This window comes from Bacillus cereus group sp. BfR-BA-01524, from assembly GCF_022662595.1.
Taxonomy (GTDB): Bacteria; Bacillota; Bacilli; order Bacillales; family Bacillaceae_G; genus Bacillus_A; species Bacillus_A thuringiensis_S.
Window position 1 is genome coordinate 1 of sequence record NZ_JAKUDW010000046.1, and the last position, 43,830, is coordinate 43,830.

The window sequence follows — 43,830 nt, forward strand, 5'->3', positions numbered from 1 at the left end:
ATATACTATAAAAGGTGGATGTGACCTCTATGTGAACATAGAGTGAAAGATATGGGGATTTGAAAAATAGTACATATGAAATTGTTATTGCTAGCAATATTGAGCTAGGATATATAGTTTTCAAGCATAAAACAAAAAGAAGTCTGAATATAAATAAAAGTTGTAATCTATGAAAAAAAGGATTATGCTCAACTATATTATAAGAATATAAGGTTTGTCCCAATTGTTTAAGGGCTTTAAAAAGCTTTTTATTTATGAGGGGAAAGCTTCACTTTAATAAGGGAGTTAGTGATATGGAAGTAACAAAAAAACAAGGGCTGTATAATCGTCTTATACGATTAAACCCACCACAAATATTAGCGTTAGGTTTTTTCTGCTTAATTGTGGTTGGCGGTTTGTTATTAAAGTTACCATTCGCAACGAAAGCACATATTAGTTGGGTAGATGCTTTCTTTACAGCAACGTCAGCAGCGACCGTAACTGGTTTGGGAGTAGTGGATACAGCAAGTACATTTACGATGTTTGGCGAAATTGTTATTATGTTTTTAATTCAAACAGGTGGTCTAGGTCTTATGACAATTGCCATTTTAATTGTTTGGGTATTAGGCAAAAAAATCGGATTACGCCATCGTTTATTAATTGGAGAAGCATTTAATCAAACAAATATAGGTGGTCTTGTAAAATTAGTAAAGCGTGTCTTTATATTTTCGATTTGTATTGAGCTTATTGGGGTCATCTTTTTATCGTTTCGTTTTATTCCAGAGTTTGGTTTTGGAAAAGGTTTATACTATAGTATTTTTCATGTAATTGCATCTTATAATAATGCAGGATTTGCTTTATGGCCAGATAATTTAACAAGATATGTAGGGGATCCCATTATTAATATTGGGATTTGCTCTTTAATTGTAATAGGTGGACTCGGTTTTACCGTATTAATTGATATATGGTATAGTCGCAGTTTTCGAAAATTATCACTTCACTCAAAAATAATGATTATTGGAACAGTAGTGCTAAATGTTATAGCAATGATTGTGATTTTTGTATTGGAATATAATAATGTGAAGACGTTAGGGAATTTATCTTTAAATGAAAAACTGTGGGCTTCCTTCTTTCAAGGTATTACCCCGCGGACAGCTGGATTTAATACGGTTGACTATGGAGGTATGGAAGAATCATCTATATTATTTACGATGATTTTAATGTTTATTGGTGCAGGAAGTGTATCAACAGGTGGAGGGATTAAATTAACAACGTTTGTTATCTTAATTACATCTGTCCTTTCTTTAGAAAAAAGGAGGAAATTGTTTTATTTCAGCGTACAATTAAAATGTCGACAGTAACGAGGGCCTTAGCGATTGCTGTTGCCAGTCAAATACTTATTTTTGCAGCGGTATTTATATTAATGCTTACAGAAAACTTCAGCTTTATTCAATTATTATTTGAGACAATATCAGCGTTTGGCACAGTCGGATTAACGATGGGAATTACTGCAAAGCTATCGGCATTCGGAAAATGTATTATTATGTTTGTTATGTTCTGCGGATTAATTGGACCATTAACACTTGTGTTCTCTTTAGCGCGACCAGCAAAACAAAAAATAAAATATCCATCGGAAGATGTGTTTACAGGATAAGGTATCCCGCGTTAAGCGAGATACCTTTTTCTTTTTTAGAACAGGGAGAACAATAAGCCAATAAGTGCTACTCGGAATAAAATTGCGATAAGTGCAGCAATCCCACCGACAATTGCAGCAATACCGCCAGTTACAGTAGCTCCGCGATTATAAGCGTAAATACCGAGTAAAACGGAAACAAGACCAAATAGTGTTGGGAATGTAAATAGTGATAAAATAGATAGCGCAAGAGCGATAAAACCAGCAGTTGATCCAGCGGCGGATGATTTTACAACGTCTTTATCGTCTTTATCATCGTAATCATAATCAATCCGTTGTGGTGCAACCTCAGCAGCATATTCTTCTTTATAGTCACTATAATCACTATCTATTCTATCTCTTCTTTTATAATCATCAAATTTCTCAGTCAAAGTCATGACTCCTTTCATAACAAGGTTCAATAGTAGTATGTATCTCTTTTTCTTTTTTATCCCGCATTAACGGGCAGTAATATCTTTTAAAAGGAAGAAAATGTTTTCTTGAAATAGGAAAAGTTAGTATGACTTCCTCTATTTTGGAAAGTATAAAAAGGAATAATGAGGAAAGGGTGCAATACATAATGGAACATCCAATTGAAAATTTAATGAAAACGGCAATGACAAATTTAAAAGAGATGGTAGATGTAAATACGATTGTTGGGAGTCCGGTTTCAACAGCTGACGGAAATGTAGTATTAACAGTATCTCAAGTGGCTTTTGGTTTTGGAGCTGGTGGAAGTGATTTTAAAGGGGATTTTATTACTGAAAAACATAACGGTGGGCAAAATCAGCATAAAGAGAACAAGCAAGGGCATCCATTTGGAGGAGGAAGCGGGGCTGGGGTTTCCATTAGTCCAGTGGCTTTTTTAGTAGTTGGTTCTAACGGGGTGCAGGTATTACATCTCAACAGCAGTACACATTTAATTGAAAAGGCTTTAAATACTGTACCAAGCACTGTAGATAAATTTGTGAATGGTCGTCAAAAGTGAACTTGCATTTTTTAGGAATTATGATATATTAGAAAAAGTGCGCTTTAGGATGATCGGAATAATTGAAATGTAAATATATATGATGTATGGAATAAGGGAGAGGAATTTATGATTAATATCAAAAACTTAGTAGTTGGCTTATTTATGTTAGTAAGCGGCTTTGTTGTATATGTAATAAAAGAAAAAGCTCCATTCTAAAACAGACAAACCGTTAATGTCTGTTTTTAATTTACGGAAAAATGTTGACAAGTTATTGTATTGGTGTTAGAATTTTAATTCGTGTCTCGGTTACAGCTAGTGTAAAGTAAATATCTCTTATGAATGCAATACGAAAAGTTTGCGAAAGATCGGGTAATTTTATCAACAACTTTTGTGAACAAACCCTATAAATTGTATTTGTAAGCTATATATGTATACTAGTGAATCAAGGAGCGGTCAGTGGAACCGTAATGATGAGAGAGAGGTAGGGCTTTCATCCAGTATATGTTACTTTCCCGTTAGGTGAATATAAAAAAGAGGGCTCCTTTAAAAGGAGTCCTCTTTCATTTTTTAAGTGCGACTTTCAATTTGTTGACAAATTTCATCCGTTGTTAAACCGTGAGCTGTAATGACTGATCCTTTAATTGAGGCATCTGCAATGCCCATCACATTAGAATCTTGCCCAGTTACAACGCAACAATCACACCCTTGTGCATCCTGTTCTGAGTTAAGTGTAACAACTTCATGACCTTGTTGCTGAAGAGCTTGTTGAACGTCTGTTAATGAGTTTTCAACGCCAATTCTAGCCATAATTCTCACCTCCTACCATCTAATTGCTAGTATGCTCAAGTTCACTGCATTTATGAAAAGACGGTAGGAAGTAAATCTTTGTTTAGTCGTTATATACGCCAGTAAGCATTTGACTAACGAATTGATCGTTTAATGTATCTTGGGCAGAAGAAGTATTTGAATGGATGTCGATTGAAGCAATAAAATGATTATGTTCTTGCGTATTTGGTTCTACCTCTACGTAATTATCGAATTTACAAAAACCTTTCGTATCCATTAGATCAAATAATTGCAGCATTTCTACTACCTCTTGTCTCGTTCCTTTAATTTGTACACACGCCATATTTATTTCCTCCTTCATTTTGACAAATTGTTTTTTAAAAATAGGATTATGATTACGAAATGAAAAATATGAATGTTATTTTTAGACAGCGCTATTTTTGTTATTTTCCCCCTTTTTCAGCAAAAGTCGTTATATATTCCCGGATTTATAAAATCGGACGTCCGTTTATTGAATACAATAGATTCGTATCAATTGATGAAAATCCTTCTTTTAAACAAATATTTTTTTAGGGGAAATTGGTGAAAAAAATTTTTGTTTTTTTGTAAACGTTAACAATGTTGTTAAATCAATATAAGTAAAGAAGTACGTGCGATTAAAAATTATAAATTTTCTAAAAATTCACTTGATTTATTTAGAAAGGAGAGTAAACTAGGAAACAATAAAAAATTCATAGAACATAGGAGGCGCTTCTAGTGAATGAGCAATGGATTTTCTTAAATGGAGAATTTGTTCCAAAAGATGAAGCAAAAGTTTCAGTATATGATCATGGCTATTTATATGGCGATGGAGTATTTGAAGGAATTAGAGTTTATAGCGGTAATGTTTTCCGTTTGAGAGAGCATCTTGTCCGGTTGTATGAATCAGCAAAATCAATCCTTTTAGAAATTCCATATTCATTAGATGAAGTAACAAATATTGTTGTTGAGACGATTCGACAAAATAAATTATCTAATGGATACATTCGCCTTGTTGTATCAAGAGGAGCAGGAAATCTTGGATTGGATCCCGATTCATGTAAGAAGCCGAATGTAGTAGTAATTGCAGAACAATTATCTTTATTCCCGCAAGAATATTATGAGAAAGGAATTCCAGTTGTAACAGTTGCAACGCGCCGAAATCGTCCCGATGTTTTATCCCCTCAAGTAAAATCTTTAAATTACTTAAACAATATTTTAGTTCGTATTGAAGCGAAATTAGCTGGAGTACAAGAAGCACTTATGTTAAATGATCAAGGATATGTAGCTGAAGGATCAGGAGATAACGTGTTTATTGTTAAAGGAAATAAATTAATTACACCACCAAGTTCTGCTGGAGCGTTAGAAGGTATTACACGAAACGCCATTTTAGAAATCGGCGAAAAACTTGGGTATGACGTAAGAGAAGAGCTATTTACAAGACATGATGTATATGTAGCTGATGAAGTGTTTTTAACAGGAACAGCTGCTGAAGTTATTGCTGTTACGACAGTAGATGGTAGAACGATTGGTTTAGGGCAAACAGGTCCACATACGAACCGTTTATTAGAAGAGTTTCGTAAGTTAGTTGTAGAAGATGGAGAGAAAATTTACGCAGAAAATAAAGTTGTATAACAATTCTTTTTAACATAAAAAAAGCGTTGATAGGGAGGAGTAGTTGATTGTGAAGCCTCACAGAGAGTCGGTGGTTGCTGAAAACCGATGGTTCACGTCGACGAACATCGCCCTTGAGTGCTAAGCTAAAGCATTTGTCTAGGCTTAGACGGTAGCTCCGTTATTAGCTAGATCCATTTATGGATCACTGAGGCAAGAGTATTCTTGCAAAGAAGGGTGGTACCGCGAAATCTTTCGTCCCTTCAGCACATAGCTGGAGTGTGGACGTAGGATTTTTTTATTGTATAAAAGTTTGAAAAAGGGGGCTTATAAGAACAATGTCTTCAAAAACGGAAGAGAAACTGGCAACTGGTGCACAGCTATTGTTAGAAGCGCTAGAAAAGGAAGGCGTAGAAGTAATTTTCGGATATCCGGGTGGTGCCGTTTTACCTCTCTATGATGCACTGTATGATTGTGAAATTCCGCATATTTTAACAAGGCATGAGCAAGGGGCAATTCACGCTGCTGAAGGGTATGCCAGAATTACAGGGAATCCAGGGGTTGTAATTGCAACGAGTGGACCAGGTGCTACAAATGTAATTACGGGTCTAGCGGACGCGATGATCGATTCATTGCCACTTGTAGTATTTACAGGCCAAGTAGCAACAACGTTAATTGGGAGCGATGCTTTTCAAGAGGCGGATGTTATGGGACTTACGATGCCAGTGACAAAACATAACTATCAAGTGCGAAAGGCCTCAGATTTACCTCGAATTATTAAAGAAGCATTTCATATTGCTAAAACAGGAAGACCAGGACCAGTCGTTATTGACCTTCCGAAAGATATGGTAGTCGAGAAAGGTGAGCGATGTAGCAATGTACAAATGGATTTACCAGGATATAACCCTAATTATGAACCGAATCTACTTCAAATAAACAAATTACTACAAGCAATTGAAACCGCAAAAAAACCGTTAATTTTAGCTGGAGCAGGTATACTGCATGCGAAAGCTTCGAAAGAATTGACAAGTTTTGCCCGTAAATATGAAATCCCTGTTGTGCATACGTTACTTGGACTTGGTGGTTTTCCGCCAGATGATGGGCTATTTCTAGGGATGGGGGGAATGCACGGTTCTTACACAGCCAATATGGCGTTATATGAATGCGACTTACTCATTAATATAGGTGCGAGATTTGACGATCGTCTTACTGGGAATTTAGCTTATTTTGCTAAAGGGGCGACTGTCGCACATATCGATATTGATCCAGCAGAAATCGGGAAAAATGTGCCGACTGAAATTCCTATTGTTGCAAGTGCTAAGCAGGCGTTAGAAGTATTGCTTCAATCAGAAGGAAAGAAAGAAAATCATCATGAATGGCTCTCTTTATTAAAGAGTAGAAAAGAAAAGTATCCATTCTCTTATAAACGAAATTCTGAAAGTATTAAACCTCAATACGCGATTGATATGCTATATGAAATCACGAAAGGAGAAGCGATTGTAACAACAGACGTTGGGCAACATCAAATGTGGGCAGCACAATACTATCCGCTGAAAAATCCAGATAAATGGGTAACTTCTGGAGGATTAGGGACGATGGGATTTGGATTTCCGGCAGCAATTGGTGCACAAATTGCAAAACCAGATGAACTAGTCATTGCAATTGTCGGTGACGCTGGGTTTCAAATGACTCTGCAAGAATTAAGTGTATTAAAAGAACATTCTTTACCTGTTAAAGTATTTATTTTAAATAATGAAGCTTTAGGGATGGTAAGGCAATGGCAAGACGAATTTTATAATCAAAGATATTCACATTCTTTATTGTCGTGTCAACCAGATTTCGTCGCTCTTGCGAATGCGTATGGTATAAAAGGTGTTCGTATTGATGACCCACTTCTTGCAAAGAAGCAATTGAAGCATGCGATCGAATTAAAAGAACCAGTCTTAATTGATTGCCGTGTACTTCAATCTGAGAAAGTTATGCCGATGGTTGCGCCCGGGAAAGGTGTTCACCAAATGGAAGGAGTGAAAAAAAGGTGAAGAGAATTGTTACAGCGACAGTTCGTAATCAGAGCGGTGTGTTAAATAGAATTACAGGTGTTATGACCCGAAGGCATTTTAATATTGAAAGTATTTCAGTGGGGCATACGGAATCATCGGATATTTCACGGATGACGATAGTTGTGCATGTGGAAAGTGAACAGCAAGTTGAGCAGTTAATTAAACAACTGCATAAGCAAATCGATGTTCTGAAAGTATCAGATATTACAGAAGAAGCAATGATTGCTAGAGAGCTTGCTCTTATTAAAGTAGCAACTTCTGTAGCAAGGGCGGAATTATATAGTTTAATTGAACCGTTTCGAGCCGCTGTAATAGATGTTGGGAAGGATTCCATAGTTGTGCAAGTAACAGGTACACAAGATAAAGTGGAAGCGTTAATTGAATTACTTAGACCATACGGTTTGAAAGAAATTGCGAGAACAGGTGTAACAGCATTTACACGTAGTATGAAAAAACAAGATAAGCAAGTTATGTTAATTCAATAATCATTTAAATATAGGGGGAAATGAAAATGGCAAAAGTTTATTATGAGAAAGATGTAACGGTAAATGTATTAAAGGAAAAGAAAGTAGCAATCATCGGATATGGTTCGCAAGGTCATGCGCATGCGCAAAATTTACGTGATAACGGATTTGATGTAGTAGTAGGTTTAAGAAAAGGTAAGTCTTGGGATAAGGCGAAAGAAGATGGATTTTCTGTATATACAGTAGCAGAAGCGGCGGAAAAAGCTGATGTAGTAATGATTCTATTACCTGATGAATTACAACCAGAAGTATATGAAGCTGAAATTGCACCAAACTTACAGGCCGGAAACTCTCTCGTGTTCGCACATGGATTTAATGTTCATTTTGATCAAGTAAAACCACCAGCTAATGTAGATGTATTTCTAGTAGCTCCAAAAGGACCGGGGCATCTCGTACGCCGTACGTTCGCCGAGGGCGGGGCTGTTCCTGCATTATTTGCAGTATATCAAGATGCAACAGGAGTTGCGACTGAAAAAGCACTTTCTTATGCTGACGGAATTGGAGCAACGAGAGCTGGTGTATTAGAAACGACGTTTAAAGAAGAAACAGAAACAGATTTATTTGGAGAGCAAGCTGTACTCTGCGGCGGAGTGACTGCACTTGTAAAAGCAGGGTTTGAAACGTTAGTTGATGCGGGATACCAGCCTGAACTTGCATATTTTGAATGTTTACATGAACTGAAGCTTATCGTTGACCTTATGTATGAAGGTGGACTTGAAAATATGAGATATTCAGTTTCAGATACAGCGCAGTGGGGAGACTTCGTATCAGGACCACGCGTTGTTACTGAAGATACGAAGAAAGCGATGGGGGCAGTACTAGCAGAAATTCAAGATGGTACATTTGCAAAAGGCTGGATTGCAGAGCATAAAGCAGGAAGACCAAATTTCCACGCGACAAATGAGAAAGAGAATGAACATGAAATCGAAGTAGTTGGACGTAAATTACGTGAAATGATGCCTTTCGTACAGCCGCGAGTAAAGGTAGGGATTAAATAATATGAAGCAGATTTTGTTCATGGATACAACGCTTCGTGATGGCGAACAATCACCAGGAGTAAATTTAAATGAACAAGAGAAATTACAAATTGCTAGGCAATTAGAGAGGCTTGGTATTCATGTAATGGAAGCTGGATTCGCGGCAGCTTCCGAAGGTGATTTCCAATCAGTAAAACGCATCGCGAATACAATTCAAAATGCTACGGTTATGAGTTTAGCTAGAGCGAAAGAAAGTGACATTCGAAGAGCATATGAAGCTTTGAAAGGTGCTGTATCTCCTCGTCTACACGTATTTCTAGCTACAAGTGATATTCATATGAAATATAAACTTTGTATGTCAAAAGAAGACGTGTTAAATAGTATTCATCGTTCGGTTACGCTTGGAAAATCATTATTTCCGACAGTACAATTTTCTGCAGAAGATGCGACAAGAACATCGAGAGCATTTTTAGCTGAAGCAGTAGAAACTGCGATTCGCGCAGGAGCGAATGTAATTAATATTCCGGATACAGTTGGATATACGAATCCGGAAGAATATTATTCTCTTTTTAAATACTTACAAGAATCCGTTCCATCATATGAAAAAGCGATTTTTTCTTGTCATTGTCACGATGATCTTGGTATGGCAGTAGCAAATTCGTTAGCTGCGGTTGAAGGCGGAGCATTGCAAGTAGAAGGAACGATTAATGGCATTGGAGAAAGAGCAGGGAATGCAGCGTTAGAAGAAGTTGCGGTTGCTCTTCATATTAGAAAAGATTTTTATAAAGCAGAACCTTCGATGACGTTAAAAGAGATTAAGGCAACGAGTACATTAGTAAGCAGGTTAACGGGTATGGTTGTACCGAAAAATAAAGCAATCGTTGGAGCGAATGCTTTTGCTCATGAATCAGGCATCCACCAAGATGGGGTTCTAAAAGAAGTAACAACTTATGAAATTATCGAACCGGCGCTTATAGGGGAATCTCAAAATCTCTTTGTACTTGGGAAACATTCTGGCCGTCATGCGTTTACGGAAAAGATGAAAGAGCTTGGTTATGAATTTACAAATGAAGAGCGAGATGCGGTATTCGAAGCGTTTAAAAAATTGGCTGATCGTAAAAAGGAAATTACTGAGGAAGATTTACGCGCACTTATGCTTGGTGAAGCAGCATTTGCAGCCCAGCAATATAACATTACGCAATTACAAGTGCATTTCGTATCAAATAGTACACAATGCGCAACAGTTGTGCTGAAGGATGAGGAAGGAAATGTGTATGAAGATGCAGCCACTGGTTCTGGTAGTATTGAAGCGATATACAATGCGATTCAAAGAATTTTAGGACTAGAATGTGAATTGGCAGATTATCGCATACAATCTATTACACAAGGTCAAGATGCACTTGCTCACGTTCACGTTGAATTAAAAGAAGGTAGTCACCAAATATCAGGTTTCGGAGTTGCGCAAGACGTATTGGAAGCGTCGGCGAGAGCTTATGTCCATGCAGCAGGGAAATTAAAATCTCTTATAGCGCTTGTGAAATAAATATTTGATAGGTGAGAGAAGTTTTCCTCACCTATCAAATTAAAGTTCTGAAAATTCAGTTAAAGGAGTGTTGAAAATGGAAAAACGTATCGTTTGTTTAGCTGGTGATGGTGTCGGTCCAGAAGTTATGGAAAGTGCGAAGGAAGTATTGCATATGGTAGAAAGGCTATATGGACATCATTTTCATTTGCAAGATGAGTACTTTGGTGGTGTTGCTATCGATTTAACTGGGAAACCATTACCACAGCGAACACTTGCCGCCTGTTTAGCGAGTGATGCGGTTTTACTTGGAGCAGTAGGTGGACCAAGGTGGGATAGTGCGAAAGAAAGGCCTGAGAAAGGATTATTAGCATTAAGAAAAGGACTCGGTGTATTTGCGAATGTTCGCCCTGTAACGGTAGAAAGTGCAACTGCACATTTATCACCATTAAAAAATGCTGATGAAATTGATTTTGTTGTCGTTCGTGAATTAACAGGCGGAATTTATTTTTCTTATCCGAAAGAGCGAACGGAAGAAGTGGCGACAGATACACTTACGTATCATCGCCATGAAATTGAACGTATCGTTTCGTATGCTTTTCAATTAGCGAATAAGCGGAAGAAAAAAGTAACATCTATTGATAAAGCGAATGTTTTAGAGTCTAGTAAACTATGGAGAACTGTGACAGAAGAAGTAGCACTTCGCTACCCAAATGTGGAAGTAGAACACATTTTAGTAGATGCAGCGGCTATGGAATTAATTCGAAATCCAGGAAGATTTGACGTTATTGTAACGGAAAATTTATTTGGTGATATTTTAAGTGATGAGGCTTCAGTATTAGCTGGATCATTAGGAATGCTGCCATCAGCAAGTCACGCTGAAAAGGGGCCTTCATTATACGAGCCTATTCACGGATCAGCACCGGATATTGCGGGGAAAAATAAGGCAAATCCAATTGCGATGATGCGTTCTGTTGCAATGATGCTTGGGCAATCGTTCGGATTAACGAGAGAAGGATATGCAATTGAAGAAGCAGTTTCTGCAGTCCTTAAATCAGGAAAATGTACAGCAGATATCGGAGGGACTGAAACGACAACTTCATTTACAAAGGCAGTCATTCAAGAAATGGAAGAGCAAGCGTTAGTAGGGAGAGGAAAATAATGGGGAAAAGGTTACTAGATAAGCTTTGGGAAAGACATGTAGTTGCGACAAATGAAAATGGATTGGATTTATTATATATCGATCTACATCTTGTTCATGAAGTAACGTCACCGCAAGCCTTTGAAGGCTTGCGGCTTACAAATCGAACAGTCCGCAGACCAGATTTAACATTTGCAACGATGGATCATAATATTCCAACGAAAGATGTTTGGAATATTACCGATCGCATTGCGAAGCAGCAACTAGATACACTTCGGGAAAACTGTAAACAATTTCAGGTGCCATTAGCGGATATCGGAGATGAAGAGCAAGGGATCGTTCATGTTATAGGACCAGAACTTGGGCTCACACAGCCAGGAAAAACGATTGTTTGTGGTGATAGTCATACAGCGACACACGGTGCTTTTGGCGCACTAGCGTTTGGGATTGGTACGAGTGAAGTGGAACATGTATTGGCAACGCAAACGTTATGGCAACGAAAGCCGAAAGCGATGGGCATTGAGTTAAAAGGAAGGTTACCGCAAGGTGTTTATGCGAAAGATATTATTTTACATCTCCTTTCAAAGTACGGAGTAGCAGTTGGAACAGGTTACGTAATGGAATTTTACGGAGAGGCCATTCATGCTCTGGATATGGAAGAGAGGATGACGCTTTGTAACATGGCAATTGAAGGGGGAGCGAAGGCTGGCATTATTGCACCAGATGAAAAAACGGTTGCTTACGTAAAAGGACGTAAATATGCACCGAAAGAATATGAATCTATTAAGAAAAAATGGTCGGAACTTTATACAGATTTAGATGCAGTTTATGATTTACATATTATAGTAGATGTTACGGATTTAGCGCCGTACGTTACGTGGGGAACAAATCCTAGTATGGGTGTTCGGATTGATGAGAAATTGCCAGAAAAGCATGATGCAAATGACGAAAGGGCGTTTTCTTATATGGGGTTGAGTCCCGGCCAAAGTACGTATGACATTCCAGTTCAACATGTTTTCATTGGATCTTGTACAAATTCCAGGCTTTCTGATTTAGAAATTGCTGCATCTGTCGTGAAAGGTAAAAAAGTAAAAGAAGGTGTGCGAGCACTTGTTGTACCTGGATCTCAAAGGGTAAGAGAAGCAGCGATGCATAAAGGATTACATCGCATATTTGAAGAAGCTGGATTTGAATGGAGAGAGCCCGGATGTTCAATGTGTCTAGGTATGAATCCAGATCAAGTGCCTGAAGGAGAACATTGTGCCTCTACGTCAAATCGCAATTTTGAAGGAAGACAAGGAAAGGGAGCACGAACGCACTTAGTTAGTCCGGCAATGGCGGCAGCGGCTGCGTTATATGGTCATTTTGTTGATATTAGAAAGGAGAGTTATGATGGAGCCATTTCGTATTCATAAAGGTACTGCCGCAGTACTGATGAATGATAACATTGATACAGATCAAATTATTCCGAAGCAATATTTAAAGAGAATTGAAAGAACCGGGTTTGGAAAGTTTTTATTTGATGAGTGGCGATATGATAATAATCGCCAAGAAAACCCTAATTTCCCACTTAATGCACAAGAAAGAAAAGGAGCCAGTATATTAATTACAGGTGATAATTTTGGATGTGGCTCGTCAAGAGAACATGCTCCGTGGTCACTTGCTGATTATGGTTTCCGCGTTATTATCGCTGGAGGATTTGCCGATATCTTTTATATGAATTGTATGAAGAATGGCATGTTACCGATTGTAATGGATAAAGATATACGTGAACAACTTGCTAAAACAGATGCGAGGGAACAAATCAAAGTAGATTTAGAAAATGAAGTAATTACAACGAATACGCACAGATTCCATTTTACAATTGAGAAAATGTGGAAAGAGAAGTTATTAAATGGTTTAGATGAAATTAGTATTACAATGCAATATGAAAAAGAAATAAAAGAGTATGAAAGAAAAGTGGCTTTACATTAAAAAAGTGACGGAATATTAAAAATGTATTTACATTCAAAATTAACTGTTATATACTATGTGAAAATCAGAGGAGAAAGGGAGTAAGTATTATGAATATCGTGCGATCTATTACAATGCTTACACAACTACATCATCATACATGAAACCCTTGAACCTAGCGTGAAAACGTGTAGGTACAAGGGTTATTCCCGTTGTACCTACACTCTACTGAAGAGCCTTGTAGGTATTTTGTCTACAAGGCTCTTTTTATTTTCGGCTTAGGTGAATGAAATAGGCATACATTAGAAGAGGAAAGGTGTGAAAATTCAGATGACAAAATGGAGACGGGCAAACCCGAATGGAACGAGAGATTATTTATTCGAAGAATGTACGTTAATTGAAGAAGTGGAGCAAAAATTAAGGCTTACTTTTTTAGAGAGAGGTTATGAGGAAATAAGAACACCTACAATTGAATTTTATGATGTTTTTGCATTTCAAAATAGACCGATAGATGAAGAGAAGATGTATAAATTTTTTGATGAAAAGGGAAGGATTATCGTTTTACGTCCAGATATGACAATTCCTTTAGCGAGAGTTATTGGAACACAGAGATGGGATACGCCACTTAAATTGACGTATAGCGGGAATGTATTTCGAGCGAATGAATCCCATTCTGGAAAATATAATGAAATCGTACAAAGTGGTATTGAAGTTATCGGGATTGATAATGTAAGAGCTGAAATTGAATGTGTAATAAGTGTCATTCAAGCACTTCAAAAGTTGAAGGTGCAATCTTTTACAATTGAGATTGGGCAAGTACAGTTATATAAATGTATTGTAAAAAAACTCTCCATCCATGATGAAGAAGAAAGAGTACTTAGAACGTATATAGAAAGTAAAAATTATGCTGCCCTCTCAAATTTTATCGGAGAAAAGAAATTAGATCGATGCGATGAGACAGTAAGATTACTTGAGAAATTGCCAAGGCTATTTGGAAATTTAGAAGTTATTGAGGAAGCAGAAAAGCTTGCTTCAAGTAATGAAATGAAAATGGCAATTGCAAGAGTAAAAGAAATGTATGAAACAATTGAAACGTTAGGATATGGTTCTTACATATCAATTGATTTAGGTATGATTCAACACTTAGATTACTATACGGGTGTTATTTTCAAAGGATATATATATGAAATTGGGGAAGAAATCGTTAGTGGCGGAAGATACGATGAGCTAATTGGGAATTTTGGAGAAATGCTGCCGGCTGTTGGACTCGCGGTGCAAGTAAATCAAATTGTGAAGGCGCTGCAAGAGCAGCAAGAACCATATGAACGAAATCAAATTGATATTGTGATTCATTATGAGTTAAATAGATTAGCAGAAGCAGAAAGGTTACGAAATTTACTTCGAAAGGACGGTAAGAATGCCTGGTTATCTTTATTTTCTAATTTAAATGATACCTTTCAATTTGCAAGAAAAAATAAAATAGGAACAGTCGTTGAGGCAAAGAATGAATACTTAGTGGAATATGTATGGAATGAAAAATGGGTAGTCCAGAAAGAAGGAGAGACTTCATGCGTAACATTCAAATTGCGTTAACGAAAGGAAGATTAGAAAAACATGTAATTCCACTTTTTGAGCAGATTGGAATTGATTGTTCCGAGCTCAAAAATAAAGGTCGGAAGCTTGTATTTCAAAGTAAAAATACAAATGTTTCATTTATTTTAGTAAAGGCGGTTGATGTTGCCACTTATGTAGAACATGGGGTAGCTGATATTGGGATCGTTGGAAAAGATATTTTAATGGAAAACGAGAAAGATATTTATGAAATGCTGGATTTAGGAGTGGGGATTTGTAAGTTTTGTGTTGCTTCTATTCCTACGTATAACCCGAAGAGTTATCGGAAGAAAAGGATTGCTACGAAATACCCACATATTACTTCTACTTATTTTCATGATAAGGGAGAGGATGTAGAAATTATTAAAATAGAAGGTTCTGTAGAAATCGCTCCTCTTCTTGGATTGGCAGATGCGATTGTAGATATTGTTGAAACAGGAAAAACATTACAAGAGAACGGACTTATTGTATTTGAGGAAATGCACTTTATATCGGCTCGGATGATTGTAAATAAGGCAGCCTTAAAAACTAAAAAAGACGAAATATTCAGTATTATAAATATGATGGAGCAAGAAATCTTATCAGGGAAATAGGAGGACTTAAAATGGAAATCATTTATGAAGACTTTAAGGAGGCATTATCTAAAATAAAAGTGCTAAGAGAAAACGCTAATATAATAGAAGAAACTGTTCAAAGAAGTGTAAGAGAAATCATTAGAAATGTAAGGGAAGGGAAAGATGAGGTTTTATCTTTCTATACAAAAAAGTTTGATGGTGTAGAGATGAAAGATTTTCGTGTAAGTGAAGAAGAAATACAGCAAGCGAGTATGTTTGTAGAGAATTCATTTTTAGAAGCTTTAAAAGAGGCGAAGAAAAACATTGTTTCGTATCACGAAAAGCAAAAGAAGCACTCAATATTCGATTGTGAAAGTAAAGGCATAATTAGAGGGCAGCTCATTCGGCCATTAGAAAATGTAGGTGTATATGTACCAGGCGGGACAGCCTCATATCCTTCTTCAGTATTAATGAATGTATTGCCAGCGAAACTCGCAGGTGTGAAAAAGATTGTAATGGTAACACCACCGAGGAAAGGAGGAATTGATCCTCATATATTAGCTGCTGCAAATCTTGCGGGAGTAGATGAAATTTATACGATAGGTGGCGCGCAAGCAATTGCTGCTTTAGCATACGGGACGGAATCGATTCCGAAAGTGGATAAAATAGTTGGACCGGGAAATTTGTACGTCGCTCTAGCGAAACGAGAAGTATACGGAATAGTAAACATCGATATGATTGCTGGCCCATCAGAAATTGTAGTTGTCGCGGATGAAACGGGTAATGCAAAGTATATCGCAGCGGATTTATTATCGCAAGCAGAGCATGACGAGAGAGCAACGGCGATTTGTATTACAACGAATATGGAACTAGCTAAAGAAGTAGAAAAAGAGGTAGAAAGACAGTTAGAAATGTTACCAAGAAGTGAAATTGCACGTGAATCGATAAAGAGAAATGGAGCCATCTTTATCATTCCTTCCTTAGATGAGGCACTAAAATTATCAAATGAAATTGCTCCAGAACATTTAGAGTTACATATAAAAGAACCGATGAATGCTCTAGATTATGTGAAACATGCAGGCTCTATTTTCCTTGGGGCATATGCGCCTGAACCGCTCGGGGATTATTTGGCGGGACCGAATCATGTATTACCAACGAGCGGAACGGCAAGATTTTTTTCTCCGTTATCAGTCGATGATTTTGTGAAAAAATCAAGTTTTATTTCTTATACGGAGGAAGCATTAAAAAATGTACAGCATCATATTGTAGAGCTTGCAAATAAAGAAGGGTTACATGCACATGCGAGAGCAATCCAAATAAGGTTTGAGGAGGGAAAATAATGCGTCAGTCCAGTCAAGTACGTGAGACGACAGAAACAAAAATTAAATTAAGTTTGCAGCTTGATGAAAGTACGAATGTATCTATTCAAACGGGTGTTGGTTTTTTCGATCATATGCTGACTTTATTTGCTAGGCATGGAAGATTTGGATTGCAAGTTGAGGCAGAAGGTGATGTATTTGTCGATGCACATCACACCGTTGAAGATATTGGAATTGTACTCGGAAATTGCTTGAAAGAAGCATTGCAAAATAAAGAGAGAATTAATCGTTACGGTTCAGCGTATGTACCGATGGATGAATCTTTAGGATTTGTCGCAATTGATATAAGTGGACGCTCATATTGTGTATTTCAAGGGGAATTAACAAATCCGAAGCTCGGGGATTTTGATACAGAATTGACGGAAGAATTTTTTAGAGCAGTTGCACATGCTGCCAATATTACATTACATGCGCGCGTTCTATACGGAAGTAATACACATCACAAAATTGAAGCATTATTTAAAGCTTTTGGTAGAGCGCTTAGAGAAGCGGTCGAAAAAAATGCCAACATTACTGGTGTAAATTCAACGAAAGGGATGTTGTAATTGATTGCCATTATAGATTATGGAATGGGGAATATTCGTAGTGTAGAGCAAGCATTAACATATATTGGGGCAGAGCACATTGTAACGAGTGACAAAGAAGAGATATTGAGAAGCGATGGCGTGATTTTACCAGGAGTAGGTGCATTTCCGAAAGCGATGGAAGTATTAGAAGAAAGAGATTTAGTGTGTGTACTAAAAGAAGTTTGTGATATAGGAAAACCACTCCTCGGTATATGTTTGGGCATGCAGCTTTTATTTGACCGAAGTGAGGAACTAAAAGATTGTAGTGGGTTAGGTTTACTACCAGGGGAAATTCGTAAGTTAAAAGTTTCGTATAAAATTCCTCATATGGGATGGAATGAATTAAGGAAGGAAAGAGAATTTCCGCTTTGGAATGGATTAGTGGATGGTTCTTTCGTGTATTATGTTCACTCATATTACGCGGATTGTCCAGATGAAATTGTATGCGGAGTAAGTGATTATGGAATGCAAGTACCAGGGTTTGTAGCGAAAGGAAATGTATTTGGTGCACAGTTTCATCCAGAAAAAAGTGGTGAAATTGGCATGCAAATATTAAAAAATTTTCAAGGGGTGGTAGAAACATGGAAGTCTTCCCAGCTATCGATTTAAAAGAAGGAAGATGCGTTAGACTTTATCAAGGAGAGTTTAGTAAAGAAACGGTGATGAATGAAGATCCGGTAGCGCAGGCAATCATATTTGAAAAGCTTGGAGCGGAAATACTACACATTGTTGATTTAGACGGTGCAATTGCTGGCGAGTCGTTAAATTTGCCTGTCATTGAAAAAATCTGTAAGGCGGTACGCATTCCTGTGCAAGTTGGAGGAGGAATTCGTTCACTTGTAGCGGTGGAGAAGTTATTGTCAGTAGGTGTAGAAAAAGTGATTTTAGGAACAGCAGCTCTTTATGATAAGTCATTTTTAGAGGAAGCAGTTCGTCTATATAAAGAGAAAATCATTGTTGGAATTGATGCGAAAAATGGTTTCGTAGCAACGAGAGGTTGGCTTGATCTGTCTGAAATTTCTTATATTAATTTAGCGAAACAAATGGAAAGTTTAGGTGTTCAAACGATTGTGTTTACAGACATTTCGAAAGACGGGACGCTTGCAGGGCCAAATTTTGAACAATTGGCGTTACTTCAAAAAAGTGTGGGTATTCGTCTCATTGCCTCTGGAGGAGTGGCATCTATTCAAGATGTGAAAAAGTTAAATGATATGAATATATATGGTGTCATAATTGGAAAGGCGCTTTACGAGAAAACGATTGATTTAGAAGAAGTGTTACAGGTAACGAAGTTATGTTAGCGAAACGAATTATTCCATGTTTAGATGTGAAAGAAGGGCGAGTCGTAAAGGGTGTAAATTTTATAGGATTACAAGATGTCGGTGATCCGGTTGAAATAGCTGAAGCATATAACGAGGCAGGGGCAGATGAAATCGTATTTTTAGATATTACGGCGACCCATGAAGGAAGAAAAACGATTATAGATGTTGTAGAAAAAACAGCAGCAAAAGTATTTATTCCTCTTACGGTTGGCGGGGGGATTTCAAGTGTGAAAGATATGTACAATTTACTAAGAGTTGGAGCAGACAAAGTTTCAATAAACTCAGCGGCAGTGCGAAACCCGAAGCTAATCGAAGAAGGGGTAGAACACTTTGGATCACAATGTATTGTCGTGGCAATTGACGCTAGAAAAGTAGCAGAAGATAAATGGAACGTATACGTCAACGGCGGAAGAGTTGATACAGGAATGGATGCCATAGAATGGGCGAAGCGTGTTGTTAAGCTCGGGGCGGGTGAAATTTTGTTAACGAGTATGGATGCAGATGGAACGAAAAGTGGATATGACCTTCGTTTAACAGAAGAAATTTCAAAAAGTGTTTCCATTCCAGTCATCGCATCAGGGGGCTGTGGTCATACGGATCACATTGTAGAAGTTTTTCAAAAGACAACAGTTGATGCAGCGTTAGCGGCATCCATATTTCATTATGGTGAGGCGACAGTGCAGAGTGTAAAGCGAAAATTAAGAGATGCAAATGTTGAGGTGCGGTTATGAAACCTAATTTTTCAAAAGGATTAATACCAGCAATTGTCATCGAAGAAGGTACGAAAGAAGTTTTAATGCTAGCTTATATGAATGAAGAAGCATATGAAAAAACGTTGGAGACGAAAAGAACATGGTTTTATTCTCGTTCGAGGCAGTCGTTATGGAATAAGGGAGAAACATCAGGGAATGTCCAATATGTGCAATCTCTATACTTAGATTGTGATCACGATTCAATTGTTGTGAATGTGAAACAAGTAGGACCTGCTTGTCATACGGGGGAGAAGACATGCTTTCACTATCAAATTATATAGGGGGATACATATGGAAAATGCCTTTAAGTTGCTGTATAAAACAATTGAAGAACGAAAGGAAAGCCCACTTCCTGAATCATATACAAATTATTTATTTTCAAAAGGAGAAGATAAAATTTTAAAGAAAATTGGTGAAGAGTGCGCTGAAGTAATTATCGCATGTAAAAATAATGATAAAGAAGAAGTAGTGAAAGAAATGGTTGATGTATTTTATCACTGTTTCGTTTTATTAGCTGAAAAAAATATTGCATTGGAAGATGTCATGCGAGAGGTGAAAGAACGAAATGGAAAGCTTTCGAGAGTTGGGGATAGAATGGAAATAGATACATTATAAGGAGGAATGTATATGAAAGTAGATTATCATCTTCACTTAGAAGAAGGACCGTATTCAATAAGATGGCTTGCTAAAATAAATGAAGCATTGGAATGTTATGAACCGCTTCAAGAAAGGCATTCTATTGATTGGCTTATGAAAACACAAGAGCGTTTGCAAAAGCGTGTGAAGGAGGGGCCATTTACAAGAGAATGGATGGATCTCTATTTAGAAGAAGCTGTGCGAAAAGGAATAAAAGAAGTGGGAATTGTTGATCATCTATATCGTTTTCATGAAGCGAAAGGATATTATGAAAAATATGTAGATATTAGTGATTCTAGGCTTGGTCGTATACAGAAGGAATGGTTAGATCAAGTAAGGGTAGTTTCACTGTATGATTTTACAAAGGCAATTGAAGAGGCGAAAGAACGATGGAGTAAAAGAGGTGTCACGCTTAAACTTGGAATTGAAGCGGATTATTTTACCGGTTGTGAAGGAGAGTTAAAAGAATTATTAGGGCTAGGAGACTTTGATTATGTAATTGGTTCCGTTCATTTTCTAAATGGCTGGGGATTTGATAATCCAGATACGAAAGAATATTTTGAAGAGCATGACCTACGCGCATTATACGATACGTTTTTTAAAACAGTTGAGAGTGCGATTCGTACCGAGTTATTTGATATTATCGCTCATCTAGATAATATAAAGGTATTTAATTATCGATTGGATGAGAATGAACAGCTTTCTTATTATAAGGAAATTGCCTGTGCGTTAGTAGAAACGAATACGGCAACAGAAATAAATGCAGGATTGTATTATCGTTATCCTGTTCGTGAAATGTGCCCAAGTCCACTATATTTACAAGTATTAGCTGAGTATGGTGTTCCAATTACGATTTCTTCGGATGCCCATTATCCAAATGATTTAGGAAACTATGTACAAGAAAATGTACAAACATTACGAGCTCACGGTGTTACTCAGGTTGCAACATTTACGAAGCGAGCAAGAGTAATGAGGTCGCTTGGAGAAGAAGTAACAAATTCAAAATGAAACGCGATTTTTTGATGAAAACCGTCCTTTTTGTTCAAAATAATAAAGAATGAAAAGGAGGGTAAGAAATGGCGAAACAACAAAATAAACAAAATGTACAAGGTGCACAGCAACAAGCTTATACTTCTGAAACGAATGCTGCATCTCAATCGGTTATTGAGGAGCAAATTAGCGATACGGTTGCAGAAGGAACTATTGATGTGAAGCTCGGAAAAGAATCGCAGGAAAAAGCGTAAGAAGAGGGGAGAGTTGCATCTCCTCTTTTTTTATGGAAAAGTGTCGATTTTCAAAACTATAATCAAATTCCTTGGTTTTTATATGTGGATTTCTTACAATGAAATATAAGAGATATCTTATTTTCTATAGAAGAGGTGTTAGTAGTGGCAAAAATATTAGTAGCGGGAAAAATTCCGGAAATTGGATTAGAACTATTAAGAGATCATGATGTAGAAATGTACGATAAAGAGGAGTTAATTTCTATAGATGAATTAACAGAGCGTGTAAAAGATAAAGATGCATTGTTAAGTTTACTTTCGACAAAAGTGCCAAAAGAAGTTATTGATGCGGCACCTCATTTAAAGATTGTTGCAAACTATGGTGCTGGTTACGACAATATTGATTACACGTATGCGGGCGAAAAAGGAATTGCAGTAACGAATACACCGAAAGTATCAACGGAAGCGACTGCAGAATTAACATTTGCACTTCTTTTAGCAGCGGCGCGTAGAATTCCTGAAGGGGATACGTTATGTCGTACGACTGGATTTAACGGGTGGGCACCGTTATTTTTCTTAGGAAGAGAAGTCCACGGTAAGACAATTGGAATTATTGGTCTTGGAGAAATCGGGAAGGCTGTTGCAAAACGTGCGAAAGCATTTGGAATGGATGTTTTATATACAGGGCCAAATCGTAAACTTGAAGCTGAAAGTGAACTGGGAGCAACGTATGTGACGTTGGAAGAATTATTACAAACAGCAGACTTTATTACAATTAACTGTGCTTATAATCCAAAATTACATCATATGATTGATGAAAAGCAGTTTAAAATGATGAAGAACACAGCGTATATTGTAAATGCTTCACGTGGACCAATTATGAATGAAGCAGCACTTGCTCATGCATTAAAAACGAATGAAATTGAAGGGGCAGCTCTTGATGTGTTTGAATTTGAACCGAAAATTACAGAAGAGTTAAAAGGATTAAAGAATGTAGTACTTGCTCCACACGTAGGGAATGCAACATTTGAAACTCGTGATGCGATGGCTGAAATGGCTGTCAGAAATATTATAGCTGTATTAAATGGCGAAGAGCCAGTAACACCTGTAAATCAAAAGGTATTAGTTACAAAATAAAAAGAAACCTTCCGGACTCGGAAGGTTTCTTATTTTTCTTTATTCGTTTTTTTAGAAGGTCTTTGTCTAATGAATTGAGATAACATGTACAAAATATATAGTGGAATGGCAATGAATAAGAAAACAGAAAAATTGCCAAATCCTGTTTGATACATTGTAATAATGATTCCAACTAAAAATAGTGTAATAATGATGCTATATCGTGGAATTGGTACATCTTTTAAACTTGGGATACGAATGCGGCTCACCATTAAAAATGCGAACGTTACAAATACGGTAATAAGAACGATTTTTGGAATGGTATGTGAAAATAATGTTAAGAAAGCAACAAGCCCTCCCGCTGCTGTAATCGGTACTCCAGTGAAATATTTCATTGAAGTAGAAGATGGTGTTACATTAAATCGTGCTAAACGATATGCTCCGAAAAGAGGGAATAATCCCGCTATGTATAATCCGATGATTCCGTAGTTTGAGAAAGATGTGTAATACATTAAAACAGCAGGTGCTGCACCAAATGTTACGACATCTGCAAGCGAGTCGAGCTCTTTTCCCATTTGTGAATCAACACGTAATAAACGAGCAACACGACCATCAAGACTATCTAACATCATCCCGATAAGTACTAAAATAGCAGCTGATTTATAATATCCTAAAGATGCATAGCCGATTGATAAAAATCCGCTATATAAATTTCCGAGCGTAAATAAGTTTGGAATAGCTGCTCTATACAAAATCTGATCCCTTGCTTTCTGTAATGAATTCTTAATTAGTGTATGAAAGTTTACTTATTTTATCATACCATAAATTTATTCCTCATACGAAAGAAATTACCAATTTGTGAAAGATTTCATAGAAGGATGGTTTGAAAATTAAGTGGAAATAAAAAGAGGAAGCAACTTGTATAAAGTTGCTTCCTTTACTATTCAAATTTTGTTGTCATCGTTCCAGTTTTATATCGATTATTAGGGTCGAAGCGTAATAAATCTCCATAAATTAATTTGTCGGAGAATTTTAATTCCGTTTTTGCTTTTTCAATGTACGGCTGACATAGTGTTATATCAGTTTCTTCACCCGTACCTCTTTTGTAGCACAAATTTTTTGTATAAATATATTCGTCAGAAACAAAGCTACCATCACGCATTACCATAAGTGGGTCTTTTTCTTTAATAAATAAGTCAGTTCCAAATTCAACTGATTTATTTGTTTTAATACCAAGTAAGTGAAGGAGCGTTGGCTTAATATCAATTTGACCGGAAACTTTAGAAACAACTTTTCCTTCTTGACCAGGCACATGAATAATGAGAGGGACTCGTTGTAATTGCATAGAATCGAATGGTGTAATAGTATCTTTCCCTAGGAACTGTGCCATAGCTGCGTTATGATTTTCAGAAATACCATAATGATCACCATAAATGACAATAACGGAATTATCATACAGTCCTTCTTCTTTTAATTGTTTAATAAATAATTTAAGAGCTTCATCTGTGTAACGAACAGTTGGGAAGTAGCGGTTTACGACACCACTTTCCGAGTTGAATTCATCAACATATTGATCTTCCGGATTTAGAAGAAATGGAAAATGATTTGTTAATGTAATAAATTTTGTATAGAACGGTTGCGGTAAAGATTTTAGCTTTGGAATAGATTGTTCAAAGAACTCTTTATCTTTTAATCCCCAACCGACAGACATTTGTTCCGTTCCTGCGTAATCATTTAAATTAAAGTAACGATCATATCCAAGCGCAGGATACATTACATCCCGATTCCAAAACGTTTTATCGTTTGAATGGAAGACGGCAGAAGAATATCCGTATTTCTTTAATTGTTCTGGTGTAGCTGTGTATTCATTTGTTGCATGCGTAAAGAATACAGAACCACGATCTAGCGGATAAAGTGAGTTTTCAACGATAAATTCAGCATCAGAAGTTTTACCTTGTCCAGTTTGGTGATAGAAGTTATCGAAATAGAAACTATCCTTAATAAATTCATTTAAAAATGGTGTAATTTCTTTTCCATTTATTTTTTTATTAATAACAAAGCTTTGTGTAGATTCCATTGAAATTAAAATTACATTTTTACCTTTTGCAGCTCCAAATAAGTTTTTATCAACTTGCTTGTCTTTTGAATCTGTATAGTTTTTAATTTCAGAAAATCCATCACCACTTGCAAATACACGCTCAGCTGAAGACTTGGATTGAAGTGTAATATCAAATAGATGATATGTGTATAAACCTAAATTTTTCACGACAGTTTGACGGTCAAATGAGCGTGAGAACATTTGTGGTTTATAAATAACTGATACAACAATTTGTAGTGCTAATAAAGCTGTTACACCGCTAAAGAAAGTTCGCTTCTCTGAGCGGGAAAGTGGTGTTTTGTCGCCAAATGATGGGAATTTACGCGAAATAAACATTAAAATAATTGCATCTGCAAATAAAAGTAATGTTTTGTACGTAAAGAGTTCTTTTATACTTGTCCCTAAATCAGCCATATTGTTTGTTTGGAATAAAACCGGGAAAGTAACGAAATCGTTATAGAACCCATAAAACATTGCGTTTCCAAATAAAATAAATGACAGTATAAAACTGATTCCAATTATAATTCGGTTTCGGTGCTTAGATGCAAGTAAAGCTAAGCCGAAAAATAAAAGTAACGCAGCTAGTGGATTAATAAAAAGCATGAATTCTTCAAAGAAATTATCAATTTTAATATCAAATGCTAGCTTGTACACAATATATGTTTTAATCCATAGTAAAACGACTGCAACGAGTGCAAATCGCAGTTTTGGAAACAGATGTTGTAGCATAATATACTCCTCTCCTAAAAAGCATGACAGTTCGTGAGTCAGTTTGCTTAACGACTCATTTTATATATACGAACAGTCCTTTGTTATTATGATTATTATACTATGAGTATCATTATACGAAAATAAAAGAGAGTTGTGGGCTTTTTTATAATAATCGAGTAGAAAAAGAGTGGTGGGAGACAATAAAACAGAATTTCTATGTATGATAATTATCGTACGCAGAAAGAAGCGCGTGATAATACGGAGGTTATAATGCGAAAATTATTATATTTTATAGCATGCAGTAGTGTTATACTTTTTACTTTACCGAGTGTGTCAATAGCTCAATATGATGCACCGCTTATGGAAGATGCACTTTATTCTGTTTTATTTCCAAAAATAAATAAAGCAATTGAAAAACAATATGGAAGTTTGAAACCTTATCAATGTCCTAAAATTATTAGTTTAAAAAAAGTGTATAGCGGTACATATTTATTTCAAGCAAGTATTGAAGTGACAAAGTATGAACGTGTTGCTGGGAAAATTGCTCCACCATTTGAGAAGGTAACGATTACATTTAATAACGAAGAGGGCGAATGGGAAGTGACAAAGATTGCAGTAAAGCGCTTACCAAACGATACGAAATTAAACTGTAAAAAAACAATATAAAAAATTGTTTGACAAATAAAATGGTCCTTTGGTATTGTTAATAGCAACAATTAGATGTTTGAAAATTAAATAGACTTACCTCATCTACTCTCAAAGGTAGAGGCCGCGATAGGAAAGAGTAAGCTATGGGAGATTTAATGGAATCTGTGATCATAGGTTGAAAGGGACTATTGCCGAAATATAAGAATAACCATCTTATTCATATATTGGGACTGCATTGAATAAATGTAGTACTGTCATAAGATTTATTTTATGGAGAGCTATTTGGAGATGTTGATGCGGTTTCTTATTTTGAGGAGATAACAACTCGTTTATTTTTTCAATAATATATTTTTCCTAATAAGAAACGCGTGTGAACATTGTTCCGCGCGTTTTTTGTCTATCTAAAAGCGTGCTGCAATGAATAGAAGATTGGGGTTATGAGTTTTAGAGGAAATAAGGGAGGAATTTAAATGTATTTACACGGCACAAGCCGAATTAATGGGCAAGGACACTTAGAAATTGGAGGATGCGATACGACGCAGCTAGCAAAGCAATACGGAACACCACTTTATGTATACGATGAAGAGTCTATTCGAGGAAAATGCAGAGCATTTCATCGTGCTTTTAAAGAAAGTGGTTTCTCTTATCAAGTAGCATATGCAAGCAAGGCGTTCTTGTGCATGGAAATGTGCCGAGTAGCTCGTGAAGAGAATATGTCATTAGACGTTGTTTCTGGGGGAGAATTATATACTGCGCTCCAAGCAGGATTTCCAGCATCACGTATTCATTTTCATGGAAATAATAAAACAGAAGAAGAGATAGTGATGGCTCTTCAGGCGAATATCGGTTGTTTTGTCGTAGATAATTTCTTTGAATTAGAAGTTTTACACGATTTAGCGATGCAACATGGGAAATTTGTGAACATATTAATTCGTGTAACGCCTGGAGTAGAGGCGCACACACATGAATATATTACAACAGGCCAAGATGATTCGAAATTTGGATTTGGCGTTTCAAACGGTCAAGCGATGCAGGCAATTGGATTTGCTTTACAAAAATCCAATTATAATGTGCTAGGGATCCATTCACATATTGGGTCACAAATATTTGAAACAGCTGGTTTTGTTCGAGCGATTGAAGTTCTTCGCCAATTTTTAGAAGAAGTGAGAGAGCAAACAAACTATGTAGTAAAAGTGTTAAACGTAGGCGGGGGATTTGGAATACGCTACACAGAGTCGGATACACCATTAACTCTTGAGACATATGTGCGAGCTGTAACAAGTTCAGTGAGAGAACAATTTACTGTATGTGAATATCCATTGCCAGAAATATGGATTGAACCAGGCCGTAGCATTGTAGGTGATGCTGGGACAACAATTTATGCAGTTGGATCTGTGAAAGATATTCCTGGTATTCGGAAATATGTATCAGTCGATGGTGGAATGACAGATAATTTAAGACCTGCTTTATATAGCGCGCGTTATGAAGCAATGTTAGCGAATCGAGGGAATGATGAGAATGAGGAACTCGTTTCGATTGCGGGGAAATGCTGTGAGAGTGGAGATATGTTGATTTGGGATATTCATTTACCGAAAGTCGCTTCTACTGATTTACTAGCAGTTTCCTGTACGGGAGCATACGGGTACTCGATGGCGAATAATTACAATCGGATTCGAAGACCAGCCGTTGTCTTTGCAAAAGGCGGAACATCGCAAGTAGTTGTGGAACGCGAAACATATGAAAATATTATTGGGAACGATCGCATACGTATTAAAGAGCTTGTTTAAATAGAAAAAGGAGTTGTTCGGATGGGCAATTCCTTTTTTGTAAAATAAATAAAATATATCGGAAAACTAGGATTGAAAAAAATCAGAATTGTGATAAAATACAAATACAAAGCTTATCAAGAGAAGCGGAGGGAACTGGCCCGAAGAAGCTCGGCAACCTGCTTATAGAAAGCAAGGTGCTAAATCCAGCAAAATGGAATCCATTTTGAAAGATAAGGTAAAATATATTACCGAACAGTCTTTTCGAAATGGGAAAGATTTTTTTTATGAATAAAAAGGGGGGGCTGTTCGCGTGAGTGTACGGGAACATTTTGATGAAGTATCCGAGAAGATTGAAGCGATGCTTGCTGATATGAAATATGGTTCAATTACAATTGTTGTGCAAGATGGAAAAGTAATTCAGTTAGAGAAAAGTGAAAAAGTACGTTTAAAGTGAAAAGCGCTGACTAGAAAAACTAGAGGCGGTTTTAACCTATTTCATTAGGTTAAAACCGTCTTTTTGCTTTTACAGGGGGAAAAAACATGTTGACGTATGAAACGTGGGAAGAAAATGTTGTTTCATTTGCGGAAGGAGATGAAACGAAAGGTGCGCTATCAGTATTAAAGTGGGCTTATGAAGAATATAAAGATGAGATTGTCTACGCATGTAGCTTTGGGGTGGAAGGTATGGTATTGCTGCACCTTATAAACCAAGTAAATCCATCTGCTAAAGTTGTGTTTTTGGATACAAATGTTCATTTTCAAGAAACTTATGAATTAATTCAAAGAGTGCGGGAACGATTTCCTTCATTGAATATTATAGAAAAACAGCCAGAACTTACACTTGATGATCAGGCGAAATTGCATGGTGAAAAACTGTGGGAGAGCAATCCGAATCTTTGTTGTAAGATCAGAAAAATTTTACCTTTAGAAAAGTCATTAGTCGTGGAAAAAGCATGGATATCGGGCTTAAGAAGGGAACAATCAGAAACACGTAAGCATACAAAGTTTATAAATCAAGATCATCGTTTTCAATCTATTAAAGTTTGTCCACTCATTCATTGGACATGGAAAGAAGTTTGGCGATATGTATACAAACATAGCTTGCCGTATAACCCGTTGCATGATGTTGGCTATCCAAGTATTGGGTGTGAGAAATGTACGTTACCTGTAGGGGATGGTGGCGATTCAAGAGACGGTAGATGGGCTGGGAAAGTGAAAACCGAATGTGGTCTTCATTATCAATAAGATGAATCTTGAAATAAAGCTAAGAGAGGATATAGAAAAATGAGTACAGTAAACGAATTAGTAAACCGTATAGATGAGACATATGACGTATCACAAATTGAAAAAGAAATTAAATTAGACAATATTGCGTTAAGTGATTTAGAACTATTGGCGACAGGTGGATATAGCCCACTTACTGGTTTTTTAGGGAAGAAAGATTATGATTCAGTCGTAGAAACGCTTCGTTTAGCAAATGGTAGCGTGTGGAGTATACCAATTACATTACCGGTAACAGAAGAAGTCGCGGAAAGTCTGAAAGCTGGAGAGGAAGTAAAGCTTGTCAACAATGGAAATATATATGGTGTCATTCAAATAGAAGATATTTTTGTACCAGATAAAGAAAAAGAAGCGTTACTTGTATATAAAACAACGGATGAGGCTCATCCAGGAGTGAAAAAATTATATGAACGACCAAACGTTTACGTTGGAGGAGCTATTATTCTAACAAAACGCTTTGAAAATAATCAATTTCCTTCTTATCATTTAGACCCAATTGAAACGAGAACAGAATTTAAAAAACGTGGGTGGAAAACAGTAGTTGGATTTCAAACGAGAAACCCGGTACATCGTGCCCATGAATATATTCAAAAGTCTGCTCTTGAAATTGTAGATGGTCTCTTTTTAAATCCGCTCGTTGGGGAAACGAAATCAGATGATATTCCTGCTGATGTAAGGATGGAAAGCTATGAAGTACTCCTTCAAAACTATTATCCGAAAAATCGTGTCTTTTTAAGTGTATTTCCTGCAGCAATGCGTTACGCAGGACCAAGGGAAGCGATATTTCATGCGTTAGTAAGAAAGAATTTTGGATGCACCCACTTTATTGTAGGGCGTGATCATGCCGGAGTAGGAGACTATTATGGAACATACGAAGCGCAGGAAATCTTTACGAATTTTACGATAGAAGAGTTAGGAATTACACCACTATTCTTTGAACATAGTTTTTATTGCACGAAATGTGAAGCGATGGCTTCAACGAAAACATGTCCGCACGAAAAAGAAGATCATGTTATTTTATCGGGTACGAAAGTAAGAGAACTATTAAGAAACGGTGAGATTCCGCCAAGTACATTTAGTCGTAAAGAAGTAGTGGAAGTGCTAATTAAAGGTTTGAAAAAAGAAGTAGTAACAGAATAGGGAGAGAACGAGATGGATACGAATATTACTTGGCATACAGCTTCGGTTTCAAAAGATGAGAGAAGAGTGAAGAATGGACATCACAGTTTTGTAATTTGGTTTACTGGTCTATCAGCTTCGGGTAAATCTACAGTAGCGAATGCAGTCGCTCGTAAACTGTTCGAAAAGAATATTGGAAATTATGTGCTGGATGGGGATAACATTCGCCATGGTTTAAATAAAGACTTAGGATTTTCTGAAAGTGATCGTATGGAAAATATAAGACGTATTGGCGAAGTGGCAAAGTTATTTGTAGATCAAGGAGCAGTTGTCCTTACAGCATTTATTTCACCATTTCGAGTAGACCGCAAACAAGTAAGAGATTTATTAGCGGCAGATGAATTTGTTGAGATTTTTGTGAAGTGCCCGATTGAAGAGTGTGAGAAACGTGATCCGAAAGGACTTTATAAAAAGGCAAGAAAAGGTGATATTAAGGATTTCACAGGTATTGATTCGCCTTATGAAGAGCCAGAGCAAGCGGAATTAATTGTAGAAACGCACAAATATTCTATAGAAGAATGTGCAGAACAAATCGTGAAGTACTTACAAGAGCGTAGTTTTATATAGGGGGATTTAAAAATGAGTTATGAAAAAGTATGGGCTAACAATGAAAAATTAAATCAGACGGAGAAAAATAAATTAGAAAAAGATGGCTTAGAAATTTTTAATGATATTCCTTACTATGCGGAAAATGGATTCGAATCTATTCCGAAAGAAGAGTGGGATGCTTTTAAATGGGCAGGATTGTATTTACAACGTCCAAAAGAAGCTGGTTATTTTATGATGCGGGTAAATATTCCGTCAGGGATTATTACAAATGCGCAGGCAGAAGTACTTGCTGCCATCGCTGAGGATTATGGACGTGATGTAATAGATATTACGACGAGACAGGCGATTCAGTTTCACTGGTTAGAAATTCAGCAAATTCCAGATATTTTTAAAAGATTAGCAAGAGTTGGATTATCTTCAGCAGGGGCTTGTGGTGATATAACGCGGAATATTACAGGTAATCCGCTTGCTGGAATTGATGCAAATGAACTATTTGATACAACACATATTGTGAAAGAGGTATATGACTATTTCCAACATAATGAAGAGTTTTCTAACTTGCCACGTAAATTTAAAATGTCTATTAGTTCTAATATTTATAACTCAGCAAATGCAGAGATTAACTGTGTTGCATTTACACCTGCTACGAAAGAAATAGATGGTGAGAAAAAAGTTGGTTTTCATATAAAAGTAGGCGGAGGGTTGTCAGCCCGTCCATATTTAGCTGATGAATTAGATGTTTTCGTTTTACCAGAAGAAGTGAAGGCGGTGGCGATTGCGATTGCTACTATATTCCGTGATTTTGGATATCGTGAGAAACGTCATTTAGCACGTTTGAAATTTCTTGTTGCGGACTGGGGAGCAGAAAAATTTAAAGAGAAACTAATAGAGTATACAGGGCCTTTACAAAGTAAAGGAGAAAGTGCACTCAAAGGATGGAATGCAGGCTATTTTTATGGTGTTCAAGACCAAAAACAAGAGGGATTAAAATATGTAGGTTTTAATGTACCGGTAGGTCGTTTACATGCGGAAGAAATGTTTGAGATTGCAAGAATCGCAAAGCAATATGGAAATGGACAAATTCGTACATGTAATTCACAAAATTTCATTATTCCGAACGTTCCTCCGAAAAATGTAAAAGGATTACTTAGTGAATCGTTGTTTGAAGCGATATCTGCAAGCCCAAAATCATTTATTGGTCATGCGGTTTCATGTACCGGTATTGAATATTGTAATCTTGCACTAGTAGAAACGAAAGAAAGATTACGAAAAATTGCAGAATACTTAGATACACAAATTGCACTCGATGTTCCAGTTCGAATTCATATGGTAGGCTGCCCGAATTCATGTGGTCAACGTCAAATTGCTGACATTGGGTTACAAGGGGTGAAAATGAAAACGAAGGAAAAGGGAATTGTTGAAGCATTTGAGATATACGTTGGTGGAACGTTGTTAGATGGCGGTGCCTACAATCAAAAGTTAAAAGGAAAAATAGATGGCGAGGATTTACCTGATGTACTCGCATCATTTATAAGTTATTTCAAAGAGAATAAATTACCAGCCGAAACATTTTATGATTTTGTAGGTCGTGTTGGTGTAGACACATTACAAATAGCGTTAAATACCGTGTTAGAAGAAGTCATAGCGTCTTAGGGGGCAATATGGATTTATATCGATTTGAAGCTGTATTAGTGAGTGATATTGTTCCGATTGTTGTTGTTGCTCAAAGTGAAGAACAGGCATTTAAGCTTGCGGAGATTGAGCTTGAAAAACATTTTTTACCGTTGCCAGAGGTAAAAGAGATTTCTTTGTTTGAAAAAAAGAAAATTCGAAAAGGTGCGGCATTTGTTATTCATGAGTAGAGAGCAGTAATACGAAAAAATAAAAACTTCCATTCGTATATAAGAATGGAAGTTTCATTTTAATAGTAGAAATGAGGAGAGATGATGGGGAAGGTTTATATTGTTGGAGCGGGTCCTGGCGATCCAGATTTAATTACTGTTAAAGGATTGAAATGTATTGAGAAGGCAGATGTTATTTTATACGATCGTCTTGTGAATAAAGAGCTGCTTTCACACGCAAAGCCTGACGCGGATTTAATTTATTGCGGGAAACTCCCGAATTATCACACGATGAAGCAAGAAACAATTAATACATTTCTTATTAAGTATGCGAAAAAAGGAAAAGTTGTAACAAGGCTTAAGGGCGGCGATCCATTTGTATTTGGTAGAGGGGGAGAAGAAGCGGAAGCATTAGCAAAGCAAGGTGTACCATTTGAAATCGTCCCAGGTATTTCGTCTGGAATAGCTGCACCTGCTTATGCTGGTATTCCAGTGACGCACCGTGATGCAAGTGCAAGTTTTGCTATTGTGACTGGGCATAGGAAAGAAGGTGCTGAAGAAGAAGTGAAATGGGAAAGTTTAGCGAAAGGTGTAGAGACTTTAGCTGTATATATGGGGGTTAGTAATTTGCCCTACATATGTGAGCAACTTATGAAGCATGGAAAAGATAAAAGTACGCCAGCTGCTATTATTGAACAGGGGACGACGTCTATGCAGCGCACAGTTGTTGGGACGTTAGGAACAATTGTAGATGTTGCGAAAAAAGAGAAAATTCAAAATCCGAGCATGATTGTAATTGGAGAAGTTGTCCGTTTTAGAGAAAAAATCCATTGGTTTGAGAAGCAAACAGAAAATGCTTATCAAGTAAGTGGAGTGTTGTAAAATGAAAGCCGTCTTATATATATGTCATGGAAGTCGTTTGAAGACAGCGAAAGAAGAGGCGATTCAATTTATTACATCGTGCATGAGCCGTATAGAAGCGACTATTCAAGAAGTTTGTTTTTTAGAGTTAGCGAATCCTTCTATTGAAGAGGGTTTTCATACATGTGTGAAGCGTGGGGCCACGGAGATTATTGCTATCCCTGTTTTTTTATTAGCGGCAGGTCATGTGAAGAAAGATATTCCATTTGAATTGGTAAAGCTCAAGAATCAATATCCGAATGTTAAAGTGACTTATGGTAATCCGTTTGGTGTATCAGAAACACTTATAAAATCAGTATATAACGGAAGTGGTATTGAACAGGAAGATAAGGCTGAAGTGACCCTTCTGCTCGTTGCAAGAGGGAGTAGTGATCCTGAAGTATTACAAGATGTAAAATGGATCGCTTCTTTATTTCAAGCTGAGGAGAAAATTAAAAAAGTTGAGGTTTGTTATTTAGCGGCTGCGGAGCCAAAATTTGAGAAGAAATTGCAGGAAGTTGTAGAACGGAAAGTGGAGAATATCATTGTGCTACCTTATTTGCTATTTACAGGTTTACTTATGAAACATATTGAGAAAGAAGTGCGCCAATATAAATTGGAAAAGATAAAAATAAGTCCATATTTAGGGAAGAATGAAGCGTTTCAAGATATGTTAATTCAGAAAACGACGGAGTTATTGAAAGGAGATCAGTATGTATCCACTTACAGTGCGAGTTAATGAGAAACGCGTTGTTGTTATTGGCGGGGGGAAAGTTGCAGGGTTTAAAATTATTCCTTTACTCAAACAAGGTGCGGATATAGTTGTGATAAGTCCAGAATTGGATGCGAATTTAGTAAAACTTGTGGAAGAAAAGAAAATTCGTTGGTATCAAAGAGAATATGAAAAAAGTGATATTAAAGGTGCTTTTTTAGTTGTTGCAGCGAGTAGTGATTCAATATTAAATGAACAAGTTGCTGAAGATGCCGCAGAGAATCAATTAGTAAATGTTATTACAAATCCGGAAAGTGGTAATGTTCACTTTCCAGCAGCGATTCATCGTGGTTTGCTTAATATAGCAGTTTCTACTGGGGGAGCGAGCCCGAAGCTCGCAAAAAAAATTCGAGATGAGATTGCAAATAAATATGATGAGGCATATGAATCATATTTAGATTTTTTATATGAAGTAAGGGTGAAGTTAAAAGATTTACAGTTAGAAAAGAGGGAACGAAATATATTACTCCAAGAAGTGTTGAAATCAGTATATGTGCAAAACGAGGGGAAAAGAGAAAGTTTTTTACAAGAATTAGAAGGGAAAGTTTTAAAATAATAAAAAGTAAATTGCGCTTTACAAATATGGAAATATAATTTATAATCACAATTAACTTCAATAGATGAAATCGATGAGCAAGAAGAGTACGTATATTTGATGCGGTCAGAGAGCTGGGGTTAGGTGTGAGCCCAGTACGATAAAATATACAGAATGGGCTTGCGAGAGGTATGTTGAACATTGTAGTAGGCAACCCGGGTTCCGCCGTTAAAAGGATAGAGTATCGGAATTATTCCTGTACTTGAACAAGTGGGATTTATCAATCCAATTGAGGTGGTACCACGGTATTTACATTACATATATCGTCCTCTACATGCATATTTGCGTGTAGGGGACTTTTTTATTTTCTAAAGGAGGTGTGCGAGTATGAAATGAAAGTGTATAATTAACAGAAATTTTAATATTCAGAAAAGGAGAGTTTATGATGAAAGAAACACAGCAATGGACGTCGAAAATAGGCTTTGTACTCGCAGCAGCCGGAGCCGCAGTAGGTCTTGGTGCAATATGGAAATTTCCGTATGTTGCAGGTAATGGAGGAGGAGGCGCATTCTTCCTTGTATTTTTACTATTAACTTTATTTATAGGTATGCCTCTTCTAATAGCGGAGTTTGTTATTGGACGTAGCACGCAAAAAGAGGCGGTTACAGCTTATAAAGTACTAGTGCCAAATAGCAAATTATATCCTTGGATTGGTCGTATGGGAGTTGTTACTTGTTTTAGTGTACTATCTTTTTATAGTGTTGTAGGTGGATGGATTTTACTTTATTTATATTATAGTGTGACAGGAAGTTTCTGGAATGGAGTAGCTGATTATGGACAATTGTTCGGTGAAACGATTTCAAATCCGTTAAGTGCGATTGGAGCACAATTTATCTTTATGCTTTGTACGATTTTTGTTGTAAGTAAAGGTGTAGAGAAAGGTATAGAAAAGGCAAGTAAGTACATGATGCCGCTATTATTTATTTTATTTATTGCAATTATTGTTCGTGCGTTAACACTCGATGGTGCTTTGGCTGGAGTAGAGTTCTTCTTAAAACCAGATTTTTCAAAGCTTACAGCAGATACGGTTTTATATGCGATGGGACAATCTTTCTTCTCTCTAACAGTAGGTGCATCCGTAATGGTAACGTATAGTTCTTATTTAAAGAAAGAAGAACATTTAGCGAAATCAGCAACATCGATTGTAAGTTTAACTGTTTTTGTTACAGTACTTGCAGGATTAGCAATCTTCCCAGCGATTTTCGCATTAGGAGTTAAACCGACTGAAGGACCGGGATTACTGTTTATCGTCCTTCCAGCAGTATTTGCAAAAATACCATTTGGTCAATTTTTCTTTATTATGTTTTTAATTTTATTCTTCTTTGCGACTTTAACTTCTGCCATTTCAATGCTTGAAATTGTAGTAGCATCTGTTGCGAAAGGTAACGAGAAGAAGCGTCCGTCAGCATCATTATTAATTGGTATTCTTATTTTTGCGGTCGGTATTCCATCAGCGTTATCATTTGGGATTATGAGTGACGTGAAAATATTTGGAAAAACATTCTTTGATTTAGTCGACTTTTCGGTAAGTAACGTATTGTTACCGTTAGGAGTACTAGCTATTTCATTATTTGTACCAAATAAAATGAGTAAAGAGTTGTTGATGAAAGAATTAGAAGTGACGGAAACGAAGGGGAAAACGTTATTTAACATTTGGTTCTTCTTACTTCGTTATGTTATTCCGGTAACTGTAATAATTGTATTTTTAAATGCTATAGGCATATTTAAAATGTTTGCATAATAAAAAGACGGAGAAATCTCCGTCTTTTTATTATGTTGTAGAAGTATTTAATAAACGATTATATGCTTTATAAGCTGTGACGACTGCGATGAATGAACCGATTAAAAATAACGCTGAGCCGCCAAATGTAAATATTCGGCCAATAAACGTTTCCCTAGCTTCTTCTATTTCTTGTTGTAATTGTGTATTCATATTAATCACCCCGTAAACTATAGGCATTTAGTTATAGTCTATGTAGAATGCCTATAGTGTGTGAAGTGTAAATAAAAAACCTCGGTAGGCACCGAGGTTTTTTATAATCCGATATAAGGAGATGGATCAACTGCGTTTGTCTTGCCGACATTCCATTCTCCAAGATGAAGTTCGAAGTGTAAATGTTGTCCGTATGATTGGCCCGTGTTCCCCATAAATCCAAGCTGATCGCCTTGTTTTACAGTTTGTCCATTCGATACAGAACGGCTATTCATATGAGCATATACTGTCGTATATGTTTTTCCGTTTATACGGTGAGATAAATACACTACGTTTCCGTAACTAGATGATAATTCTGAACGAATAACAACGCCATCTGCAGCGGCGATAATTGGAACCGTTCCCGAAGCAGCGATGTCAATTCCTTTATGGTTATCTAAAGAACGTACACCAAATCCGGAAGTTTTTGATCCAGCTGCTGGTTTGATAAAGCCACCGATATTTGTATCATGTGGTGTTGGGGCTGCTTGAGTTGCTTGAGCAGATTTAGTAGCTTGTTGTTTGCGAGCCTCCTCTGCCTGGCGAGCTTCTTCCGCTTTACGAGCTTCTTCGGCCCGTTTTTCTTCTTCAATTGCTTTTTGAACAGCTTGACGCTGATTTTCTAAAATGCCTTTGGATTCTTCTAATCCTTCAATCTCTGAATCTACTTTTGCTACTTTCGTATGTAGATCGTTAATAAGAGTTTGTTGCTGTTGTTGGTTATTTTGTAATTCTTGCTGTTTTTGTTCTAGTTTTTGCTCAGATTCTTTTAGTTGTTGTTCTTTTTTCTCAACAGCCTCTTTTTCTGTAGTTACAGCATTTTGATCAGATGTTTGTTTTTTTACAATATCTGTATCATTGTTTAATATTAAACTTACGGAGTACATATTATCAACAAGATCGGCAATATTTGAAGAATTTGTTAGTACCTCTGTAATGATATTTGTACGAGGTTTTTCTTGCATAGATTGTAATCGTTGTTTAATAACTTCCTGACGTGTATCTATGTTTGTTTGTAATTGTTCAATATGTTTCTTTTTGTCAGTAATTACTTGTTGAGTTTTGCTAATTTCTTTTTTTGTATCGTTTAATTCAGCCTCGTTTTTATTAATAGAAGTAGTTAATTCATCGATTTTCTTCTGTAATTCTTGAATTTCTTTTTCTATTTGTTCTTTCTCGACTGATTTATTTTGTAAGTCACTTTGTTTGCCTTCTAATTCAGATTGAATGTTAGATAATTTATCTTGATTTGTTTCAGCGTATACGGGTGAAAGTAACGGGGAAGCAAAAATCGTTCCTGCTGCTAAAACACTAAACGCTGCAAATTTCTTTTTCATAGTTGTCTGACTCCTTTCCCTATGAATGTTATATATCATAAGAAGAAGAGTGTCTATCGTTGTAATCATAATGTAAAGAAAACTTTATAAAATTGCTAAGTTTTGTCGGAATTTATCATTTTTCAACTTTAATTGTCATAGTACTTACATGTTATTTACTTGTGTAACAAAGGTATATTTTGGGGTTTATCTGTGAAATTAAGGAGAAAACTAAGAGTTTTTATGAGGTGAAATATTACTTGAAAAGCTAATAAAAAACTAGTGAGGAATCGTTCTCATGTGAGGTTTTCTGACATGAGTCTACTTTTTGTCAAGAAAATTATTTGTGTTCGGGCAAACTTATTTTGTTGTCAGATTTTAATTTTTGATTTATGATTTTTAACAGGGACAAAATGTAGTGAATTGTCGAATAATATGTAATACTCTTAATTTCAAGTTTTATAGAGATAGAATGAGAGATAGAGTGAAACATCGAAGAGGGGGTTACAACAAATATGAAAAGAATAGGACTTGCATGGCAAATATTAATAGGACTTGCGCTTGGTATTGCAGTTGGGGCGATTTTCTTTGGCAATCCGGCGGTAGTGAGTTATTTACAACCAATTGGTGATATTTTCATCCGATTAATTAAAATGATCGTTGTACCGATTGTTGTAGCAAGTATTGTTGTTGGGGTTGCTGGTGTTGGCGATGTAAAAAAATTGGGCCGACTAGGCGGAAAAACAATTATTTACTTTGAAATTATTACAACAATTGCAATTATTGTCGGTCTATTAATTGCGAATATTTTCCAACCAGGAAAAGGCGTAAATATGGAGCAGTTAACAAAGACAGATATTTCGAAATATACACATACGACAGAGCAAGTACAAAGTCATTCATTTGCAGATACATTTGTAAATATTGTTCCAACGAACATTATGAAGTCATTAGCTGACGGAGATATGCTTGCTATTATCTTCTTCTCTGTATTATTTGGTTTAGGTGTAGCAGCAATTGGTGAAAGAGGAAGACCGGTTCTTCAATTTTTCCAAGGTGTAGCTGATGCGATGTTTTACGTAACAAACCAAGTTATGAAATTTGCACCATTTGGTGTGTTTGCGCTAATTGGAGTTACAGTTTCTACATTTGGTCTTGCTTCATTAATTCCATTAGGAAAATTACTAATTGTTGTATATGGAGCAATGATCTTCTTCGTTGTAGTTGTCTTAGGACTTACAGCGAAAATATTTGGAATTAACATTTTCCAATTCTTTAAGATTTTAAAAGACGAGCTGATTTTAGCATATTCTACAGCAAGTTCAGAAACAGTTTTACCAAAAATCATGGAGAAAATGGAGAAATTCGGTTGCCCGAAAGCAATTACATCTTTCGTTATTCCGACAGGTTATTCATTTAACTTAGATGGATCAACTTTATATCAAGCGATTGCGGCTATTTTCTTGGCGCAAATGTACGGTATTGAGTTATCTATTACGCAACAAATTACATTATTACTTGTATTAATGGTTACATCAAAAGGTATTGCAGGTGTACCGGGCGTATCATTCGTTGTATTATTAGCGACACTTGGTACAGTAGGTATTCCACCTGAAGGTTTAGCGTTCATTGCTGGTATTGACCGTATTTTAGATATGGCTCGTACAGCAGTTAACGTTGTAGGAAACTCTTTAGCAGCTGTAGTTATGTCTAAGTGGGAAGGTCAATATGACGCTGAAAAAGGACAAGCTTATTTGAAAGAGATTTCTGAAAAAGGTCAAGCAGCTTAATTATAATATGAACAAGCTCTCACATAATATGTGGGAGCTTTTCTGTATATAGAAGAGGAGCAGACATAATGAAACGTAAATATGGTGATGGTTCTTCGTGGAAGAGACTAATAGAAAAGGGTTATACGGTTAAGCAAGTAGAAGAGGGAATGCTCGGAATACTGGATATAAAAAAGGTGAGAGAGCCTAGTTGTAAAGAATATGATGGTAAAGAAATTTGTATTGCAGGTAATGGGTATACATGGGTTCAATATTTTATTAATGGAAAGAACTTTGCGATTACAGCTATGTTAGATGATAGGCACAATTTAGTGCAATATTATATTGATGTGACGAAAGAATATGAAATAGATGACCGTGGTTTACCGTATTTTGATGATTTATATTTAGATGTAGTATTATTACCTAGCGGTAAGGTGTATGTATTAGATGAAGAGGAGCTAGAGGACGCTTATAAAAGTGGCGATGTCACGAAGGAAGATTATGAGCTAGCTTGGTACACGACGAAATGGATATTAGCAACAATAAAAAATAGTGAATTTTATTGGATTTCAATATTGGAAGAAGAAATCGAAAAGTTAAAATGATTATTGTATTCAAATTTTTGTATAATTACCAAAAAAATCTATACAAAAAATAATTGACTTTTGTTTTGTAAGCGAGTAAAGTTAGGGAAGAAATTATTATTAAAAAATAAATATGAAACCTTCTTATAAAGAGAGGCGGAGGGACTGGCCCTACGATGCCTCGGCAGCGGACTCGATTTCAGAGTGCTGTGCCAAATCCAGCAAGCGTGTGCTTGAAAGATGAGAAGAGTGTTTCTTATAGATGTATAAGACCTCTTCTCGTCGGAAGAGGTCTTTTGTTATTCATTAGAAAAAAGGTTGAAACTAGGGAGAGATGGTACTTTGAAAGAAACGAGAGGAAATGGTTTAGCTTTATTACCACTTGGGATATTTTTGGCGCTATTTATTGGTTCTGGAATTATTACAGGTGATTTCTATAAATTGCCGATACTTGTAGCGATTTCAATTGCTGTAGGAGTCGCTTTAGTGATGAATCGTAAAGAAAGTTTTAATGTGAAAGTCGAGCGGTTCGCTAAAGGTGCAGGAAATCCGGATATTATGATTATGGTATTAATTTTTGTGCTTGCAGGTGCATTTTCTGAAACTGCTAAAGGAATGGGTGGAGTAGACTCAACTGTTAATTTAGCGTTAACTATTTTGCCACCAGGATTTATCGTAGCTGGAATCTTTGTTATTGGTGCATTTATTTCATTAGCGATGGGAACATCAATGGGAACAATTGCAGCATTAGCACCGATTGCTGTAGGTATTAGTGGTCAAACTGATATCTCAATTGCACTTGCGATGGCTACTGTTGTTGGCGGAGCGATGTTTGGTGATAATTTATCATTTATTTCAGATACAACAATCGCAGCTGTTCGTTCACAAGGAACAGAAATGAAAGATAAGTTTAAAACGAACTTTTTAATTGTATTACCAGCGGCTATTATTACAATTGTACTATTAGTAATAGTTACTTCAGGAAGTGATACGCAGATTAAAGCGCATAGCTTTGAGTGGATAAAGATTTTACCGTACGCAGGAGTACTTATTACAGCGCTACTTGGCTGGAATGTACTTATTGTATTAACTGGTGGAACTGTACTATCTGGTGTTATCGGTCTTATAGATGGAAGTTACACGTTAGAAAGTTTCTTTAAAAGTGTAACGACTGGAATGGGCGGTATGATGGAGTTAGTGTTACTTGCTATATTAATTGGCGGTATGGTTGAATTAATCCAATATAATGGTGGTATTCAATATTTAATGAATGTATTAACTCGTAATATTCGTTCGAAAAAAGGAGCAGAATTTGGTATTGCTGGTTTAGTGAGTATGACGAATATGTGTACAGCGAATAATACAATTTCAATTATCTTTACAGGCCCGCTTGCAAAAAATATTGCAGATCAATATGAAATAGACCCTCGTAAATCAGCGAGTGTATTAGATCTTTTCTCATGTTGTGTGCAAGGGTTAATTCCATACGGTGCCCAAATGTTAACGGCAGCAGGATTTGCAGCGTTATCTCCGGTTGAATTGTTACCATATGCATTTTATCCAATTTTAGTTGGAGTATGTGGGATTGTTTCTATTTTAATTGGGTTTCCAAGGTTTTCGAAAGTAGCTGAGAAAAAAGAGTATCATAAAACAGCTTAATTTAATATGAACGTTAGTAATTAAAAAACGTGCAGAGAATAGACTCTGCACGTTTTTTTTGCGTAAAGGGCTGAATATGACTCGGTCTTAAGTCTGAGTTAAAAACGGTTCTTAAGCTCGTTATGGAAAGATGAAAAAATAGTTAAGATAAGAGTATCAAATCGAAGGGAGGCAAGCACAAGATGAAACAATTTCTAGCGTTTATCGCAGCCGGTATTTTGGCTTTAATTGCTCTTGGTAGTCTTGCTGGTATTGTAGGATTCGCAATCGGAGCAGGAGTTGTATATTGGAGCTATAAATCATTTGTGCGAGCTAAGTCATTTTTTGGAAAGTTAGCTTGGGGTATTGTTGGTTTAATCGGTTTATCCATTGCACTTTCTCATTCACCAGCATTAATCGGTATCGCTGCTTTAGTGGTTTTATACTACGGATACCGTGAGTGGAAAAAAGAAAAAGATGTAGTTGTTGAGTCTGCTCCAGAAAGTTCTAAACCATATAGCAACTTTGAAGATGAGTGGAACAAATTAATGAAAAACTAAAACAATAAATCAAATTATAAATAAAGTAGAAGAGAGGAAGATTTATAATGAAACAATCTTTATTCGGACGTGTACGCGATGCAATTTTAGCTGATTTTCATAATGTGTTAGATGAGAAGGAAAGAAAAAATCCAATTGCGATGTTAAACCAATATTTACGTGATAGTGAGCGTGAAATAACAAAAATTGAGAAGTTAATTGAACGTCATAAAACATTAAAATCTAACTTTGCTCGTGAGCTTGAGCAAGCACGCTATTTCGTTAACAAAAGATCAAAGCAAGCTATCATTGCTCAAGAAGCAGGCGAATTACAATTGCACGAACGTGCTTTAGAAGAGGTAGCTTATTATGAAGGGCAAGTAACTCGATTAGAAGAAATGTATGCAGGTGTTGTAGAGCAAATTGATGAGTTAGAGCGTCGTCTTTCTGAAATGAAAAATAAATTAAAAGAAATGCACGCAAAGCGTATGGAACTAATGGCACGTGAAAATATGGCACATGCAAATCGTCGTATGAATACTGCGATGCATAAAATGGATGAAAATAATCCGTTCTTACGATTTGAAGAAATTGAAGATCACATTCGTGACTTAGAAACTCGTATGAATGAAGAGCATGAGCGTGACACATTTGATATGAAAATTGCAAAACTTGAGCGTGAAATGAAGGAAAAGAATGATGTATCGTTAACGAAAGAGTTAACAAAATAATAGTAGTATATTATAAAACAGGCTTATGATATAGTGATAGGAGAAAAGGTGTTGGAAAGCAATGCCTTTTCTTCTATGTATATGTGACAAGAAGGGGGGGAGCTGAAATGAAGAAACATTTTTCAAAGACACAATTAATGGGGATGCTCCTCATCATATTTGGATTCGGTCTTTTTCTTGATATGATACTTGGACATTTTGAACCAGGTGGTCTCATTTTTGCATTTATTATGCTTATGTTTGGAAGGCATTATCGTAAAAAGAATCGTTATGTACGGGGAAATGTATTTTTATTTGTTGGTGGTATCGTATTTTTATTCTTCTTATTTTCATCAGCAGCATTTGTTCTTGTCGTATTTGCTTGTTTAGCTTTAATTGGTTATCAATTGATTCAACAAGGACATCAGCAAAAAGCAATGAAGGTTGAAATTAAAGAAAAAGGGATTATAGACGAAGAGAAGCAAATATATCGTACAGAACCATATTTGAAAAATATGTTTGTAGGCAATGTACGAATGATGGATCATATTTATGAACTTGAGGATATTAATGTTCAATAT

46 protein-coding genes, 2 pseudogenes, 3 riboswitches and 2 other annotated features are annotated in these 43,830 nt (G+C 36.4%); of the genes and pseudogenes, 41 read left to right on the top strand and 7 right to left on the bottom strand.

Annotation, left to right across the window (positions count from 1 at the left end; all coding sequences use genetic code 11):
• The first annotated feature begins 293 nt into the window (after positions 1–293).
• Positions 294–1,633, top strand: a pseudogene (locus tag MR170_RS17255) (TrkH family potassium uptake protein).
• 35 nt (positions 1,634–1,668) lie between these two features.
• On the opposite strand, the gene MR170_RS17260 reads toward MR170_RS17255, so the two are convergent.
• Positions 1,669–2,043, bottom strand: coding sequence for a hypothetical protein (locus tag MR170_RS17260; RefSeq protein ID WP_016082344.1), 375 nt, complete (start codon positions 2,041–2,043; stop codon positions 1,669–1,671).
• 128 nt (positions 2,044–2,171) lie between these two features.
• Between MR170_RS17260 and ytfJ the strand changes: the two genes are divergently transcribed.
• Together ytfJ and MR170_RS17270 are read left to right on the top strand one after the other, a co-directional pair.
• Positions 2,172–2,639 (top strand): GerW family sporulation protein, encoded by a 468-nt coding sequence (ytfJ, locus tag MR170_RS17265; protein WP_000204241.1) that lies wholly within the window; start codon positions 2,172–2,174, stop codon positions 2,637–2,639.
• A gap of 108 nt (positions 2,640–2,747) precedes the next feature.
• Positions 2,748–2,837 (top strand): hypothetical protein, encoded by a 90-nt coding sequence (locus MR170_RS17270; RefSeq protein WP_000608227.1) that lies wholly within the window; start codon positions 2,748–2,750, stop codon positions 2,835–2,837.
• Between the two features lie 351 nt (positions 2,838–3,188).
• Here the strand turns inward: MR170_RS17270 and MR170_RS17275 are convergent, their stop codons facing one another.
• Positions 3,189–3,428, bottom strand: a complete 240-nt coding sequence (locus tag MR170_RS17275; protein WP_016082342.1) for a YkuS family protein — start codon at positions 3,426–3,428, stop codon at positions 3,189–3,191.
• A gap of 82 nt (positions 3,429–3,510) precedes the next feature.
• Positions 3,511–3,750, bottom strand: coding sequence for a DUF3911 family protein (locus MR170_RS17280; protein ID WP_000752514.1), 240 nt, complete (start codon positions 3,748–3,750; stop codon positions 3,511–3,513).
• Between the two features lie 413 nt (positions 3,751–4,163).
• Here MR170_RS17280 and ilvE point away from each other — a divergent pair, with 413 nt between their 5' ends.
• The 20 genes from ilvE to MR170_RS17380 all read left to right on the top strand — a co-directional run bounded on the left by ilvE (position 4,164) and on the right by MR170_RS17380 (position 22,396).
• Positions 4,164–5,060 carry a branched-chain-amino-acid transaminase gene (gene ilvE / locus MR170_RS17285; protein ID WP_016082341.1) on the top strand — a complete coding sequence of 299 codons (897 nt, stop codon included), beginning with the start codon at positions 4,164–4,166 and terminating at the stop codon, positions 5,058–5,060.
• 17 nt (positions 5,061–5,077) lie between these two features.
• Positions 5,078–5,305 (top strand) — a binding site (T-box leader).
• 72 nt (positions 5,306–5,377) lie between these two features.
• Positions 5,378–7,078, top strand: a complete 1,701-nt coding sequence (gene ilvB, locus MR170_RS17290) for an acetolactate synthase large subunit (protein WP_242308770.1) — start codon at positions 5,378–5,380, stop codon at positions 7,076–7,078.
• Complete coding sequence (gene ilvN / locus MR170_RS17295) at positions 7,075–7,584, top strand: acetolactate synthase small subunit (protein WP_000822952.1); 510 nt, start codon at positions 7,075–7,077, stop codon at positions 7,582–7,584. The genes ilvB and ilvN overlap by 4 nt, the downstream gene beginning before the upstream one ends.
• A gap of 26 nt (positions 7,585–7,610) precedes the next feature.
• Positions 7,611–8,621 (top strand): ketol-acid reductoisomerase, encoded by a 1,011-nt coding sequence (gene ilvC / locus MR170_RS17300; RefSeq protein WP_016082339.1) that lies wholly within the window; start codon positions 7,611–7,613, stop codon positions 8,619–8,621.
• Between the two features lies 1 nt (position 8,622).
• Positions 8,623–10,143 (top strand): 2-isopropylmalate synthase, encoded by a 1,521-nt coding sequence (gene leuA, locus MR170_RS17305; protein ID WP_016082338.1) that lies wholly within the window; start codon positions 8,623–8,625, stop codon positions 10,141–10,143.
• A 76-nt stretch (positions 10,144–10,219) separates the two neighbouring features.
• Positions 10,220–11,284: a 3-isopropylmalate dehydrogenase gene (gene leuB, locus MR170_RS17310; protein ID WP_048563683.1), complete on the top strand. Its 1,065-nt coding sequence runs from the start codon at positions 10,220–10,222 to the stop codon at positions 11,282–11,284.
• On the top strand, positions 11,284–12,678 hold the full coding sequence (leuC, locus tag MR170_RS17315; protein WP_048563682.1) for a 3-isopropylmalate dehydratase large subunit: 1,395 nt from the start codon (positions 11,284–11,286) through the stop codon (positions 12,676–12,678). Before leuB ends, leuC begins: the two co-directional genes overlap by 1 nt.
• Positions 12,656–13,237 carry a 3-isopropylmalate dehydratase small subunit gene (gene leuD / locus MR170_RS17320; RefSeq protein WP_043936104.1) on the top strand — a complete coding sequence of 194 codons (582 nt, stop codon included), beginning with the start codon at positions 12,656–12,658 and terminating at the stop codon, positions 13,235–13,237. The genes leuC and leuD overlap by 23 nt, the downstream gene beginning before the upstream one ends.
• 309 nt (positions 13,238–13,546) lie before the next feature.
• On the top strand, positions 13,547–14,809 hold the full coding sequence (locus MR170_RS17325) for an ATP phosphoribosyltransferase regulatory subunit (protein ID WP_043315679.1): 1,263 nt from the start codon (positions 13,547–13,549) through the stop codon (positions 14,807–14,809).
• Positions 14,785–15,420, top strand: coding sequence for an ATP phosphoribosyltransferase (gene hisG / locus MR170_RS17330; protein WP_001244491.1), 636 nt, complete (start codon positions 14,785–14,787; stop codon positions 15,418–15,420). Before MR170_RS17325 ends, hisG begins: the two co-directional genes overlap by 25 nt.
• Before the next feature lie 11 nt (positions 15,421–15,431).
• Positions 15,432–16,721 carry a histidinol dehydrogenase gene (gene hisD, locus MR170_RS17335; protein ID WP_016082333.1) on the top strand — a complete coding sequence of 430 codons (1,290 nt, stop codon included), beginning with the start codon at positions 15,432–15,434 and terminating at the stop codon, positions 16,719–16,721.
• Positions 16,721–17,305, top strand: coding sequence for an imidazoleglycerol-phosphate dehydratase HisB (gene hisB / locus MR170_RS17340; protein WP_016082332.1), 585 nt, complete (start codon positions 16,721–16,723; stop codon positions 17,303–17,305). Before hisD ends, hisB begins: the two co-directional genes overlap by 1 nt.
• Complete coding sequence (gene hisH / locus MR170_RS17345) at positions 17,306–17,935, top strand: imidazole glycerol phosphate synthase subunit HisH (RefSeq protein WP_016082331.1); 630 nt, start codon at positions 17,306–17,308, stop codon at positions 17,933–17,935. It abuts the gene before it with no gap.
• Complete coding sequence (hisA, locus tag MR170_RS17350) at positions 17,908–18,627, top strand: 1-(5-phosphoribosyl)-5-[(5-phosphoribosylamino)methylideneamino]imidazole-4-carboxamide isomerase (RefSeq protein ID WP_029441811.1); 720 nt, start codon at positions 17,908–17,910, stop codon at positions 18,625–18,627. Before hisH ends, hisA begins: the two co-directional genes overlap by 28 nt.
• A complete protein-coding gene (gene hisF / locus MR170_RS17355; RefSeq protein ID WP_048563680.1) occupies positions 18,621–19,379 on the top strand; it encodes an imidazole glycerol phosphate synthase subunit HisF in 759 nt (252 codons plus the stop codon). The genes hisA and hisF overlap by 7 nt, the downstream gene beginning before the upstream one ends.
• Positions 19,376–19,681, top strand: coding sequence for a phosphoribosyl-AMP cyclohydrolase (gene hisI / locus MR170_RS17360; protein WP_016082328.1), 306 nt, complete (start codon positions 19,376–19,378; stop codon positions 19,679–19,681). Before hisF ends, hisI begins: the two co-directional genes overlap by 4 nt.
• 10 nt (positions 19,682–19,691) lie before the next feature.
• Positions 19,692–20,015: a phosphoribosyl-ATP diphosphatase gene (gene hisE, locus MR170_RS17365; RefSeq protein ID WP_242308772.1), complete on the top strand. Its 324-nt coding sequence runs from the start codon at positions 19,692–19,694 to the stop codon at positions 20,013–20,015.
• A 12-nt stretch (positions 20,016–20,027) separates the two neighbouring features.
• Positions 20,028–21,044 (top strand): histidinol phosphate phosphatase domain-containing protein, encoded by a 1,017-nt coding sequence (locus tag MR170_RS17370; RefSeq protein ID WP_242308774.1) that lies wholly within the window; start codon positions 20,028–20,030, stop codon positions 21,042–21,044.
• A 68-nt stretch (positions 21,045–21,112) separates the two neighbouring features.
• Entirely contained in the window at positions 21,113–21,280 is a 168-nt protein-coding gene (locus MR170_RS17375) for a YozQ family protein (RefSeq protein ID WP_001118878.1), read from the top strand.
• Between the two features lie 144 nt (positions 21,281–21,424).
• Positions 21,425–22,396: an NAD(P)-dependent oxidoreductase gene (locus MR170_RS17380; RefSeq protein ID WP_016082326.1), complete on the top strand. Its 972-nt coding sequence runs from the start codon at positions 21,425–21,427 to the stop codon at positions 22,394–22,396.
• A 29-nt stretch (positions 22,397–22,425) separates the two neighbouring features.
• Here the strand turns inward: MR170_RS17380 and pssA are convergent, their stop codons facing one another.
• A complete protein-coding gene (gene pssA / locus MR170_RS17385) occupies positions 22,426–23,127 on the bottom strand; it encodes a CDP-diacylglycerol--serine O-phosphatidyltransferase (protein WP_000285418.1) in 702 nt (233 codons plus the stop codon).
• A gap of 188 nt (positions 23,128–23,315) precedes the next feature.
• On the bottom strand, positions 23,316–25,202 hold the full coding sequence (locus tag MR170_RS17390) for an LTA synthase family protein (protein ID WP_242308776.1): 1,887 nt from the start codon (positions 25,200–25,202) through the stop codon (positions 23,316–23,318).
• 252 nt (positions 25,203–25,454) lie between these two features.
• Here MR170_RS17390 and MR170_RS17395 point away from each other — a divergent pair, with 252 nt between their 5' ends.
• The 12 genes from MR170_RS17395 (at position 25,455) to MR170_RS17450 (ending at position 36,459) form a co-directional block, all read left to right on the top strand.
• Positions 25,455–25,850 (top strand): DUF3888 domain-containing protein, encoded by a 396-nt coding sequence (locus MR170_RS17395; protein WP_242308778.1) that lies wholly within the window; start codon positions 25,455–25,457, stop codon positions 25,848–25,850.
• Between the two features lie 89 nt (positions 25,851–25,939).
• Positions 25,940–26,121, top strand: a riboswitch (Lysine riboswitch).
• A 181-nt stretch (positions 26,122–26,302) separates the two neighbouring features.
• Positions 26,303–27,619 carry a diaminopimelate decarboxylase gene (gene lysA, locus MR170_RS17400; protein ID WP_242308780.1) on the top strand — a complete coding sequence of 439 codons (1,317 nt, stop codon included), beginning with the start codon at positions 26,303–26,305 and terminating at the stop codon, positions 27,617–27,619.
• 110 nt (positions 27,620–27,729) lie between these two features.
• A riboswitch (SAM riboswitch) is annotated at positions 27,730–27,838 on the top strand.
• Positions 27,839–27,911: 73 nt separating this feature from the next.
• Entirely contained in the window at positions 27,912–28,055 is a 144-nt protein-coding gene (locus MR170_RS17405; protein WP_000116158.1) for a YezD family protein, read from the top strand.
• Positions 28,056–28,141: 86 nt separating this feature from the next.
• Positions 28,142–28,846 carry a phosphoadenylyl-sulfate reductase gene (locus MR170_RS17410; protein ID WP_242308782.1) on the top strand — a complete coding sequence of 235 codons (705 nt, stop codon included), beginning with the start codon at positions 28,142–28,144 and terminating at the stop codon, positions 28,844–28,846.
• A 39-nt stretch (positions 28,847–28,885) separates the two neighbouring features.
• Positions 28,886–30,022: a sulfate adenylyltransferase gene (gene sat, locus MR170_RS17415; protein ID WP_048563676.1), complete on the top strand. Its 1,137-nt coding sequence runs from the start codon at positions 28,886–28,888 to the stop codon at positions 30,020–30,022.
• Between the two features lie 12 nt (positions 30,023–30,034).
• A complete protein-coding gene (cysC, locus tag MR170_RS17420) occupies positions 30,035–30,628 on the top strand; it encodes an adenylyl-sulfate kinase (protein WP_016082320.1) in 594 nt (197 codons plus the stop codon).
• A 12-nt stretch (positions 30,629–30,640) separates the two neighbouring features.
• Positions 30,641–32,263, top strand: a complete 1,623-nt coding sequence (locus tag MR170_RS17425) for a nitrite/sulfite reductase (RefSeq protein ID WP_242308783.1) — start codon at positions 30,641–30,643, stop codon at positions 32,261–32,263.
• A gap of 8 nt (positions 32,264–32,271) precedes the next feature.
• A complete protein-coding gene (locus MR170_RS17430) occupies positions 32,272–32,472 on the top strand; it encodes a DUF3906 family protein (protein ID WP_000366918.1) in 201 nt (66 codons plus the stop codon).
• Positions 32,473–32,556: 84 nt separating this feature from the next.
• Complete coding sequence (gene cobA / locus MR170_RS17435; RefSeq protein WP_043936111.1) at positions 32,557–33,333, top strand: uroporphyrinogen-III C-methyltransferase; 777 nt, start codon at positions 32,557–32,559, stop codon at positions 33,331–33,333.
• Position 33,334: 1 nt separating this feature from the next.
• Positions 33,335–34,090: a sirohydrochlorin chelatase gene (locus tag MR170_RS17440; RefSeq protein WP_016082317.1), complete on the top strand. Its 756-nt coding sequence runs from the start codon at positions 33,335–33,337 to the stop codon at positions 34,088–34,090.
• On the top strand, positions 34,065–34,679 hold the full coding sequence (locus MR170_RS17445) for an NAD(P)-binding protein (protein ID WP_016082316.1): 615 nt from the start codon (positions 34,065–34,067) through the stop codon (positions 34,677–34,679). Before MR170_RS17440 ends, MR170_RS17445 begins: the two co-directional genes overlap by 26 nt.
• A 64-nt stretch (positions 34,680–34,743) precedes the next feature.
• Positions 34,744–34,992: a binding site (T-box leader), on the top strand.
• A gap of 111 nt (positions 34,993–35,103) precedes the next feature.
• Complete coding sequence (locus MR170_RS17450; protein WP_043936112.1) at positions 35,104–36,459, top strand: sodium-dependent transporter; 1,356 nt, start codon at positions 35,104–35,106, stop codon at positions 36,457–36,459.
• Between the two features lie 30 nt (positions 36,460–36,489).
• Here the strand turns inward: MR170_RS17450 and MR170_RS17455 are convergent, their stop codons facing one another.
• The gene (locus MR170_RS17455) at positions 36,490–36,651 is read right to left on the bottom strand and encodes a hypothetical protein (RefSeq protein ID WP_172452168.1); all 162 of its coding nucleotides are present in this window, start codon (positions 36,649–36,651) and stop codon (positions 36,490–36,492) included.
• A gap of 101 nt (positions 36,652–36,752) precedes the next feature.
• Positions 36,753–38,027 carry a murein hydrolase activator EnvC family protein gene (locus MR170_RS17460; protein WP_029441822.1) on the bottom strand — a complete coding sequence of 425 codons (1,275 nt, stop codon included), beginning with the start codon at positions 38,025–38,027 and terminating at the stop codon, positions 36,753–36,755.
• Between the two features lie 494 nt (positions 38,028–38,521).
• Between MR170_RS17460 and gltP the strand changes: the two genes are divergently transcribed.
• The 6 genes and pseudogenes from gltP to MR170_RS17490 all read left to right on the top strand — a co-directional run.
• The gene (gene gltP, locus MR170_RS17465) at positions 38,522–39,796 is read left to right on the top strand and encodes a glutamate/aspartate:proton symporter GltP (protein WP_016082313.1); all 1,275 of its coding nucleotides are present in this window, start codon (positions 38,522–38,524) and stop codon (positions 39,794–39,796) included.
• Positions 39,797–39,864: 68 nt separating this feature from the next.
• Positions 39,865–40,383: a ribonuclease FAU-1 family protein gene (locus MR170_RS17470; RefSeq protein WP_029441823.1), complete on the top strand. Its 519-nt coding sequence runs from the start codon at positions 39,865–39,867 to the stop codon at positions 40,381–40,383.
• A 120-nt stretch (positions 40,384–40,503) separates the two neighbouring features.
• Positions 40,504–40,609: riboswitch (SAM riboswitch) on the top strand.
• A gap of 95 nt (positions 40,610–40,704) precedes the next feature.
• Positions 40,705–42,021 (top strand): Na+/H+ antiporter NhaC family protein, encoded by a 1,317-nt coding sequence (locus MR170_RS17475; protein ID WP_016082311.1) that lies wholly within the window; start codon positions 40,705–40,707, stop codon positions 42,019–42,021.
• 182 nt (positions 42,022–42,203) lie between these two features.
• Positions 42,204–42,560, top strand: a complete 357-nt coding sequence (locus MR170_RS17480; protein ID WP_000808640.1) for a lmo0954 family membrane protein — start codon at positions 42,204–42,206, stop codon at positions 42,558–42,560.
• 47 nt (positions 42,561–42,607) lie between these two features.
• Positions 42,608–43,270 carry a PspA/IM30 family protein gene (locus MR170_RS17485; protein ID WP_000814127.1) on the top strand — a complete coding sequence of 221 codons (663 nt, stop codon included), beginning with the start codon at positions 42,608–42,610 and terminating at the stop codon, positions 43,268–43,270.
• A gap of 107 nt (positions 43,271–43,377) precedes the next feature.
• Positions 43,378–43,830 (top strand): annotated as a pseudogene (locus tag MR170_RS17490) (cell wall-active antibiotics response protein LiaF); the annotation flags it as partial.

Bases quoted from the DNA above. Each gene is read 5' to 3' on its own strand.
- MR170_RS17460 (WP_029441822.1), bottom strand. From the start codon at position 38,027: ATGAAAAAGAAATTTGCAGCGTTTAGTGTTTTAGCAGCAGGAACGATT.
- leuA (WP_016082338.1), top strand. From the start codon at position 8,623: ATGAAGCAGATTTTGTTCATGGATACAACGCTTCGTGATGGCGAACAA.
- hisB (WP_016082332.1), top strand. From the start codon at position 16,721: ATGCGTCAGTCCAGTCAAGTACGTGAGACGACAGAAACAAAAATTAAA.
- lysA (WP_242308780.1), top strand. From the start codon at position 26,303: ATGTATTTACACGGCACAAGCCGAATTAATGGGCAAGGACACTTAGAA.
- MR170_RS17370 (WP_242308774.1), top strand. From the start codon at position 20,028: ATGAAAGTAGATTATCATCTTCACTTAGAAGAAGGACCGTATTCAATA.
- ytfJ (WP_000204241.1), top strand. From the start codon at position 2,172: ATGACTTCCTCTATTTTGGAAAGTATAAAAAGGAATAATGAGGAAAGG.
- hisE (WP_242308772.1), top strand. From the start codon at position 19,692: ATGGAAAATGCCTTTAAGTTGCTGTATAAAACAATTGAAGAACGAAAG.
- cysC (WP_016082320.1), top strand. From the start codon at position 30,035: ATGGATACGAATATTACTTGGCATACAGCTTCGGTTTCAAAAGATGAG.
- MR170_RS17480 (WP_000808640.1), top strand. From the start codon at position 42,204: ATGAAACAATTTCTAGCGTTTATCGCAGCCGGTATTTTGGCTTTAATT.
- MR170_RS17430 (WP_000366918.1), top strand. From the start codon at position 32,272: ATGGATTTATATCGATTTGAAGCTGTATTAGTGAGTGATATTGTTCCG.
- sat (WP_048563676.1), top strand. From the start codon at position 28,886: ATGAGTACAGTAAACGAATTAGTAAACCGTATAGATGAGACATATGAC.
- ilvB (WP_242308770.1), top strand. From the start codon at position 5,378: ATGTCTTCAAAAACGGAAGAGAAACTGGCAACTGGTGCACAGCTATTG.
- MR170_RS17375 (WP_001118878.1), top strand. From the start codon at position 21,113: ATGGCGAAACAACAAAATAAACAAAATGTACAAGGTGCACAGCAACAA.
- hisG (WP_001244491.1), top strand. From the start codon at position 14,785: ATGCGTAACATTCAAATTGCGTTAACGAAAGGAAGATTAGAAAAACAT.
- gltP (WP_016082313.1), top strand. From the start codon at position 38,522: ATGAAAAGAATAGGACTTGCATGGCAAATATTAATAGGACTTGCGCTT.
- leuD (WP_043936104.1), top strand. From the start codon at position 12,656: ATGGAGCCATTTCGTATTCATAAAGGTACTGCCGCAGTACTGATGAAT.
- MR170_RS17450 (WP_043936112.1), top strand. From the start codon at position 35,104: ATGAAAGAAACACAGCAATGGACGTCGAAAATAGGCTTTGTACTCGCA.
- MR170_RS17440 (WP_016082317.1), top strand. From the start codon at position 33,335: ATGAAAGCCGTCTTATATATATGTCATGGAAGTCGTTTGAAGACAGCG.
- ilvC (WP_016082339.1), top strand. From the start codon at position 7,611: ATGGCAAAAGTTTATTATGAGAAAGATGTAACGGTAAATGTATTAAAG.
- cobA (WP_043936111.1), top strand. From the start codon at position 32,557: ATGGGGAAGGTTTATATTGTTGGAGCGGGTCCTGGCGATCCAGATTTA.
- MR170_RS17425 (WP_242308783.1), top strand. From the start codon at position 30,641: ATGAGTTATGAAAAAGTATGGGCTAACAATGAAAAATTAAATCAGACG.
- leuB (WP_048563683.1), top strand. From the start codon at position 10,220: ATGGAAAAACGTATCGTTTGTTTAGCTGGTGATGGTGTCGGTCCAGAA.
- hisD (WP_016082333.1), top strand. From the start codon at position 15,432: ATGGAAATCATTTATGAAGACTTTAAGGAGGCATTATCTAAAATAAAA.
- MR170_RS17485 (WP_000814127.1), top strand. From the start codon at position 42,608: ATGAAACAATCTTTATTCGGACGTGTACGCGATGCAATTTTAGCTGAT.
- MR170_RS17280 (WP_000752514.1), bottom strand. From the start codon at position 3,750: ATGGCGTGTGTACAAATTAAAGGAACGAGACAAGAGGTAGTAGAAATG.
- hisA (WP_029441811.1), top strand. From the start codon at position 17,908: ATGGAAGTCTTCCCAGCTATCGATTTAAAAGAAGGAAGATGCGTTAGA.
- MR170_RS17275 (WP_016082342.1), bottom strand. From the start codon at position 3,428: ATGGCTAGAATTGGCGTTGAAAACTCATTAACAGACGTTCAACAAGCT.
- MR170_RS17470 (WP_029441823.1), top strand. From the start codon at position 39,865: ATGAAACGTAAATATGGTGATGGTTCTTCGTGGAAGAGACTAATAGAA.
- hisF (WP_048563680.1), top strand. From the start codon at position 18,621: ATGTTAGCGAAACGAATTATTCCATGTTTAGATGTGAAAGAAGGGCGA.
- leuC (WP_048563682.1), top strand. From the start codon at position 11,284: ATGGGGAAAAGGTTACTAGATAAGCTTTGGGAAAGACATGTAGTTGCG.
- MR170_RS17270 (WP_000608227.1), top strand. From the start codon at position 2,748: ATGATTAATATCAAAAACTTAGTAGTTGGCTTATTTATGTTAGTAAGC.
- MR170_RS17410 (WP_242308782.1), top strand. From the start codon at position 28,142: ATGTTGACGTATGAAACGTGGGAAGAAAATGTTGTTTCATTTGCGGAA.
- MR170_RS17445 (WP_016082316.1), top strand. From the start codon at position 34,065: ATGTATCCACTTACAGTGCGAGTTAATGAGAAACGCGTTGTTGTTATT.
- MR170_RS17395 (WP_242308778.1), top strand. From the start codon at position 25,455: ATGCGAAAATTATTATATTTTATAGCATGCAGTAGTGTTATACTTTTT.
- MR170_RS17325 (WP_043315679.1), top strand. From the start codon at position 13,547: ATGACAAAATGGAGACGGGCAAACCCGAATGGAACGAGAGATTATTTA.
- hisI (WP_016082328.1), top strand. From the start codon at position 19,376: ATGAAACCTAATTTTTCAAAAGGATTAATACCAGCAATTGTCATCGAA.
- MR170_RS17455 (WP_172452168.1), bottom strand. From the start codon at position 36,651: ATGAATACACAATTACAACAAGAAATAGAAGAAGCTAGGGAAACGTTT.
- MR170_RS17390 (WP_242308776.1), bottom strand. From the start codon at position 25,202: ATGCTACAACATCTGTTTCCAAAACTGCGATTTGCACTCGTTGCAGTC.